Raw genomic sequence first — 54,806 nt, 5'->3', positions numbered from 1 at the left:
TTGCGGCCGCTTAATCTGGCAATCGTGTTCGTCTGGTGCGCGCTTGGCGGTTATGCGTTGCTGATGCATTTCGAAACGCCGTCCTGGGCGGTGATCGGCTTTGTGGCGAGCGGGCTTTATCTCTATTGCATCGGCGGAATATTGCAGTTTTTCCCCGCGCTCGGCGCGAAATAAGAAAAGCGTAAAGCCGTTTATTGCTTGTGCAAATTGCATTTAAGCAACGTCTTTTTCAGTTGTGCGCAGCAGCAAAACAGTTATCAATAAATCATGATCGCGCAGCATTGCATACGTGTTGTAGCCTGATTGGGAACAATGACCACGGTTGCTGAAATGCTTCAAAGAAAGCATGGGTAGCCAGTGTAGAGAGGGAATTCGTGACTGGAACTATGGCGCCGGAGGCCGTGCCTCTCCTGTCCGTTCGCAAGCTGACCAAGCTGTTCGGCAATTTCGTCGCATGCAACGGCATCGACCTCGATATAGCGCCGGGCGAAATCCACGCGCTTCTGGGTGAAAACGGCGCGGGCAAGTCCACGCTCGTCAAGATGCTGTTCGGCGTGCTCTCGCCGAGCGAGGGTGATATCATCTGGCAGGGTCAGCCGGTTTCCATAGGTTCGCCAAGCGAGGCCCGCAGGCTCGGCATCGGCATGGTCTTCCAGCATTTCTCCCTGTTTGAGGCGTTGACGGTTGCTGAAAACATCGCCCTGTCGCTGGACCCGAAAATTTCATTGAAGGAAATCGCCAAGGAAGCGGAACAGCTTTCGCGCGCCTATGGCCTGCCTCTCGATCCCAATGCGCATGTCGCCGATCTTTCGGTTGGCGAGCGCCAGCGTATCGAGATCGTGCGCGCCCTGTTGCAGAACCCGCGCCTTATCATTCTCGACGAGCCGACCTCGGTTTTGACACCGCAGGAGGCGGACAAGCTGTTCGAGACGCTGGCGAAGCTGAAGGCCGAAGGCCGTTCGGTGCTTTATATCAGCCACCGGCTGGAAGAGGTGCAGCGTATCTGCGACCGCGCCACCGTTCTGCGCCATGGCAAGGTTACGGGCGCCTGCGATCCGCGCAAGGAAACACCGGCATCTCTGGCGCGCATGATGGTAGGCAGCGATGTCGCAAGCGTTTCGCGACCGACGGGCGATGCCCTCGGTCAACCGCAGATCGAAGTCATGGGGCTTTCCGTTGCGCCACGCACGCCCTTTGCCGTGGCGTTGAAAGCGGTTTCCATGACTGTGCGCGCCGGCGAAGTGCTGGCGATTGCCGGGGTTGCCGGAAACGGGCAGGGCGAGTTGTTCGATGCGCTTTCGGGCGAATATCCCGTCTATAATAATGATGCGATCCATCTCCGCGGCAAGCCGGTCGGCCGCATCGGCATCAATGGCCGACGGCTGATGGGCGCCGGTTTCGTACCCGAGGAGCGCCACGGCCATGCCGCGGTTCCCGGCATGAGCCTTTCCGACAATCTTCTGCTGGCGCGGGCGCGCTCCGACCGTAAGGCCTTTCTGACGGGCGGTTTTCTGCGCATCGTCAGGGGTTCAGCTATCAAGGCGGCGGCGCGGCGCATATCGGAAACCATGGATGTGCGCAAAAGCGGGGCAGATCCGCTGGCGGGATCGCTGTCAGGTGGCAATCTGCAAAAATTCATCGTCGGGCGCGAACTCGATCGTCAACCGGCCGTGCTTGTTGTCAACCAGCCGACATGGGGTGTGGATGCGGGGGCGGCGAGCCGTATCCGGCAGGCGCTGGTCGATCTCGCCAAAGCCGGCTCTGCCGTCATCGTCATCAGCCAGGACCTCGATGAAATCTTCGAGGTCGCCACCAATATCGCGGTCATTTCCGATGGGCAGCTTTCGCAGGCCTATCCGGTGGAAGACATGACGCTTGAAAAGATCGGCCTGCTGATGGGCGGCGTCCACACACAGTCAGGAGCCGCCCAGCATGCGCATTGAGCTTGAAAAACGGGCAGGGATCTCGAAGCTATTTACCCTTCTCTCGCCGCTTCTGGCACTGGTGCTGACGCTGCTTGTCGGCGCCATCATGTTCGCCATACTCGGCAAAAATCCGCTCGATGCGCTTTACGCCTTTTTCATCGAGCCTCTGCTGGAGGTCTGGTCGCTGCATGAGCTGGCGATCAAGGCCGCACCGCTGATCCTGATCGCGGTTGGCCTGTCTATCTGTTATCGCTCCAACAACTGGAATATCGGCGCGGAAGGACAATTCACCATTGGCGCGATCACCGGTTCCATCCTGCCGGTGCTTTATCCGGATTGGCATTCGCCACTCATCCTGCCGTTGATGCTGGTTATGGGCGCCATCGGTGGCGCACTCTATGCCGGTATTCCGGCGCTGTTGAAGACGAAGTTCAACACCAACGAAATCCTCGTCAGCCTGATGCTGGTCTATGTCGCGCAGCTTTTTCTCGACTGGCTGACGCGCGGCATCTGGCGCGATCCGGGCGGCTATAACTTCCCGCAGACGAAACCCTTCAACGAGAGCGCAGTGCTGCCGGAAATGCTGGCATCGGGCCGGGCGCATTGGGGTTTCGTGTTTGCCATCGTGGCGGCCATCGCGCTGTGGTTCATGATGCGTTACATGCTGAAAGGCTTCGAGGTCACGGTTCTTGGCCAATCGGCGCGGGCAGGGCGTTTTGCCGGTTTCTCATCGAGCCGCATGGTCTGGTTTTCGATGCTGCTTTCCGGCGCGCTTGCCGGGCTTGCGGGCATTTCGGAAGCCTCCGGCTCCATCGGCCATCTTCAGCCCAGCATTTCTCCGGGTTACGGCTTCACCGCCATCATCGTCGCCTTTCTCGGCCGCCTCAATCCGCTCGGTATCATCCTCTCCGGGCTGGTGCTTGCACTGACCTATCTTGGTGGTGAGGCGGCGCAGCTTTCCATCGGTGTGTCTGACAAGGTTACGCGTGTGTTTCAGGGGCTGATGCTGTTCTTCGTACTCTCCTGCGATACGTTGATCTTTTACCGCATCAGGATCGTCTTCACCGGCAAGGCGCATAACAGCCAAGGAGCGGCATGATGGATATGCTTCAGGCCATCCTTCTCACGGTCATCACTGCCGCCACACCGCTCGTCCTTGCCGCCTCGGGCGAGCTGGTGGCGGAACGCTCCGGCGTCCTCAATCTCGGCGTCGAGGGCATGATGATCATGGGTGCGGTCTGCGCTTTCGCTGCTGCGCATATGACCGGTTCGCCCTATCTCGGCATTCTGGCCGGTATCGCGTCGGGCGCGGTTTTCTCGCTGCTCTTCGGTTTCCTGACGTTGACGCTCGTTACCAACCAGGTGGCGACGGGACTTGCGCTGACCATTCTCGGTCTTGGCGTTTCAGGCATGCTGGGCGAAAGCTTCGTTGGCCTGCCGGGCGTCAAGCTGCAGCCCATCGTCTTTCCGGTGCTGTCGGAGATACCCTTCATCGGCCCCTTGCTGTTCCGGCAAGACCTGATCTTCTACATGTCCATCGCGCTCGTTGCCGGCATAAGCTGGTTTCTGTTCAAGAGCCGCACGGGTCTCAAGATCCGCGCCATCGGCGACAATCACGGTTCTGCCCATGCGCTTGGCATAAACGTCATCCGCACACGCTATCTGGCTGTCATGTTCGGCGGTGCGTGCGCGGGGCTTGCCGGCGCGCAGCTTTCGCTGGTCTATACGCCGCAATGGGTGGAAAACATGTCGGCCGGGCGTGGCTGGATCGCATTGGCGCTCGTCGTCTTCGCGTCCTGGCGTCCATGGCGGGTGCTCGCGGGCGGTTATCTGTTCGGCGCTGTCACCATCGGGCAGTTGCACGCCCAGGCATTCGGCATTGGCGTGCCGTCGCAACTGCTTTCGGCGCTGCCCTATATCGCAACTATTGTCGTGCTGGTCATCATCTCGCATAATCGCCGCACGACCTTGATCAACACGCCGGCATCACTGGGCAAATCCTTCGTGCCGGACCGGTGAGAAAAACTTCCAGTCTCCAAACCAAACAGGGGTAAAAATGAAAAAACTGGTCATCGCACTTGCTGCTTCCATAGCGGCTCTTGGAGGCGTCGTTTCTTCGGCTGAGGCCGCCGACGCAAAGAAGGTCTGCTTCATCTATGTCGGCAGCCGCACCGATGGCGGCTGGACGCAGGCGCACGAAATCGGTCGCGAAGAGCTGCAGAAGCATTTCGGCGACAAGATAGAAACGCCGTTCCTCGAAAGCGTTCCGGAAGGCCCGGATGCCGAACGCGCCATCGAGCGCATGGCACGTTCCGGCTGTGAGCTGGTCTTCACCACTTCCTTCGGCTTCATGGATGCGACCGTTAAGGTTGCCCAGAAGTTCCCCAAGGTGAAGTTCGAGCACGCCACCGGCTTCAAGACCGCCGAAAACGTCGCGACCTACAATTCGCGTTTCTATGAAGGCCGCTACATTCAGGGCCAGATCGCCGCAAAGATGTCGAAGAAGGGTGTTGCCGGCTATATCGCTTCCTTCCCGATCCCGGAAGTGGTGATGGGCATCGACGCTTTCGTTCTGGGCGCGCAGTCCGTCAATCCTGAGTTCAAGGTCAAGGTTGTCTGGGCCAACACCTGGTTCGACCCCGGCAAGGAAGCCGATGCTGCCAAGGCGCTTATCGACCAGGGCGTCGATATCCTGACGCAGCACACCGACACGACGGCTCCGATGCAGGTTGCAGCCGAGCGCGGCATCAAGGCCTTCGGTCAGGCTTCCGATATGATCAAGGCCGGTCCGGAGACACAGCTGACCGCGATCAAGGATACCTGGGGCGCTTATTACATCAAGCGCACGCAGGCCCTGCTTGACGGCACGTGGAAGTCCGAATCCATCTGGGACGGCCTGAAGGACGGCATCCTGACCATGGCGCCTTACACCAACATGCCTGATGACGTGAAGAAGATGGCTGAGGAAACCGAAGCCAAGATCAAGTCGGGCGAGTTGCACCCCTTTACCGGTCCGGTGAAGAAGCAGGACGGTTCGGAATGGCTGAAGGCGGGTGAGAAGGCTGAAGACGGCGTTCTGCTCGGCCTCAACTTCTACGTTGCCGGCGTGGACGACAAGTTGCCGCAATAATATGACACGCAGGTACTAGCTGCTAACGGGACCGCGCATGCAATTCATGCGCGGTCTTTGTTATTTTGATGTGTTTTATTGTTCGAACGAAGTTTGGCTTTGCTTTTCACGCGCGTTGATGTTTTTCACTGTATTCTGCGTTGAAAATCGGGCTGCTTTCCTGGATTACACAAGTCAGGCGCGATTTTTACATCTTCAACCGAACGGAAGGACATGGAATTTGCAGCGCGGAATGCTCGATGCGGCGATCGGTTTTCGAAAGTTGCGGACAAATCATGCTCAGGTCGTTCACAAGCTCGGTCTCGATATCGTGTCCGGAGTTTTCAAGACGGGTGACATCCTGCCGGGCGATGCCGAGTTGATGGAGCGGCTGAAAGTCTCTCGAACGGTGCTTCGCGAGGCGATGAAGACGCTCACCGCCAAGGGCATGATCTCCCCCAAGGCGCGCATCGGTACCCGTGTGACGGAGCGCGAAAGCTGGAACATGTTCGACAGCGAGGTGCTGCTCTGGCACTTCGAGGCTGGTGTCAGCGAGGAATTCCTGCTGCATCTCTACGATATCCGCCAGGCGTTCGAACCCTATGGCGCGGGTCTTGCTGCCGCCAGGGCAAAAGACGCCGATATCGCAAGGCTTGTCGCTTACGCCAACGAGATGGGCAACACGGCTTATTCCAAGGAAAAGCGCGCGCTTGCGGATATGAATTTCCACGTTCTCATCACCGAAATGTCCGGCAACCCGTTCATGCGCACCGTCGGTTCGCTGATAAAGGCGGCGCTGGCGGGCATTTTCCGGATGAGCAACCCGGAAGCCGATCCCAACGAGATTTCCGACGTGTCCGCCTCTCACCTGCGACTCGTCGAAGCGTTTCGCCTGCGCGATGAGGGGGCAGCCCGGCGCGAGATGGAAAGGCTGATTGAAAACGGCCGTCAGCAGATACTCGAATTCACGGCCCGTAACTCCCGCCCATAGATCATGCCAGCCTGCCGCTGATCACGTTTGATGAAAATCGGCGTGGAAATTTGGTGGAGATTTGCATGGTTTCTTAAGTGGGGCGCCGTTATAGCAGTGCCGGAAAGAAATCACCCATACGCCCGTCCGCAGTGCCGGCCGGCGTAAAGTCAAACATTGCCCCTGTCCGGGCCGCCTGTGGCCGGTGACGGGGTGTTGGAGGTCTTATGGAGCGCAGCTCTCTAGCCGTTATTCTCGCAGCGGGCGACAGCACGCGCATGAAGTCTTCGAAGTCCAAGGTGCTTCATCCGGTCGCTGGACGCCCGATGATCGGGCATGTGGTGGAGGCTGTTGCTGGAGCGGGCGTCGGCGCGGTGGCGCTGGTGGTCGGGCGCGATGCCGACAATGTCGCTGCTGCGGCAAGTCTCAAGGGCCTGCAGGTCGAGGCTTTCCTGCAAAAGGAACGCAAGGGCACCGGTCATGCGGTTCTTGCCGCACGCGAGGCGATCGAACGCGGTTTTGACGATGTCATCGTCGCTTATGGCGATGTGCCGCTCATCACCTCAGCCACGCTCGACAGGGCGCGCGAGGCGATTGCCGACGGTGCCGATGTCGCCGTTATCGGGTTCCATACCGACCGTCCCACGGGTTACGGGCGGCTTCTGGTCGAGAATGGCGAGCTGGTCGCGATCCGCGAGGAAAAGGACGCCACCGACGAGGAGCGCAAGGTCACCTGGTGCAACAGCGGATTGATGGCCATCAACGGCCGCAATGCGCTGGATCTGCTGGATCGGATCGGCAACAGCAATGTTAAGGGCGAATATTATCTGACTGACATCGTCGAGATCGCCCGTTCTCTCGGCCGCCGCGCCATTGCCATCGATGCGCCGGAAAAGGAATTGACCGGCTGCAACAACCGCGCCGAACTCGCCTTCATCGAGAGGCTCTGGCAGGAGCGCCGCCGTCACGAATTGATGGTCGACGGTGTTTCGATGATCGCGCCTGAGACAGTATTCCTTTCCTTCGATACGAAGATCGGTCAGGATGTCCTGATCGAGCCCAACGTCGTTTTCGGTCCCGGCGTGACGATCGAGCCGGGTGCGATCATTCATGCATTTTCGCATCTGGAAGGGGCCTATCTGGCCGAGGGTGCGGTTGTCGGTCCCTTTGCGCGGTTGCGTCCGGGTGCAAACCTGCATCCCAATGCCAAGGTCGGCAATTTCTGTGAGGTCAAGAAGGCCGAGATCGGCGAGGGCGCAAAGGTCAACCATTTGACCTATATCGGCGATGCTTTCGTGGGTGCAGGCAGCAATATCGGCGCGGGTGCCATCACCTGCAATTATGACGGTTACAACAAGTCCGAAACGCGGATCGGAGCCAACAGCTTCATCGGCTCGAATTCGTCGCTGGTTGCTCCCGTCTCCATTGGAGAGCGGGCCTATATCGCCTCCGGCAGCGTGATTACCGATGACGTGCCTGCCGATGCGCTGGCTTTCGGGCGCGCGCGCCAGGAGGTGAAACCGGGCAGGGCGGTCGCGTTGCGCGAGCGGGCGAAAGCGCTGAAGGAAGCGAAGAAAAAATCCTCTTAGATGACGTTACCGAGCGATACTGAAAGTGACCGGCGGGATAATTGCCGATTTCAGAGAAACGGTTAAAGCATTTCCAGTAAAGGTGCGCAGCGGTTTTACGTCCGGAAATGCATCAGAACAAAAAAGTGGTGTATTTTCGCATTTCAGGGAAAGGCGGAAATACTCTGGAAGTTTCGGTGAAGAGATCGCCGTCTGGAGAAATATATGTGCGGAATTGTCGGAATTGTCGGAACGCAGCCCGTTGCTGAACGGCTTGTCGATGCGCTGAAGCGCCTCGAATATCGCGGTTACGATTCGGCGGGTGTTGCCACCATCGACAATGGCGCGATGGACCGTCGCCGGGCGGAAGGCAAGCTGTTCAATCTGGAAAAGCTGGTCTCTGAAAAGCCGCTGCCAGGTGTCGTCGGCATCGCGCATACGCGCTGGGCGACGCATGGCGTGCCGAACGAAACCAACGCCCACCCGCATTTCGTCGAAGGCGTTGCCGTCGTTCATAACGGCATCATCGAAAACTTCTCTGAACTGCGCGAGGAACTGAGCGCCGAGGGTGCAACCTTCACCACCCAGACCGACACCGAAGTGGTGGCGCAGCTTCTGGCAAAATACACCCGCGAAGGGCTTGGCCATCGCGAGGCGATGCTGAAGATGCTGAACCACGTGACCGGTGCCTATGCGTTGGTGGTGATGTTTCAGGACGATCCCAATACGCTGCTTTCGGCGCGCTCCGGCCCGCCGCTTGCCGTCGGTTACGGCAGGGGCGAGATGTTCCTGGGGTCCGACGCGATCGCGCTTTCGCCTTTCACCAATGAGATCACCTATCTGGTAGATGGCGACTGCGCCATCGTGACCCGTGACGGTGCGGAAATCATCGATTTCTCCGGCAAGCCGGTGAAACGCGAGCGCCAGATTTCGCAGGCGACGGCTTTCGTGGTCGACAAGGGCAACCACCGCCATTTCATGGAAAAGGAAATCTACGAGCAGCCGGAAGTCATTTCCCATGCGCTTAGCCACTATGTGGATTTCGCCTCCAAAACCGTGAAGGATGCCGACACGGCAATCGATTTCGCCAGGCTTTCCGGCCTTGCCATTTCTGCCTGCGGCACGGCCTATCTTTCCGGACTCATCGGCAAATACTGGTTCGAACGTTACGCGCGCCTGCCGGTGGAAATCGATGTCGCATCGGAATTCCGTTACCGCGAGATCCCGCTCGTTCCCACGCAGGCCGCGCTGTTCATTTCGCAATCGGGCGAAACCGCCGATACGCTGGCGGCCTTGCGTTACTGCCAGCAAGAGGGACTGAAGATCGGCGCAGTGGTCAATACACGTGAATCGACCATGGCGCGCGAATCGGATGCGATCTTTCCGATCCTCGCCGGCCCGGAAATCGGCGTGGCCTCCACCAAAGCCTTCACCTGCCAGCTTGCCGTGCTCGCTTCGCTCGCGGTTGCCGCGGGCAAGGCGCGCGGTACGCTTAAGCCGGGCGAGGAAAAGGAGCTTGTGCAGCAGCTTATCGAGATGCCGCGCATCATGAGCAAGGTGCTGAACCTCATCCAGCCGCAGATCGAGGCGCTGTCGCGCGATCTGTCGCGCTTCAAGGATGTACTTTATCTCGGCCGAGGCACCAGCTTCCCGCTGGCGCTGGAGGGCGCACTGAAGCTCAAGGAAATTTCCTATATCCATGCCGAAGGATATGCAGCCGGCGAGCTGAAGCATGGGCCAATCGCACTGATCGACGAGAACATGCCTGTCATCGTCATCGCGCCGCATGACCGCTTTTTTGAAAAGACCGTTTCTAACATGCAGGAAGTGGCCGCGCGCGGTGGCCGCATCATCTTCATCACCGACGAGAAGGGTGCCGCTGCCTCCAAGCTCGACACCATGGCGACGATCACGCTGCCCAATGTCGACGAGCTGATCGCGCCGATGGTCTTCTCGCTGCCGATCCAGCTGCTGGCCTATCACACCGCCGTCTTCATGGGCACGGATGTGGACCAGCCACGCAATCTGGCGAAATCGGTGACGGTGGAATGACCATCCGGCCGGAGCGGCAAGGTGATGAAGAGGCGATTGCTCGCGTTACGGAAGATGCCTTCCGTAACGTCGACTACAGCGACAAGACGGAACATGTGATCATCGAACGGCTTCGCAAGGCCGGTGCGCTGACTGTTTCTCTGGTTGCCGAGGACAGCGAAGGCATCATCGGCCATATCGGTTTTTCACCGGTAACACTGTCGGGCGGCGAGACCGGCTGGTTCTGTCTTGCGCCCTTATCGGTGGCGCCGGACCGGCAAAGGCAGGGTGTCGGCTCAGGGCTGGTTCGGGAAGGGCTTGCCGCGCTGGACCGTCTGAGTGCTTCTGGCGCAGTTGTCGCTGGCGATCCGGACTATTACGGCCGCTTCGGTTTTCGCCATGTTGAGGGCCTGAGCGGCAAGGGGATTCCTGACGAATATTTCACAGTTCTTCGCTTGCATGGCGGAACTCCATCCGGCATTGTCGGTTTTCATCCGGGTTTCGATAGCGACAACGCTTAATTCCGAACGGTAAATGACCGATATTCCAGTCAAAATTTCATTCGCAGCCCGTCTGCGCAACAGCTTCCTCACGGGCGTCCTCATCCTAGCGCCCGTCACCATCACCATGTGGCTGGTATGGAGCTTCCTGCAATGGGCGGATAGCTGGGTTAAGCCATATATTCCCGCCCGTTACGATCCCGAGCAATATTTCGATGTGGCGATCCCCGGCTTCGGCCTGCTGATCGCCGTCATCGGCATCACGCTCATCGGCTTTCTCGGCAACAACCTCATTGGCAAATGGATCGTCGGCGTCGGCGAATCCGTTCTCAACCGCATGCCGCTGGTGCGGCCGATCTACAAGAGCATCAAGCAGCTGTTCGAATCCGTCCTGAAAGAGCATTCGAACTCTTTCAAGAAGGTCGGCCTGATCGAGTTTCCGTCACCCGGCACCTGGGCGATGGTATTCGTATCCTCGGAGGTCAAGGGAGAGCTTGCCCATCGCTTCAACGAGATGGGCCAGGAGATGGTTGCCGTCTTCCTGCCACCGACTCCGGTGCCGACGGCGGGTTTCCTGCTGTTCGTGCCGAAGGACAAGATCGTGATGCTGGACATGACACCGGAAGACGCGGCGAAACTGCTGATTTCAGGTGGACTGGTGGCTCCGGATTTCACGCCGCCGAAAATGATTGCGCCGGTTTGAGCGTTACAGGAGGCCGCTGATATCTGTTTGCGAAAAGTCGTTGCCGACATAAAGCAAAGGGCAGCCTTCAGCTTTTGCCAGCTCATAGGCAAAACAATCTCCGAAATTCAGCCCGGCGGGGTGAATACCCTTTCCCCAGACGCGATAGGCTTCCGAAATGCCACGGATTGATTTAGCAGTAACGGGTTTGATTTCGACGCTCAGCCCTTCGATCAGCATCTCGAGTTCCCGGCTGCGGCCACGTCTTTGCGCTACGATAACAGCTTCGGCAAGCGTACCGGCGGATATCAGCAATGGTTCATCCGTATCGAGAGCCATGGCACATGCATCTGCTGTGGGTTCATCAAGCAGGATTGCAAGCAGAGCAGATGTATCGATGACCATCATTTTGGAAGGCCGTGCTCGTCGTAAAGGAAATCCTGACTATGCGCGGCATCCGGGCCATCGTCGCTCTTGGTCGCGACGGCCGCGCGCACTTTATCAAGCACGGCCCTGCGGGATTTTTTATCCGCCACAACAACCACTGGAACCAGCCGCACTGCTGCATGACCATGCCGGGTGAGAATGATTTCGTCCCCGGCCTCGGCGCGTCGTACCAATTCTGTCAGTTGGCCTTTTGCATCAGTTACGGATATCTGCATGGCTATCCTTAAGCGTTAAATCTCGCTTTAGATTAGTCTATTGAATGGACCAAATCAATCCTCGTCATCGAGATCATCCACCTCTGTTCCCGTCGTGGTCGCATGGAACACGGGGACGAAAAGCCGCATATAGACCAGCCGCACGCTCCAGCCCTGTTCCAGTGCCTCTGTCCATGCCTTCTTGCGGCCGGGCTTTTTGAAGGCCTTGCCGATCGCTTTCTTCTGGCTTTTGGCGAAGGTGTCGGGTTGCAGGATGTTTTGCGGCGAGCAGAGCGCGTAGCCCTTTCTGAAGGCGGGCGGTGGGCGGCGTGGGTCGATCATGTTCATGGCGGTTCACTTTCAGCCGGCGTGCAGGAAGCGGATAGCTTCGTCGCGGCGGTGCAGATAGAGCAGGGTGCGCAGGCTTTCGCCGCGCGGGCCGGTCAGTTCGGGGTCGCGCTCGATGACATAGGCGGCGTCCTTGCGGGCGATTTCCAGGAGATCGGCATGGGCTTCGAGGCTGGCGATGCGGAAGCCCGGGGTGCCGGACTGGCGGGTGCCGAGGAGTTCGCCTTCGCCGCGCAGCTTCAAATCCTCTTCCGCAATCAGGAAGCCGTCCTCGCTGTCGCGCAGGATGGAAAGTCGGGCGCGGCCGTTTTCGCTGAGCGGCCCCTTGTAGAGCAGGATGCAGGTGGAGGCCTCGTCACCGCGTCCAACCCGGCCACGCAGCTGGTGAAGCTGGGCCAGGCCGAAACGTTCGGCATGTTCGATGACCATGATCGTGGCGTCCGGAACGTCGACACCCACTTCCACCACTGTCGTTGCCACCAGCAGCCGGGTTTCGCCGTTCTTGAAAGCCAGCATGGCGGCGTCCTTCTCCGGGCCGCTCATGCGCCCATGGATGAGACCGATATTGACACCGAGCATCTGCGAGAGAACCGCATGTCGTTCTTCCGCCGACATCAGGTCGGACTCTTCCGTCTCCTCCACCAGCGGGCAGATCCAGTAGGCCTTCTTGCCCTCCTTCAGCGCGGCGCGCAGCCGCTCGACGATGTCGCCGATGCGCTCTGTGGGGATTGTCACGGTCTGGATGGGTTTTCGGCCAGCCGGTTTTTCGGTGAGTTTTGATACATCCATGTCGCCGAAGGCGGCCAGCACCAGCGTGCGCGGAATGGGCGTGGCGGTCATAACAAGCATATGCGGCGTGATGCCCTTGGCGGTGAGACGCAGGCGCTGGTGTACGCCGAAACGGTGCTGCTCATCCACCACGGCCAGCACGAGGTTCTTGTAACTCACGCTGTCCTGGAACAGCGCGTGGGTGCCGATGACGATCTGTGCCTCACCGGAGGCCACGCGTTCTTCGATCTCGCGACGCTCCTTGCCCTTGGTGCGGCCGGTCAGCACCTCAACCGTGATGCCCGCGGCATCGGCGAGTTTGGAGATGGTGGCGAAATGCTGCCGGGCAAGAATTTCGGTCGGGGCCATCAACACCGCCTGTCCTCCGGCCTCGACGGCGGTTGCCATAGCCATCAGCGCCACCAGCGTCTTGCCCGCGCCGACATCGCCCTGCAACAGCCGCAACATACGGTCCTCGCTGGCCATATCGGTCAGGATATCTTTCACCGAGGCATTCTGGCTCGGCGTCAGGGAGAAGGGTAGTTGCGACAGGATTTTTGCAGCAATGTCCCCCTTGGCGCGGATCGGCTGGCCCGCGACCTTGCGCAGTCTTTGCCGCACCAGCGCCAGCGATAATTGTCCGGCGAGGAATTCGTCATAGGCAAGCCGTCGGCGCGCCGGGGCCTGTGGCTCTATATCGGCGCTGTCGCGTGGGTCGTGCAACTCACGGAAGCTCGATGCCACGTCGCCGAACCCCTGCCGGGTCTTCAGCGTTTCGTCGATCCATTCGGGAAAGACCGGCAGTTTCGAAAGTCCGCCTTCAATTGCCCGCCGCAGCACCTTCGGAGACAGCCCGGCTGTCATCGGATAAACGGCTTCGACCAGCGGCAGGTTCTCGGCCTCGGAGAGTTTCACCATGAAATCCGGATGCACCATGGAGGCGCGGCCGTTGAACCAGTCCACCTTGCCGCTGACGAGAACCTCTTCATCGACGGGCAAGGCCTTGGAAAGCCAGTCTCCCTTGGCGCGGAAGAAGGTGAGCGCCAGTTCCCCGGTCTCGTCATGCAGGAAAACACGGTAGGGCGCGGAACGATTGCCTGGTGGAGCTGGCTGATGCCGGTCGACACGTCCCTGAATGGTGACAATGGCGCCGGGAGCGGCAAGCGCGATGCCCGGGCGGTTGCGCCGGTCGATGACGTTTGATGGCGCGTGGAACAGAAGATCGATCACGCGGGTGTCGTTGGCATTTTCCCGGCTCAGCAGTTTGGCCAGAAGGTCGGCAAGCTTCGGCCCCACACCGGCAAGGGTGGAGACGGAAGCAAATAGCGGATCGAGAATGGCGGGACGCATGCTCAGCAAAATCGGGGAAGGGGACGCGTTATGCAAGACGTGGCGCCCGACAAAGGCTGTTTATCACCGGCAGATTTTAGCCGCCGTGGCATTATTTCGATAAAAACCGGTTCCAAGCGTTCGCCTCCTGTTCTATAGGAGGGCGCAATCAACATCCTGTTGAATAGCCAACCGAAAGGTGAATGCGATGACTGGACTGGTGCGCACGAGCGCCGACCTCGATCCGAGGCGCAGGCGGATACTTTACCGCTGCTGGCACCGGGGCATTCGCGAGATGGATCTGGTGCTCGGGCAATTTGCGGAAGACAATATTGCCGGGCTTTCCGACGATCAGCTCGACGAGCTGGAAATCATCATGGCGGAAGAGGATAACGACCTCGTCAAGATGGTGACGGGTGCCCTGCCGGTGCCGGAAAAATTCCAGACCCCGTTGTTCGAGAAGATCGCCTCTTACCGTCCCGATTTCGATCTCGTCACAGCCGAAACCCTGAAGGCCTGAAACATGATAGCCGGATTCGATGCAAAGCTGGTGGCGTCGGCCGATACGCCGCTGACCATCGGAAACGTGCCCTCCGGCATGGAAGCCCTGCTGCTCGCCGATATGGCGCGGGCGGGAACATCGGTGGCTTACGTGATGTCGGACGGCCAGCGGGTCGCCGATCTCGAACAGATTCTTGGTTTTGTCGCGCCGGATATTCCGGTGTTGACGCTGCCGGCCTGGGATTGTCTGCCTTATGATCGCGTGTCACCGAGTGCTGACACCTCGGCGCGCCGGCTCGCGGCACTTGCCGGCCTCATCAATCACGCCAAGAAACCGCATCCGGCCATCGTTCTCGTCACCGTCAACGCCATGCTGCAGAAGATGGCGCCGCGCGACGTTATCGAGAGCCTGGGCTTTTCGGCCAAGCCCGGCAACCAGATCCGCATGGAGGACATCGCCGCGCGGCTGGAGCGCAACGGTTTCGACCGGGTGGCGACGGTGCGTGAAGTGGGTGAATTCGCCGTGCGCGGCGGCATTCTCGATGTCTTCGTGCCGGGCACCGAAGAGCCGGTGCGGCTCGATTTCTTCGGCGATACGCTGGAAAGCATCCGCACCTTCGATCCGGCCAGCCAGCGCACCATCGCACAGGCGCGCTCGCTTGATCTTAATCCGATGAGCGAAGTGACGCTGACGCCGGATACGATCGGCCGGTTCCGTAAGAATTACCTGTCGCTATTCGGTGCGGCGACGCGCGACGACGCGCTTTATCAGGCCGTCTCCGAAGGCCGCCGTTATGCCGGTATGGAGCACTGGCTGCCGCTGTTTTACGAAGAGCTGGAAACCGCCTTCGATTATCTCAGCGGTTTCCGTATCGTCACCGACCATACGGCGCGCGAGGCGGCGAAGGAACGCTCCAAGCTGGTCCTCGATTATTACGAGGCGCGGCGGGCTTCCGGCGAGACCAAGGGCTCGACGCAGGGCGCGCCTTACAAGCCGGTATCGCCTGGGCAAATCTATCTCGACGGCAAGAGCTTCGAGGCGGCGCTTGCGAGCGTCAATGCGGTGCGGCTGACGCCTTTCAACGAACACGATAGCGAAGGTCGCCCGGTCGCGACGCTTGATGCCCATGTTGGTCCGCGCTGGGCACGTCCACCGACGGAAGGCGACAGCGAAGAGCGGGTCAATGTTTTCGATCTGGCGGTAAAGCACATTGCCGAGCGCCGGGCCAAGGGCTGGAAGGTTTTGATCACCGGCTGGTCGGAAGGTTCGCTCGACCGGCTGTTGCAGGTCTTGAACGAACACGGGCTTGAGAAGATCAAGCCGGTGACATCGCTGAAAGAGGTGGAGAAACTCGGCAAGGGTGAGGCGGCTTCGGCGGTGCTGAGCCTCGAAGCCGGGTTTGAGACCGGAACGCTCGCTATCATCGGCGAGCAGGATATTCTTGGCGACCGCATGGTGCGCCGTTCCAAGCGCCGCAAGCGCGGCGCGGATTTCATCGCGGAAGTGGCGGCGCTGGACGAAGGCTCGCTCGTGGTTCACGCCGAACACGGCATCGGTCGCTTCGTCGGTTTGCAGACCATCGAGGCAGCGGGCGCGCCGCGCGCCTGTCTGGAACTGCATTATGCCGACGACGCCAAGCTGTTCCTACCGGTCGAAAACATCGATCTTCTCTCGCGTTATGGTTCTGATGCCGCGGAAGCCACACTCGACAAGCTCGGTGGCGGCGCATGGCAGATGCGCAAGGCCAAGCTCAAGAAGCGCCTGCTTGATATGGCCGACGAGCTTATCCGCATTGCAGCCGCGCGTCTGGTGCGCCACGCGCCGGCGCTTATCGCACCGGACGGGCTTTACGACGAGTTTGCCGCCCGTTTCCCCTATGACGAGACCGAGGACCAGCTGAACGCCATCGACGCTGTTCGCGACGATCTCGGTGCCGGGCGGCCGATGGATCGCCTGATCTGCGGTGATGTCGGTTTCGGCAAGACCGAAGTGGCCTTGCGCGCCGCTTTCCTTGCCGCCATGAATGGCGTTCAGGTGGCGGTGGTGGTGCCGACCACGCTTCTGGCGCGACAGCATTTCCGTACCTTTTCCGAACGGTTTCGCGGTCTGCCGATCCGGGTGCAGCAGGCCTCGCGCCTTGTGGGTTCGAAGGAGCTTGCGCTCACCAAGAAGGAAGTGGCTGATGGAAAGACCGACATTGTCGTCGGCACCCATGCGCTGCTCGGTGCGGGCATAAGCTTCGCCAATCTCGGCCTGCTGATCATCGATGAGGAGCAGCATTTCGGGGTGAAGCACAAGGAGCGGCTGAAGGAGCTGAAAAGCGACGTGCATGTGCTGACGCTGTCGGCAACACCCATTCCGCGCACCTTGCAGCTGGCCATGACCGGCGTGCGCGAGCTGTCGCTCATCACCACGCCGCCGGTGGACCGCATGGCGGTTCGCACCTTCATTTCGCCCTTCGATCCGCTGGTAATCCGTGAAACGCTGATGCGCGAGCATTATCGCGGTGGCCAGAGCTTCTATGTCTGCCCCCGCCTTGCCGATCTCGCTGATATCCATGCATTCCTGCAGTCGGATGTGCCGGAACTGAAAGTGGCGGTGGCGCATGGCCAGATGGCGGCGGGTGAACTCGAAGACATCATGAACGCCTTCTATGACGGCAAATACGATGTGCTGCTTTCGACCACCATCGTCGAATCCGGCCTCGACGTGCCGACCGCCAATACGCTGATCGTGCATCGTGCCGACATGTTCGGTCTTGCCCAGCTTTACCAGCTGCGTGGCCGTGTTGGTCGTTCCAAAGTCCGCGCCTTTGCGCTGTTCACCCTGCCGGTCAACAAGGTGTTGACGACGATGGCGGAGCGGCGGCTGAAAGTGCTGCAATCGCTCGACACACTCGGCGCCGGTTTCCAGCTTGCCAGCCACGATCTCGATATTCGCGGCGCGGGCAATCTGCTTGGCGAAGAACAGTCCGGCCACATCAAGGAAGTCGGCTTCGAGCTTTACCAGCAGATGCTGGAAGAGGCCGTGGCCGAAGTTAAGGGTGACGAAGAGGTGCGCGACAGCGGCTGGTCGCCGCAAATCTCGGTCGGCACCTCGGTGATGATCCCGGAAGACTACGTGCCGGATCTGCATCTGCGCATGGGTCTCTACCGCCGTCTCGGCGAGCTTGCGGATATAGGCGAGATCGACGGTTTCGGCGCAGAAATGATCGACCGTTTCGGCCCGCTGCCGAAGGAAGTTCAGCATCTGCTCAAGATCGTCTACATCAAGTCGCTCTGCCGCACGGCCAATGTCGAGAAGGTGGATGCCGGGCCGAAAGGCGTGGTTGTGCAGTTCCGCAACAAGGAATTCCCCAATCCGGCAGCGCTTGTCGGTTATATCGGCAAGCAGGGCTCGATGGCGAAAATCCGCCCGGACCACAGCCTGTTCCTGAACCGCGATCTGCCGACGCCGGAAAAACGGCTGGCGGGTGCGGCGATGGTCATGACGCAATTGGCGGAGCTGGCTCGGTCGTAGATTTAAGCCTTTGGGGGGGGGCGGTGGGTGTGGCTTACCCCACTTCTGCCCTGCCGGGCATCTCCCCCACAAGGAGGGAGATCGGCAAGACGCGCTGTCACCACTTCATTCTCTAACGTTGATATAGGCAAAACCTTGCCGCATATCGATCTCCCCACCTGTGTGGGAAATGCCCGGCAGGGCAGAGGGGGTAAGCCACCCATCGTCGGCTCATTTCCATTAGCCAATCCCTCGAAAACTCCACTCACTGCCTTCAGCGAAAATTACCGCGATGTAACGAAACGGACATGTATCGGTAGTCTTCGCGGGCGTAATCTTTCCTTCATACCCGGTGCGGCGGATCGTAAAGCCGCCGGGTCTTGAAGGAGCAGGACGATGTGGACCAACATCAACAGGTTTGCCACCGCTGGTCTGGTTGCTTTGACAATTGCGGGCACCACAATTGCCACCACCAGTCAGGCGGAAGCGCGCAATAATTTCGGCCGCGGCCTTGCCGCCGGGATCGCAGGAACGATCATTGGCGGAGCGCTCATCGCCGGGGCAAGGCATCCCGGTTACGCTTATGGCCCCGCTTATTATGCACCGGCCTACGGTCCACCCGTCTACGCCGCGCCAGCTTATGGACCGCCTGTTGTTTACCAGCCGGTTTATCCTCGCTGCCACGTGGCCTGGCGACAGAACGCCTGGGGCGACATGTATCGGGTCAGGGTTTGTGATTGATCGAATGCCATGCCAGCGACGCAAACATGCGTCGCTGGTTCTCATGCATTTTCGACTTTAGCGCTCGTCTTCCGGCGTGATCCCGACGGCCACATTCTGGTCGGTCGCGGCGATGGAGGCGGGAAGCGGCACTTTTCGCTGCTTCTCGCGGATCAGCGTCAGCAGGCCGGAGCCGACGATCAGGGCGATGCCCATCAACATCCAGCCATCAATGCGGTCGCCGAAGATCAGGTAACCGAACAGGATGGCCCAGAGCATCTGGCTATATTGCGTTGGGCCGATCATGGCGGCGGGCGCATATTGGGCAGCATACATGACAAGCACATTGCCAAGTGCCCCTAACAGTCCATATCCCGCCAGCAGCAACCATTGTTCGCCGCCCGGCATGATGAAGGTCGGCACCATGGCGATGCCGCTGATGGTAAGACAGCCCAGTACGCCGGCCCCATACAGCGAGACGTTTTTTTCCGACGGACCCATGGCCCGGAAGATGACGATGCTGAGTGCGCCGCTGAAGCCACCGATGATGGCGCCGATATGGCCGATGCCGAGTTCACGGAAACCCGGCCGCAGGATGACCAGCACCCCGAGGAAACCGATGATGACCGCAGACCAGCGGCGGATGCCCACCTGTTCCTTCAAAAACACCACCGACATGATGGTGACGAACGAGGGAAGCAGGAAGATCAGCGCAAAGGCTTCGGCCATGGAAAGATGGGTGAAAGCGGTGACGCTGCCGACGGCACCCGTACCGGCGGCGAAAAATCGGATGATCCATAAAGGCCGGTTGGTCGTCTTCACCACATCCACCCAGCGATCATTGCGCTTGCGGATGAAGGGCAGGGCGATGAGGCCGAACAGGGCGCCGAAGAAGGCCGATTCGATCGGCGAAATCTGGCCTTCTATGAGTTTAACGCTCGCGTCGCTCCAAGCGTAGGCAGCGAAGGCGGCAAAGGCAAGCAGAATGCCTTTCAGGGTCTGGTCGGACACGGGAAAACACCAACAGTTTATCAATTACGGCAAGCTGCCGGTGTTCGACCGTCAGTTCATCGACTTATGCTCGTCCGCCTTGATTTTTGCAATATCCCGCAGTGCAGCAATCAATACATCAGGCGTTTGTGCACCGCTGATGGCGTATTTCTGGTCAACGATAAAGAACGGTACGCCGGAAACACCCATTTGCTGCGCCGCGTCAATTTCGGCAATCACCGTGTCCTTGTCCGCATCCGATGCCAGAAGCCGTGTTACCACCTTGGCGTCCATGCCCGCCTTTTCGGCGATATCGGTCAGCACGGCGTGATCGCCGATATTGCGGCCTTCCTCGAAATTCGCCTTGAACAAAGCGGTGACGATCCTTTCCTGAACGTCACGGCCTTCAGCATGGGCCCAGAGCGACAGGCGATGTGCGTCGAGCGTGTTCGGGCCAATCTTTATTGCATCGAAATCGTAGTGGATGCCGACCTGTTTGCCGAGTTCAACCAGCGAGGCATGGGCCTGCTCGAGACGCTCCTTGCCGAGCTTTTCCTCAAGCGCGGCCTTCTGGTCAACGCCTTCAGGCGGGTAATCCGGGTTGAGCCGGTAAGGTCGCCAGTTCACGTCGACGCTGATTTCGTCCTGCACCTCGGCAATGGCAAGATCGAGCCTTGCCTTGCCCAGATAGCACCAGGGGCAGACCATATCCGATACGACGTCGATAACGATGCGTTCCATGGCTTTATCTTCCGTTGTCTTGGACCGGGCAGGGGCGGGTTATTGCGCCCGCGCATCCCACCAGGTCTGTTTCTGATTGCCTGATATCGGGGTCATATCCGGGCGGTCGATATATTTCCAGCGGGCTATCCATTGCGCGCCGATGTAGTAGAGCGGAATGACATAGTGGCCGGCGACGAGAAGACGATCATAACCACGCACTGCCGCCTGAAAATCCTCCGTGGATCGGGCCTGCAACAGGGCCTCGATCATGCGGTCGATGTCGGGGCTGGCCGCACCCGCATAGTTGAAGCTGCCCTGCGCATCCCGCGACAGTGAACTCCAGCGGTTGAGCTGCTCGGCGCCCGGCGAGAGGGATGAGGGCAGGGACCGGATGATCATGTCGTAATCGAAGCTGTTGGAGCGTGCCTGATATTGGCCATCGTCAACGGAGCGGATGCCCATGGCGACACCGATCAGGTTCAGCGAACGCTGATAGGCAAGCGCTATGCGTTCCTGCGCCGGGTTCTGCGTCATGATTTCGAATGCGAGCTGGCGGCCATTGGCGTCGGACATCCTGCCGTTCTTGATGCTGTATCCGGCCTCTTTCAGCTTATCGACGGCAAGCTTCAGGACCTTGCGGTCCGCGCCGGTCCCGTCGGTGGTGGGCATGGCGTAGGTTCCCGCCAGAAGTTCCGGCGGCATGCTCTTGGCCGCATCGCCAAGCAGCGCAAGTTCGCGCTCATCTGCGGCATTGCCATAGGCGCCGAGCGCTGAGTTCTGCCAGTAGCTTTGCGTACGCTTGAAGGCGCCGCCGAGAATGTTCTTGTTCATCCACTCGAAATCGAGCGCATAGGACAGGCCCTCACGCACCTTTTCGTCTGCAAAGACCGCGCGGCGGGTATTAAAGACAAGGCCGAACATGCCCGATGGCAGGCGCGGCTGGAACACATCCTTGACGATATCGCCGCGATGAACGGCGGGGAAGTTGTAGGCCTGGCCCCAATGGGACGTATCGGAGGTGCCGTTGATGGCGTCGCCTTCGGGATAGATGTCGATATCACCTTTCTTGAAGGCCTCGAACATGGTGGTGACCTGAAGGAAATAGGTGATGCTGATCTCGTCGTAATTCTCGAAGCCGACTTTGCTCGGGATATCCTTGCCCCAATAGTCCGGGTTGCGCTCCCAGATGATTCGTTCACCCGGTCGCAATGTCTTGATTCGGTATGGACCCGACCCGACAACAGCGCCGAGGCCCGCCTGCTCGAATTTTTCCGGATCGATCGCGTGTTTCGGCAAAATAGGGGTGGAAGAGGCGAGAATGAGCGGCGTTTCGCGGTTCGCCCTGTCGTTAAAGGTGAAGCGGACGCCGTGTTCGCCGATCTTTTCCAGCTTCGCCACGCCGTCTAGGCGGCTGTTGAACGGCGGACGGCCTTTTTCCTTCAGGAGATTGAATGTGAAGATAACATCGTCAGGCGTCACCGGCTCGCCATCCGACCACTTGGCCTTGGGATTGATGTTGAACTGCGTGAAGGTGCGTTCTTCGTCCCACTCCACGGTTTCCGCAAGCAGGCCGTAGAGGCTGAAAGGCTCGTCGCTCGAGCGCTGCATCAGCGGCTCGTAGAGGAGATTGCCGAATTCAGGGTCCCAGACGCCGCGCGCCGTGGTGCGCATTCCCTTGAGAACAAAGGGGTTGAGGCTGTCAAAGGTGCCGACGACACCGTAGGATATGCGACCACCTTTTTTCACGTCCGGATTGACATAAGGGAAGTGCCGGAAGTCGGCGGGAAGTTCCGGCGTGCCGTGCATGGAAATGCCGTGAAGCGGCTGCGCTACGGCAATTTCCGGAGAAAGCAGGGCCGTTCCCCAAAGAAACAATGCGGGGATTAGGGCCGCAAGCTTGCGCATGTCACTATCCTGTCTCAACTGTCGGTCCGTTTTGTCGTGGTGGTCGGTTATCGTCATGATTGGTTTTTTGTTATGATTCTGGCGAATATGTAGCACAAGCCCATGGCTGGACCCATGCGAGGGCGGGAAATCTTGGGTTGCCTCAAGAAAAAGTTAAAGAAGTGCTGGATATCGCCGCGAACGGCATGTAACAGGGTGGCCGGAAGAGACGGGTCACGCATTTGCCTCATTTAAACGACAGTTGAACGGGCAGAAGGATACCGCCATCGGCGAGCAGGACCCGCGGTTCTGTTCTGGCAGACATTCAGGAGACGGAACTCTTATGATGCAAAAGGCAAACACATTCACCCGGACAGCTCTGTCCGCTCTCGTTCTTTCCCTGGGCGCGGTTTCCGCTCCGGCCATCTCGCAGGCACAGGATGCTCCCGCCAATCAGGGCGCTGGCGCTCCGCCGCTCGGCTGGTTCAAGACCTGCTCCAAGCAGGAAGACAACGATGTCTGCGTCGTGCAGAACGTGGTTCTTGCCCAGAACGGCCAGATGATCACTGCCGTCGGCCTCATCACTGTAGAGGGCAAGGTCAACCGCAAGCTGCTCCAGGTTTCCGTTCCGACCGCGCGTCTCATTCCCCCGGGTGTGATGATGCAGATCGACGGTGGCAAGGGTCAGAAGCTCGATTACGCTGTTTGCCTTCCCGACAAGTGCACGGCTGAAGTTCCGCTGACGGACGCCATGATCGCGTCGCTGAAGAAGGGCAACGAGATCGTCTTCACCTCGATCAACTTCCGCCGCGCGCCGAACCCCATCAAGATCGCGCTTACCGGCTTTACCGGCGCTTATGACGGTGCGGCTATCACCCAGTCGCAGCTCGCAGAAAGCCAGCGCAGCCTTCAGGAAGGCATGCAGAAAAAGGCCGAAGAGGCTCGCAAGAAGCTGGAAGCTGCTCAGGACGCCGCAAAGGGCGCGCCGAAGCCCTGATCTCTTTACGAGAACACGAAAAAACCGGCCTGTTTTCAGGCCGGTTTTTTTATGCGCGGTTTTGATCCGACGTATTTTCAGTCAAAGCGCACAGCGCCCTTATGATTGTTATCAAATCGGGCGTGCGCTAATGCGCCAGCGACATTTTCGGCCGCCACTCGCCGTTGGGCGCCTTGTCGAACATCCGCTCGATATTGCGGTTGCGGAGCGGCGCCTCGTTTTCATCGTGGACGAGGTTTTGTTCGGATACGTAAGCGACATATTCCGTCTCATCGTTTTCCGCCAGAAGATGGTAGAAGGGCTGGTCGCGCTCCGGGCGAATATCGGCGGGGATGGCGTTCCACCACTCTTCCGTATTGGCATATTCCGGATCCACGTCAATCACCACACCGCGGAACGGAAACACCTTGTGGCGGACGATCTCGCCAAGCGTAAATTTTGCGTCTCTTTGTTTCATGGTATGAACTTCCTTTCCCACTAATAGTTGGGTGCGGAATGGGAAATATCAAGGGCTAGCGGTATCCGGCCCTTTTTCCCGTGATGCTCTTAAGCGACCCTGCGGCCGATCGGTGCGGTGGCGATGACGACGCCGCCGGTAACCAGCACGATGCCGATGGCGTGATATGTTTCAAACGTTTCACCAAGGAAAAGCGTGGCCATGACAATCGAGACGGGTGGCATCATGTAAAGCGTGATGCCTGCCGTGGCGGGGCCAAAAACGCGGACCGTATGGGTGAAGCAATAAAAGGCAAGCAGCGAGGCGAACAGGATGATGCCGCCGATCTTGGCCCAGGCGATGGCCGTCGCCGGCAGCAAGCCACCATGCGCCAGTTCGACCGCTGCCGGCGGGAGCAGGACCAGCGCGCCGGAGAAGGCGATGAGGCCGAAAAGGCTGAACGAGGCCATCTGCCGCGCCGCGGGATCGCGCAACAGCAGCGAATAGACCGCAAACGCAATCGCTGCCGTCAGAATGGCAAAATCGCCAATGTTGAATTTCATCTGCCAGAGAGCGGACATATCGCCCTTGAGCACGATTGCCGCCACGCCCGCAAAAGCGATGATCATGCCCGCCACTTCGAGCCTGCGGATCGGGCGGCCCTGAAAGATGCGCTGAAACAGGATGATGAATAGCGACGAAGTCGTATAGATCAACGTACCGTTGGCAGCCGTCGTCATTGTGAGGCCCCAATAGACCACGCCACCGCAGACGCCCATGCCGAGAATGCCGAGAACGAGCCAGAGCAGCGTTTTCTGGCGCACGAAGGCGAGGCAGTTCCGCCAGTCGGCGATCATGAACGGAGCGATGATGAGGCTCGATCCGATCCAGCGAATGAAGGCGGCAATGAAGGGCGAGACCTCGCCGATGACGCCGCGGCCGAAAATGATGTTGCTGGAGAAAAAGAACGGTACCGCCAGAAAGATGAGCCAGTCCGTGAGGCGCGTTTGCTGAGAGGCTGGCTTGATCGACATTGTTCGCGACATTGCTGGGCATCAAAAGAAAACGGCGGCTTTCCAGGGGAAAACCGCCGAGCGGGAAGGGACGCCTCTAAAGGCGTCCCAAATGCCGGTCAGGCCGAGTAGTACATGTCGAATTCGACCGGATGCGGGGTCATTTCGAAGCGCATGACTTCCTGCATCTTCAGCTCGATGAACGAGTCGATCTGGTCGTCGTCGAACACGCCGCCTGCGGTCAGGAACTTGCGATCCTTGTCGAGGCTTTCCAGCGCTTCGCGCAGCGAGCCGCAGACGGTCGGGATCTTTTTCAGTTCCTTGGCAGGAAGGTCGTAAAGGTCCTTGTCCATTGGCTTGCCGGGATGGATCTTGTTCTTGATGCCGTCGAGGCCGGCCATCAGCATGGCCGCAAAACCGAGATAGGGGTTCTGGGTCGGGTCCGGGAAGCGGACTTCGACGCGCTTTGCCTTCGGGTTGGAGCCAAAGGGAATGCGGCACGATGCGGAGCGGTTACGGGCGGAATAGGCCAGCAGAACCGGAGCTTCATAACCCGGCACCAGACGCTTGTAGGAGTTGGTGGTGGGGTTGGTAAAGGCGTTGATTGCCTTGGCATGCTTGATGATGCCGCCGATGTAGTACAGGCAGTTTTCAGACAGGCCGGCATATTCGTCGCCAGCAAAGGTCGGCTTGCCGCCCTTCCAGATCGACTGGTGCACGTGCATGCCCGAGCCGTTGTCGCCGAAGATCGGCTTCGGCATGAAGGTTGCCGTCTTGCCATAGGCATTGGCGACCTGATGCACGACGTACTTGTAGATCTGCATCTTGTCGGCGCTGGATACCATGGTGTCGAACTTCACGCCCAGCTCGTGCTGCGCGGAGGCGACTTCGTGGTGGTGCTTTTCGACGACGACGCCCATTTCAGCGAGAACCGTCAGCATTTCGGAACGCATGTCCTGCAGGCTGTCGATCGGGGGAACCGGGAAGTAACCGCCCTTGACGCGCGGACGGTGGCCAAGGTTGCCAGTTTCGTAATCCGTGTCGTCGTTGGACGGCAGTTCCGACGAGTCCAGCTTGAAGCCGGTGTTGTAAGGGTCTGCCTTGTACTTCACGTCGTCAAAGACGAAGAATTCCGGCTCGGGGCCAACGAAGATGGTGTCGCCGATACCGGAGGCCTTGAGGTAGGCTTCGGCCTTCTTGGCGGTGCCGCGCGGGTCGCGGTTATAGGCTTCGCCGGAAACCGGGTCGAGAATGTCGCAAAGGATGACGAGGGTCGACTGGGCGAAGAACGGATCGGTATGGGCAGTTGCCGGATCGGGCATCAGCACCATGTCGGATTCGTTGATGGCCTTCCAGCCGGCGATCGAGGAGCCGTCGAACATGACGCCATCGGCGAACATGTCTTCGTCTACGGAGACAACATCCATGGTGACATGCTGCAGCTTGCCCTTGGGGTCGGTAAAGCGCAGGTCCACGAACTTGATGTCGTTATCCTTGATCTGCTTCAAGATATCGTTTGCGGTCGTCATTTAAACGTTTTCCTTGAGTGTGGTGGTGACGAGGTGAAAAACCTGAGCCTCCCCGGCTCAGGACCTGGTTCCGATTATATGGCGTCCACGCCTGTTTCACCGGTACGGATTCGGATGACTTCCTCGACGTTGGAAACGAAAATCTTTCCGTCGCCGATACGTCCGGTCTGTGCCGCATTGCGGATAGCCTCAATGACGGCTTCCGCATTTTCGTCCGCCAGTACGACTTCGACTTTCACTTTCGGCAAAAAGTCCACAACGTACTCTGCTCCGCGGTAGAGTTCCGTGTGGCCCTTCTGACGACCAAAGCCTTTTGCTTCCGTGACCGTGATTCCCTGAAGTCCGACTTCCTGAAGGGCTTCCTTCACTTCATCGAGCTTGAAAGGCTTAATGATCGCTTCGATCTTTTTCATGAGAAAATATCTCTCCGCTTCTCCCGTTAAAGCAGGTTATTCCCGCTCTGCCACAAGAATGCACGTATTGTGCCAGATCGGAAGCGGGCTTGAAGAAAAAACTTCGCTTGCCCGGCTTTCTGGCACAAAATGCATTCGCTTTTTGTGGTTTTCCAGCCAATTTCTCGCCAAAACCCGAAAAATCCGTCATCAATTCTGTCGGTTTTCCTTATTTTAGTTATGTTGAATATTTCGGAATGCACTGACGGCGTTTTGTTGATTTGTTTATATTTTATGCATTTGATTATTATTTCGCCGCAGCCATTTGCTTATTTTTGTATCGATTGCCTTTCCGGCGTTTTGAAGGGATGATCGCTCCATGAAATCCCTATTGAATCTCTCTCTTATCGACCCTGCCGTGATGGCCCGCATCGATGCGGCCTCAGGCCAATCCGGCATTCCCCTATACGATCTTATGGAGCGGGCAGGGCAGGCGGTCGCTGCTTCGGCCCTTCGCCACTATCCGGACGCGCTGCGTTTCGTCGTGCTCTGCGGAGGCGGCAATAATGGCGGTGATGGTTACGTTGCGGCACGCTCGCTTGTTCAAAGCGGGGCGACAGTTGCGGTTCATCATCTTGGCCAAGTCACGGCCATGAAAGGCGATGCCCGCACGGCTTTCGAGGGCAGCGGCGTCACAGCCCTGCCGCTTGGCGACTATGTGCCCATGGCTGGTGACGTGGTGATTGACGCGGTGTTCGGTGCCGGATTGTCCCGCGAGATTCCGTCGGAGCTTCGGCGCGTGATCGATGCGGTGACGCAGGCAGCCGTGCCGGTTCTAGCCGTCGATCTGCCGTCTGGTCTTTGCGGCAGGAGGGGCGTGCCTCTGGGCGCATCGTTCAAGGCGGAGCGGACCGTGACCTTCATGGCGCGAAAACCCGGCCATCTGTTGATGCCGGGGCGGGAACTGTGCGGGACGCTTGAGGTGTTCGATATCGGTATCCCCTACCGTATTCTCGCCGCTCATGCGGGATCGGTTGCGGAAAACGATCCACTTGTCTGGCGCGACGCCTTGCCCCGCTCCGAAATGGAAACGCATAAATTCCGCCGTGGGCATCTGACCGTCTTTTCCGGACCGCCACATGCGACGGGAGCAAGCCGCATGACGGCAATTGCCGCGCTGAAGGCGGGGGCGGGCATCGTCACCATTGCCGCGCCGAAGCAGGCGCTCGACGTGCTTTCGGTGACATTGACGGCGGTGATGAGTTCCGGTCTGGATGATGCGGACGATCTGCGCCACTGGCTGGACGACAAACGCCACGCCGCTTTCGTCCTCGGTCCCGGTTTCGGCGATCTCGAAAAGGCGCGGCAATTCGTGTCCCTGCTCGGGGACAAGGTGGTGGTGCTGGATGCCGACGCGATCACCGCTTTCAAGGACTGCCCGGAAACCCTGTTCGACCGGATGATTTCAGGCGCGGGGAAATTCGTATTGACGCCGCATGAGGGCGAGTTTGCCCGGCTGTTTCCCGATCTCGCCACTGACACGTCACTGAGCAAGATCGAGAAGGCGCAGACCGCATCGGCGCGCAGCGGCGCAGTGCTGGTCTACAAGGGGGCGGATACGGTCATAGCCGCGCCGGACGGCCGCGCGCTGGTCAATACCAATGCGCCGTCGAGCCTTGCGACGGCGGGGTCAGGCGATGTGCTGGCTGGCATCATCGGCGCATTGCTTGCGCAGGGAACGCCTGCCTTTGAGGCCGCCGCTGCCGGTGTCTGGCTGCATGGCGAGGCGGGCAGCAGGGCGGGTGCAGGTATGACGGCAGAAGATCTCGCCCACGCGGTGCGGCCGTTTGCGTGACCTTGAGTTGGTGTCCACGCCGTCACCGGACTTGATCGCAGGAGATACCTTTCGCTGCGTAGACGCGTCGTGGCTGGATGCCGGATCTAGTCCGGCATGACGGAGGGGAGGTTTTCATCCCTGAGGTGAGGGCTTTTTCGCGCTCGAAGTTTAAAGCCGCGTCAGTGCGCGGCTTTGCCCTGGCTCGCGGTTGCCATCCGCGAAGCGCTGATCAGCAGCTTGCGTTCCGCCCGTTCCTGTTGCGGCGTGCGATTGTAGATTTCGCGATAACACTTGGAGAAATGCGAAGCGGAGACGAAACCGCAGGCAACGGCAACCTCGACCACCGGCATGGCCGATTGCACCAGCAGGTGGCGGGCGCGGTCCAGGCGGATTTCAAGATAGTAGCGGGCGGGTGAGCGGCCCATTTCCTGCCGGAAGAGACGCTCCACCTGTCGGCGCGACAGATCGGCCGCATCGGCGATGTCGAGCAGCGACAGCGGCTCGGACAGATTGCCTTCCATCAATTCGATGATCGACAGGACCTTGCTATTCTGAACGCCGAGGCGCGCACGCAGCGGCAGGCGCTGGCGGTCGTTGGGGCTGCGCACCCGGTCCGTCAATTGCTGCTCGCAGACGCGGTTGACAAGATTTTCGCCGAAATCCTGACCGATCAGGCTCAGCATCATATCGAGCGATGCGGTGCCGCCGGCGCAGGTATAGATGTTGCTGTCGACCTCGAAGAGATCGGCATAGACTTCCACCTGCGGGAAGGCCTCGGAAAAACCAGGCAGGTTCTCCCAGTGGATCGCACAGCGTTTGCCATTTAAGAGACCGGCCTGCGCGAGGATATGCGCGGCGGTACAGAGGCTGCCGATGGCGATGCCGCGATTATAGGCTTCACGCAGCCAGGCATTGACGGATTTGTTGATGTGCTGGTCGACATCGATGCCCGAACAGATGATCGCCATTTCAACGCGGTTTTCGCCGCTGACATATCGTCGCTCATCGGCAAGACAGGTGTCGACCTCAAGACAGATGCCGCTTGATGACATGACCTTCTGGCCGTCGAGCGAGGCGAGGCGCCATTCGTAAGCCTGATACCCCAGCATGCGATTGGCGATGCGAAGCGTTTCAACCGCTGCGGCGAACGGCAGCATGGTAAATTGCGGAATGAGAAAAAAGACGATTGAGCGTTTCTTCTGGGAGTTCCTGCTCATTTGCCCGTGCTCCGTTGCGAATACGCAATTCCTCCCTTGGAATCGGTCTTCTGGATGTCCTGTTTCCGACATCTTTAACGAAAAATACGCCGTGAAATCCGGGCTGTCAAAAAATAGCTTTTGAAATATGCAAAATTTGCGACAAGCCTTTTTAAAGGGCGTCGTGTCGCATGTAAAACAGGCAGGTCATTTTACGCCTCTGCCGGGGCGTCTCGGGATTGACGGGGATGGCTCGCAAGTCCTGGGACGGTTGCGAGCCATGGAGTTGCGCATCATTTGCGGACGACCCTGATGCGATTGCTGTCGGTTGTCGGCCATCCAATGTCCTTCAATGTTTCAGGCGGCAAACCTTCCAGCGCGCGGAGCATTCTTGCGCGCTTCCATGACGTATGGAGAGCGGAAATCTGGCCGGACAGGCGCTGGAGCCAGCTACCGGTCGAGGGGCGTTGCGATGAACGGCTCGCTGCGGGGTGATAATGTATCATGGCCATGTCTTGATCCTTTCGTGAACCACGATCCTGTTTACGACTTCGGTATGCGCTTACATATCTCATCAAACAAGAGAATGAATTTTATGTCATTCATCAATTTTAGGAATGACTCGCGCTCGCCGCCTGCCGGAATTCCTGTCGTTCCGTGATGGGCCAGCGCTTCATTCCGACAAGGCGTTAGTTGCCCCGTCATTCGATGTCCCGGATGGTGCGCCTGTGTTGACATTCAATCAAACGAAATGATATCCATCTATAAATCAAAATATTTGAAGGTTCGTGCCATGACCGTAACTTTCCGCCAACCGTTGCCGCTGCTGGATAACGACATTCTGAGAACCTTCGTCGCGATTGCCGAGACCGGGAACTTCTCCACCGCTGCAGAGGTGGTGTTCAGAACGCCGTCCGCCGTTTCCATGCAGATAAAGAAGCTGGAGGAACAGCTGAAGACGACGTTGTTCCTGCGCGATGCCCGCTCGGTGACTTTGACGGCGCATGGCGAAACGCTTCTTACCTATGCGCGCCGCATGATCGCGCTGTCTAACGAGGCCGTGTCGCGTTTCGTCATGCCTGAACTGTCTGGCGTCGTCAGGCTCGGTGCGCCGGAAGATATTGGCGAGCGCGGTTTGCTCCCGGGTATCCTCAAGCGTTTTGCCGAGGTTTTCCCCGGCATCATGATCGATGTCACGATCGATTCCAGTTCCAATCTCTACAAGCGCATGGATGAACGGCGGCTGGATCTGGCACTGGTCAACTGTGCGTCGCATCCGCTGCGGGATACGGGCGAGGTGCTGATGCGCGAACGTCTCGTCTGGGCCGGGGCAAAATGCGGTACGGCCTATCTGCGCGATCCGCTGCCCATATCGATCTGGGAAGAGGGCTGCATCTGGCGTTCGGAAGCGATCAACTCGCTTGAAAAGCGGGGTCGCAATTTCCGCGTGGCCTATCTCAGCGGCCATACCATGGCGCAGCGCGCAGCAATTGCCGCCGATCTCGCCATCGCTCCCCTGCCGCGCTCCTATGTGCAGAACGACATGGTCATTCTGAGCGACAAGGAAGGCCTGCCGGAACTTGGTTATTTCGATATTCGCCTGATCACGGGCGAAAGACCCTCGCGCCCCATCCTTGCGGTCGCGGAAAGCATCCGCAACGCCTTTGTCGAGGTCGCCAAGGCGGCCTGAGGTAGATCTTTATAACGGGAATGCGCGACGGCGAGCGTCCGTCGCGCCATAGGCAAAGGTGGGCCTAGATCGCTACCGTGCCCCGTTTTGCGGAAAAGTCCGCATCGCCGATTTGCCAGCTTCCACGACCGGCCAGCCAGTCTGCCGAATTCTGTAGCCCACCAAATGGGAAAACGTGGATTTGCCGGATCGGCCCTGCCGGATTTGCCTGCCAGTGCCGTTCGATAGGGCCGACCACGCTTTCCGGTGAATGCCCCTTGGCCAACGTCGTCAGGGAGAGCGCGTTCTTTTTCAGATAGGCGATGGAATTGCCGACGCCGCAGAGAGCCGCATATTTCAGCAGCGTCGTGATCCTGGCCGGACCGGAGACGCCGATATGCACTGGCAAGTCGATGCCGGAGGCGGCGAGTCCTTCCGCCCAGGCGATGAAGCGCGCGGGGTCGAAGCCGAACTGGGTGACGATGCGCATTGCCGCATCGCTTCTTTCGGCAAAATCATACTTCAACTTCAAGACGGCCGTCGCCGTCTCATCGCTGAAATCGGGGCTGCCTTCGGGATGGCCGGCGATTGCAATCTGATTGATCCCGCAGCGATCGAAGATGCCGGTCGACAGCATATCCATGCTGGATGTGAAGGGACCAGCCGGCGTGGCGACGCCACCGCCGACTACCAGCACATCCGACACACCCGCTTCGCCTGCCAGCCGCTTCACCTGCTCCTCGAATTCCACGCCAGACGATATGCGCCGTGCCGCGAGATGCGGCACTGGTGTGTAGCCGAGATCGCGAAGATGTTTTGCAGCGTCGACCAGCCTGTCCTGCGAGGCCTGTCCGGTGTCTGTCAGATAAACACGCACGCCCTGTGGAAAGATACCGGCAAGACTTGCCGGGCCGAGCACCTGTGCGGGTGAGGCTTCAATGGAGGCGGCAATGGCGGGAGAGGTCGAGATATCGTGCAATTTGAATTTGGTCCTTTTCCCTTATCATGCACCCGTTTGTTGCCCACGTCTTTGCCTGTTGCGGCAAGACAGCCCTGCATCTGCGACGAAGCTTGATTTCATCTGTTTGGCTAGCGGCAATGGCTGGTTGTTCTCACCAGACACGTTTGGTGAGGCCGTTCCACAGCCATGTCCAGATCGTCGGCGGAAACCGCAGCACCGATTTGCCAGGCAAGGGCGGTTGCGGCGCAAGGCTGCCGGAAAGGGCGTCCTCGATAGCGCTGACCGCAATATCGACCGAGGCGGCGGTCAGAAGCAGGGGGTAGGTGGCTATGGTATCGGAAGGCGAGGGCTTCAGCCGCTTTTCGTAAAGGGTTGCGCCGGTATCCACGCCCTTGTCGACCAGATGCACGGTCGCACCGAAATTACCCCGGTCCTTTTCCACCAGCGCCCAATAACCGCCCATCTGGCCGCGATAGGCGGGATTGATGCCGGCGTGGAAATTGATGACCGGGCAGCGCAGAGCTTGAAGGGTTGCCGGTGTCAGAAGGCGGCAGGAAATGGTGAAGATCGCCGCCGGTTGCAAGGTGTTGATGGCCTTGTGGCACTCTTCGTCGTTCAGGGAGGCCACGTGTGTAACAGGAACTGCCTGGCCGAGATCGGCAGAGAGGCCATGTTCGGCAATGATCTCATTTGTGCGCCGAACAGTGAAGCGTTTGCCGAGCCGGGAGGCGATCATCGTCGCCATCTGGCCTGCGGCTGTCATCCAGCCAAGCCGCCGCGCCCGTCTTTTCAGAATGGCCGATTTGCTTTCCGCCTGCTCCACGATGACATGGATATCCGGAAACCGGGCGGCCAGCGCATTGATCATGACATTGGGGTTCAGCCCCCCCGCCGTCATCACCAGTAGCCGATTGTTTATCTCAGTCATGTCACCCACACGATTTTCCCGATCATGATCCCTGCGCCCGAGTTTCCCTCGCGAAGTTCAAAACCATGTTAATTTTCACCGACGGGATTTTTTCAAACGCCGGTGGAACCGATTTCCAATGCTCACGTTATTGTGACGCATATCACATCGGCGCTTGCCTTTGGACGGCAAGTCATAGGGGAGTTATTTCAAATGATCACACGTATTCTTTCGACAGTTTTCGTGGCTTTGTTGACCGTCGTGACCTTGAGTTCCTGCGGTAATACCATTCGCGGCGTTGGCCGGGATACGGCAAATGCAGTGGACGCCACGCAGGACGCAGGTCGTAGCGTAGACCGCGCCGCGCGTCGCTAAGTCTCTCCCCTCCAAGGTCTGGCGTTTCCCTGAATGAAGGGGACGCCTTTTCTTTGACCTGATTTCACCGTCACAGTTCATGTGTAAGAATCGCGCCGTACTAAGATGGGGCGAGAGGGCATGAGCGGGCGCTGATGAAAAGACTGGTGACGAAAAGACTGATTAGCTTGCTGCTGCCATTGCTTTTGCCGTTTTCGGCTAAGGCGGGCGGACAGGCGGATTTCTGCAAAACCATGGAGCATGCGGGCGGACGTTACATCGTCTGCAGTTTCGATCCTGCGAAAAGCATGATCCGGATTTACGACCGCGATCATGTCTCGGGTGAGGGATATCGCTCCTTCTCCGATCTCTCCTCCGCCCTGTGGCGGCAGCACATGTTCAGCGTCTTCGCCATGAATGGCGGCATGTATCATTCCGACTATTCTCCCGTTGGCCTTTTTGTCGAAAACGGCGTCGAACGTTCGCCGATTATTACCGGCGGCGGGTGGGGCAATTTCCATCTTCTGCCGAATGGCGTGTTTTATCTAAAGGGTGCAATGGCGGGCGTTCTGGAAACGCAGGGCTATGTCTCTGCCGGCTTGAAGCCGGATTTTGCCACCCAGTCCGGCCCGATGCTGGTGATCGATGGAAAGCTGCATCCGCGATTTCTGCCCGATAGCGACAGCCTGAAACGCCGCAACGGCGTCGGCGTGTCGCGCGATGGCATGGTGCATTTCGCGATTTCGGAAAACACCGTGCGTTTTTACGACTTCGCGACGTTGTTCAGGGATGCGCTGGATGCGCCAAACGCGCTGTATCTCGACGGGACGATTTCCAGTGTCGACATTCCCGCGATGAAAAGGCGCGATTCCCTGTTTGCCATGGGGCCGATTATCGCTGTCGTCGACAGGGTGCCTGACTAAGTCAGATCGGCGCCTTGGGGTAGGCTTTTTCGAGGCCTGCCGATGCCGTCAGTCCCTTGCGGAAGGCCAGATAGGCAGGGTGCTGGCTGGCCTTGGCCGCTTCGGTGATGCGTATCTGCAGGCGGGCAGGGGCGTTACAGCCCAGCCATTCGCCTGATGTCTCCAGTTTCAGACTGTTGAGGAAGCGGGCATTGGCCTGTTGATCGAGATAGAGATTGAGGCCGGCCAGCAGGTTTTCATCCTGCAACACGTTTTCCATCAAAAGCAGCACCCACGCCTTGTCCTCGCTTGCAAGCGAGGCAAGTTTCGATGCGACCGTCTCGCGGTCCGGAAAAGATGATGCCTGCTGCATGTAATGACGAATCCCGTTGCCGTTTTCTGTCGATAAGGCAGAGCCGAAAGGCTTTCAAGGCACAACAGTCCGAACACCGAAATTCAACTCTGGAATGCCGATTGCCGCTGGCTTCAACAGGCGTTTGTGCGAAACCTTCATAAACCAGTTACACTTTGGTTCAAATTGAGGCGAACAGCAAAAAGGGGTAACCCGAAAGCCTCGATCTAAAGCCTTGTTTTTTCACACACCTATGCAACTGACGAATGGCAGCCCGTCAAAAACGCCTTCATTTAGCCGCTTTTTGCATTTGCGTTCTGCGCCGGATTTTAATAAATGCTTCCCCCAACGGGCCCGGTCTTGAAGATCGCCCGGAGAGTGAATAGCTGGAGTAATCATGGAAGAAACCGCTCAGAAATCCTGTTGGGCCGTCACCTTGCGCGCGCTTGCAGGCTTTGCCGCATTTCTCGCATTGACGTACATTTTTGGCAGCCCATAAGCACTTCTCATGAATGACGGGTTTTGAAACGGCGCGGTTTCCTCTGGAAACCGTGCTGTTTTCGTTTCTGCGGCCTGTATGTCGCAGCTGCAAAAGCCGGTGCCGCTCTTTTGTGGCGATCCGTCGCGGCTTTGGATATGATGGCGGTGGAATCCATTCTTATTCAAGGTAAGCCTCATGTTTCTTTCGGTCTTCGACGTCTTCAAGATCGGTATCGGTCCTTCCAGCTCGCATACGATGGGGCCGATGACGGCGGCGAACCGCTTTCTTGCGCTGATCCTCGGTGATGAATGGCCGCGTCCGGCGGGTGCTTCCGTGTCGCGCCTGAAGGTCAGCCTTCACGGTTCGCTTGCCTTTACCGGCATTGGCCACGGCACCGGCCGTGCGGTCATCCTCGGCCTGACGGGCGAGCGGCCGGATCTCGTCGACCCCGACGCCATGGACCCGATCATCGAAAAGGTTGAAAAGGCCGGTACCGTGTCGCCACCCGGCCACCCCTCCTATGAGTTCAACCCAGCCGAGGATCTGGTCTTCGACAAGAAGAACCCGCTGCCCGGCCATGCCAACGGCATGACCTTTTCCGCCTTCGACAATCAGGGCAGGCTGCTTCTCAAGCGCATCTATTATTCCGTCGGCGGCGGTTTCGTCGTGACCGATACGGAACTGGAAGCGATCAAGCAGCGCGGCAAGACCATCGATAATGGTCCGCGCGTGCCTTATCCGTTCGCCACGGCGCGGGAAATGCTTGAGATGGCGGGCCGCTCCGGCCGCACCATCGCCCAGATGAAGCGCGCAAACGAAGAAACGGTAATCTCCCGCGACGAGCTGAACGAGCGCCTCGACCAGATCTGGGAGGCGATGAACGGCTGCATCGAGCGCGGGCTGAAGGTGGACGGCATAATGCCGGGTGGCCTGAAGGTGCGCCGCCGTGCCCGCTCCATCTACGAGAAGCTGAATGAGGAATGGCGCAGCAACCGGCTCAATCCTGTCATGGCGAATGACTGGTTGAGCGTCTATGCCATGGCCGTGAACGAGGAAAATGCTGCGGGCGGGCGCGTGGTGACAGCGCCGACCAACGGTGCTGCGGGCGTCGTTCCGGCCACGGTCCGGTATTTCCGGCATTTCCACGAGGATGCGACCGTTGACGATGTTCGCGATTTCCTGCTGACGGCCGCCGCGATCGGCGGCATCATCAAGCATAATGCATCTATTTCAGGTGCCGAGGTCGGCTGTCAGGGCGAGGTTGGGTCCGCTGCCGCCATGGCGGCCGCAGGCCTTGCCGCCGTCATGGGCGGTTCGCCCGAACAGGTGGAGAATGCCGCCGAAATCGCGCTCGAGCATCACCTCGGCATGACCTGCGACCCGATCGCCGGTCTGGTGCAGGTGCCCTGCATCGAGCGCAATGCGCTGGGTGCGGTGAAGGCGGTAACGGCGGCTTCCCTGGCGTTGAAGGGTGACGGCCAGCATTTCGTACCGCTCGATGCCTGTATCGAAACCATGCGCCAGACCGGCAACGACATGAGCGACAAGTACAAGGAAACTTCCACCGGCGGTCTTGCCGTCAACGTTGTGGAATGCTGAGCGGGCAGGGCGTCAGGCATGGTCCACATGCTTGACGCCCGCCGCAAAAAGGCATTGATAAGCATATGCCTCTACATCTTATAAAACTTTGCGTCGGCGCGGATTCACTCCAGGATTTGAGAGACTGGGTCGCGCATCGCTCGCTGACCGCGATCGCCGCTGGCCTTGAGCCGCACAGCGTCCACACCACGCGGATGATCCCGAAACGGCTTGACGAATTGCTGGAAGGCGGTTCGCTCTATTGGGTCATCAAGGGCCAGGTGCAGGCACGGCAGAAACTTCTCGACATACGTTCCTTCAAGGGCGACGACGGCATTACCCGCTGCGATCTCATTCTCGGCCCCGAGGTGATCGAGACGTCGCCTGCGCCGAAGCGGCCGTTTCAGGGCTGGCGCTATCTCAAGGACAACGAGGCCCCACGCGATCTCGGCGGCGGTGATTTCGGCGGCGAGGAGATGCCCTCCGACCTCAAGCGGGAACTGGCCGAGCTAGGCCTGCTCTGATCGTCAATGGACGTGATTGAAATGAAAAAGCCGGCTTCCTTCGCGGAGCCGGCTTTTTCATTTGGGGAGACGGTATTTGCTTGGGTTTGGGTGGCTTCAGTTGATGCCGCCAACCGCAGTGGTAGCGCGGCCATCCTGTATTTTCACCCAGCGTCCGGGATTGGCGGTGTCCTGACGCTTCAGGTAGGTATATTCGGTCTCCGACCAGTTCATGACCTTGTTGCGCATGTTGTCGAGGACGAAATCACCGCGATCGGTGCGAACGGTCAGAACTGCATGGCCTTCGCCATTCGGCTGCAGAACAACCGTGATCAGCAGGTTGTTGGCGGAGAAGCCCTTGTTCATCAGCATCTTGCGCTTCAGAAGCACGAAATCTTCGCAATCGCCGACCGTGGTGGGGTAGGCCCAGCGCTCTTCGACGCCGTAGATTTCCATGTCGGTCATCGGCGTGATCGTGGTGTTGGCGGTATAGTTGACGTCGAGCATCGTCTTCCAGCGCTCTTCGGTCAGTTTCATCGGGCCGTTATCCAGCGATGTCGGCTGGCATTCGCTCTGATAGGTCTGGCAGAACTCGTAGTGGCCGATCGGCGGGTTGGCATTGCCGATCACACGCATGGCGGCGGATGGCGAAGCGCTGGCCTGATGGGCGATGGCGCTGACGATGAATGCGATCAGAAAGAAACCGAAACGGTTGTTTTTGTTCATTGCTTGTCTCCCCGTGTTGAGGAGACACTCGCATGTATATTTTGACCCCGCGGAAAGATGCGCGTGTCAATTTGAGCTTATATTTCAGCAAATTAGCGCTTGTTTTGAACTGTATTCGAGTTAGTTTTTACGCGTGTTTGAAGCAAATTTTATTACAATTTTACGCATCTCGACCTTAGGTTTTTGGTAGCCATTTAGGCCGCTGTATTGAAAGCGTTTTTTGGCACAGAGATATTTTTGCGATGCTGGGTAGTCAGGCCGCGGAGCGTATCGAAGACGCGGATTTCCCGTTTTGGGATTGGTGTTTCAAGTCGGGACAGGGCAAAAAGGCAGCGAAAAAAACTTCAAGAAAACTGTTTTTTTCTTGGAAAAAATGCCTGGAGCGGGATTTTCCAGTGCGGTTTTGCGCGAGAACTAACGCGAAATGGAGCGCGCCGGGCACTCTGACCGGATAGCACGGAAGTCAGCTTCAACGGAATCCAAAGTGCTGGAAAGCAGTATTTTAGACTGTCAGCGCAAATGCACGAGCGGCATTTTTGTAGACGAGAGCAGTCTGCTCCCATCATTCCGGCCTTGAGCCGGAATCGGATCGATGTGCGCCTGCGTGGCGGGAAAAGCTCTTTCGGCCAAGAGACCTGGGCTGAATGTATTCCGGCTCACGGCCGGAGTGCCGGAAAGCGATTGCCGTGACAAGATCTGGCGAATGCCGCACTTGCCGCACGGACATACCGCTCCACTGTATTACGGGAAATGACCTAGAGAAATTCGATCAGGGCGTCGGGCGACTGGACCCGGTCGAATTCGACCGCAACGCCTTCCATGAAGTGGCGTACGATCTTGCCGCTCATGTTCTTGCCAAGCTGGACCCTGGTGCCGAGTGGAGGCCGGTTTTCGATCTCGATGGCTGCGCCCGACAAGGAAAGGTCGATCAGCCGGCAGGCGAGAAGCACGCCGTCTTCCAGCATCAGATGTGCCCGGGTATTGCGTGGTGTCAGGCGGTCGTGGCGGCGGTCTTCCGGCAGGCCGAGCAGCTGGCGCTTGGCGATCCATGCGAGCTGGGCGGCCAGCTTTTCCCGCTTGCGTTCGGGCGCATTGATGGCAATGACGAAGCCTGACGCGGTAAGCGCCGTAACCGTTCCTTCGATGCGACCGATATGCTGGAGATAGGAGATGACGCGATCACCGTTGCGCGCAATGCCCGAGCAGGCGAACAGCGCTCTTTCGGCGGTCATCTCGGTTGCGGTGCAATCATATTCCTGGTGATCGGGCAACATGAGGCGGCCGGTGAAGGACACACGGACGGGATCGTCGAAGTGAACCTCTTCAACCGGACGCAGGGTTTGGGCAATGTTGACCGAACGTGATGAGAACATGGCAGCGCAATTGTAACCAGTGATGATGACAAATCTCTACGCCGCCCGGGTTAACAGACTGTATTGTTTAACCCTTACAATTTTTGCAATCGTCAAAATCGTTACAGCTTTGACGTATTTCGTACGAAATTCCGGTGCGATCATACGCGATCCACCCTCACCATGCGGGGTGGGATGCGGCAGTCAGCGGGTTACCGCATGCGGCATGACAGCGGTTCGCGCATTCGTAGAATACGTTGTCGGCGCGATATCCATGCGTAGCAGGCGGCTGCTTTTCATGACGAGGCAACTGATCGGTGCTGCGAATTCGTGACGGGGCCGCTCCGCCAGCAGCGCTCCGAGCAATCTCGGGGCTGTGTCATTATCCGAACTTAGCGGCAAGAGCAGCATTTCGAAAGCAAGCGGCGCCGCGCCATGGTCGTCCTCCGCTTCGATATCGAACACCACGGGCAATTGATGTTGCAGGATGCCGCGTGCGACACGGCAGGGGAAGGTGGCACTTGCCGCCGGCCACAGATCCGAGAACGGGCTGTCGCGCAATTCCCGGCCGAACAGGTCGCACAGGTGCGTGCCTGCAAGGCGGAAGAATGGCGTCCTTTCTCCCTTGTCCACCAGGATGAAGAGGTCGCCGAGATGATGTTTCAGCTTTGCGGGATCGAAGTCTTCTCGGCGGGGCGCAGGTTTATTGCCGCGCAGCGCGTCCCAATAGGCATATATCTCCAGTCCGGCCATGCTCTTCATAGCATCTTTCTCCATGTTCGTTTTTGGGACATCATGTCCATCCGAACGTCTGTTACTTGTGGTGTAGCGAATTTCATGCCAACCGATTTTGTTAAGGTTAACAAATGGTTGAGATTGCGCGACGACCAAGGTCGTGGCATCGCTGCGGCCATGTCGGGGACATGCTCCCAGTCAGCACAATTGATGCTTTCGCCCGTAATTTTACGGCGGGCGCGCAGGCCGTACTGCCCCTGGGTACAGGCGCTTGAACCGATTGCGGTTTTTGCGTCGTGGCCCGAAAGGCAGGACGGCTTTTTTTTCGCCCGGGCTTCCTATATTGCTCGGGAGACGCAAATTTCCACAAAAACAGGGATGGAATCATGTCCAACGGCGACGGCGAACAGCCGCCGGTTTCGGAAAGTCAGGAACTGAAAGAGGACGCACATAATCCCGTCTTCAACCTGCCGCCGCTTCTGGTCGGCATATTGGCGGCGCTGCTCTTGGCCTTTGTGGTTCCGGCCTATCTTCTTTCGGAGGATGGCAACGGCTGGTTCATTTTCACCTTCGGCTTCATTCCGCTGCGTTACGCGGTGCCATTATCCCAGCAGGGGCTGGAATGGCTCTGGACGCCGGTGACATATTCTTTTCTGCACGGCGGCATCGAGCATATTCTTTTTAACGGATTGTGGTTGATGGCCTTTGGCGCACCGGTTCTGCGCCGGATCGGAACGCTTCGCTTCGTACTGTTATGGTGCATATCCGCCGCCGTTTCAGCTTTTGGCCACGCGGCGCTGAACTGGGGCGATGTGACGGTTCTGATCGGAGCATCTGGTGTCGTTTCGGCGCTGATGGGAGCCGCATGCCGTTTCGCTTTCCCGTCACGCGGCGGCTACAGCGCCTCTTTCGGCCATCTGATGCCGAGGCAGAGCATTGTCGCGGCGCTTTCGAACAGGACGGTGCTGATCTTCACGCTGATGTGGCTTTTCGGCAATGTCCTGATCGCGGTCGGCGTGCCGCTGTTTGGCGATGTCGGCGGTGAAGTCGCCTGGGATGCGCATGTCTTCGGCTTTCTGCTCGGCTTCCTGTTCTTCGGCCTGTTTGATCGCCCGATCCGCGGGAACCTTTCCAGTGGAAGTGTGGAACAGCCGCTCTAGGGCGATCACGCTCCTTGTCGGCCGTGGCGCAAATTTGCTTGTGCAGGTCCCATCCGGGATTGCATTCGCATAGGCCTCAGCGCACCATGTTCCATGATTTGCAACCGCGGAGAGACTTTGCCGCGTTGCAGATTGCTGACAGGAGGAGGAAGGCATGGCAACATTCGTAAAAGATCTTCTCGACCGCAAGGGCCGGAATGTCGTGACTGTGGGTCCGAGCGTAAGCATCGGCGAGGCGGCAGCAACGCTGAATGCGCACAAGATCGGTGCACTCGTCGTGACCGATGCCGACGGCGTCGTTCTCGGTATTTTCACGGAACGCGATCTGGTGAAGGTCGTGGCAGGCGAGGGCGCTGCCTCCCTTCTGCAATCCGTTTCGGTGGCCATGACCAAGAACGTCATCCGCTGTCATCACAATTCCACCACCGACGAGTTGATGGAAATCATGACCGGAGGGCGGTTCCGACATATTCCGGTTGAGGACGACGGTCGTCTTGCCGGCATCATCTCCATCGGTGACGTGGTAAAGGCGCGGATCGGCGAGATCGAGGCCGAAGCCGAACATATCAAGGCCTATATCGCCGGATGAGGTTTCGTTTCCGGCGCGTCCGCAATAGTCATTTCGAAACGACTCCGTCATTCCTGTGACACGCGCAGGAATGACGGCCTAGGAGGCTGCGGCTACCGCAAGCTGGAGTGCTCAGCACGTATATTTGTATTGTAGGTTAGCGTCGGAACGCCTGCTGCATGCGCTCCAGCTCGGGAACGCGGGCGCGTGTTTCCTCGTATCCCCTGTCGATGGCTTCGCTGGCGCGATGGAATTCCGACAGGCCGATATCGTTGATACGGGGATGCAGCATGAGGTCGGGCGGGTCGCCCGCCAGACGCGAGCGCGAAATCCGGTCCTGAATGATATTGAAGGCCTGCACCATGACGCCCGGCAGGCCGGGGCGCGGCGGACCTTCCAAGGAAGGTGCTGCGCCATTAGGGGGCGAAGAGGAATGTTTGACCACGGCAGAGCGGCCGAACAGATCGTAATTGAGATTGACGGCGACGACGAGCGCCTGCTCATAGGCCCTGCAGACCGAAACCGGCACGGGGTTGACGAGAGCGCCGTCGATCAGGGTGCGGCCGTTGCATTGCACGGGCTCGAAAATGCCGGGCAACGCATAGGATGAGCGCAGTGCGGTGACGAGGTCGCCCTGGTGAATCCAGACCTCGTGGCCGGTGCGCAATTCCGTGGCGACGGCGATGAAAGGGTGCTCGAGGTTTTCGACGCGCAAGCCTTCGAGATGTTCCTGCATGCGCTTGGTCAGCCGCATGCCGCCGAAGAGACCGCCGCCGCCAATCGTCAGATCGAGCAGGCCAGCAATGCGCCGCATCGTCAGCGAACGGGCAAATTCCTCCAGCTCATCGAGCTTTCCGGCGAGATAACAACCGCCGACCAGCGCGCCTATCGAGGTTCCGGCAATCATGCCGATCTTAACCCCGGCCTCGTCTAGTGCCCTCAGGACGCCGATATGGGCCCAGCCGCGCGCAGCTCCACCGCCGAGCGCAAGCGCAATCCGGCGCGTATCAACGACCTCGTTGACGATTGTTTCGGTGTTGCCAGCCGCAAGAGCATTGTGACGATTGCTTCCCCAGCCCAACATGACCGTACACTCCCTGCCTGCTCCCAGGACCCGGTCTGTTCCTCCCCGAATCCTGAATTATTGGTAGCAAATTGGTGCGGCGGATGGAAGGTGGCCGTTCACGTGCCAGAATAGGTAGTCGCCGGGTCGAAATGGCGGATATCGTCGGTGATTCTGGTGACGGCATTGCCATCGGCCAACTCGACCGTGCGGTAGAAGCAGGAGCGGCGGCCGGTATGGCAGGTTGCGTCATGACCGGCGACGGAGACCTTCAGCCATACGGCGTCCTGATCGCAATCGGTGCGGAATTCCTTCACCGTCTGCAGGTTGCCGGAGGTTTCGCCCTTTTTCCAGATCTTGTCGCGCGAGCGGCTGTAATAGTGGGCGATGCCCGTTTCCAGCGTCAACGACAGGGCTTGCGCATTCATATGGGCGACCATCAACAATTCACCATCACGCGCATCGGTGACCACGGCGGTGACAAGGCCGTGGGCATCGAATTTCGGTGAGAAGAGACCTGAATTTTCAAGCACTTCCTTGTCCGCAGGCGCGGACAGAAACGAAATGGACATTGCTACCCCGGGGAAAAAGCGGAACCGTTAGCGGTTCCGCACCATGGTCATGAAGCGCACCTGCTCTGCCGGGTCGTTCTTGAAGGTGCCGGTGAAGCTGGTGGTGAGGGTCGTGGACCCCTGCTTGTTTACGCCGCGCATGGACATGCACATATGTTCGGCGTCGATCATGACGGCCACGCCGCGCGGCTTCAGAGTTTCCTCGATGGATCTTGCGATCTGCGCGGTCATGTTTTCCTGCGTCTGCAGGCGGCGGCCAAAGATTTCGACGACACGGGCGATCTTCGACAGGCCGAGCACGCGCCCGGCCGGAAGATAGGCGACATGCGCCTTGCCGACGATCGGAACCATGTGGTGTTCGCAATGGGAGAAGAAGGGGATGTCGCGCACCAGCACCACATCGTCATAACCGCCAACTTCCTCGAAGGTCGTGCCGAGAACGTCCTGGACGTTCAGCTCGTAACCGGCGAAAAGTTCGCGATAGGCCTTGGCAACGCGCTTCGGCGTGTCCAGGAGTCCTTCGCGGGCGGGATTTTCTCCTGCCCAGCGCAGAAGAACGCGCACTGCTTCTTCCGCTTCCGTCTGGCTTGGGCGAGCCTCTGCCACATCGGGTTTTGCGCCAGCGCCGGGGAAATTCTTCACGATCGCATCCATTCCGTCTCTCCCGATGCGGGTCAAGGCCGCACCTGAACTTTGTTTTTCGTAGCGGGGACTTCGTCCACCGTTGCTGCTATCTGGTTGTTTTACAGCATTTTGGCAAGGCCGATGCTGATATTTCGGTATCGGAGCCGTTAATTTCATATCGGCTTGATGTCCAGAAAGCTCGTTAGCATATAATGGGAATGAAGGGCAGGAAAGCTCCACTGCGACAAACGCTGTGTTTGAAAAAAATATCCTGTCCCGTTTTTGGGCATTCTTGAACGCCGGATACCTGATGATGGACGATATCTACAACAACCGAATTCTGGAATTTGCCGGAAATATTCCGCTGACCGGTGTGCTTGATGATGCTGATGCCAGCGCTGAAAAACACTCGCGGCTGTGCGGCTCCAAACTCAAGGTCTATCTGAAGGTGGAAGGCGGCATCGTCACGGCTTTTTCACATGAGGTTCGCGCGTGCGCGCTCGGCCAGGCATCCGCCTCGATCATGGCGCATCATGTCGTCGGCGCTTCCAGCGGTGAGATCCGGCAGGCGCGGGAAGACATGCTTGCCATGCTGAAACAGGGCGGCGAGGGGCCAACGGGCCGTTTCGAGGATATGCGGGTGCTTTCACCCGTCCGGGATTTCAAGGCACGCCACGCCTCGACCATGCTGACCTTCGAAGCAGTGGTCGATGCTCTCGACCAGATCGAAGCCCGGCCGGTTCTGAACGCTGCGGGTTAGGCGATGTGCGGTGAACCGGACTGCGGACATCAGAAGACAGGGGAGAAGGTCGGGCGATCCCGCAACTGGGGGGGAGTCTTTGCGAAGACCCCAGGCCGTCTTTTCGGTGTTGGCTTCATCCGCCTCTATCAGCTGACTTTGTCGGGTTTCGTCGGCAATTCCTGCCGCCACATTCCCACCTGTTCCGAATATGGCTACGAGGCGATCGCCCGCCACGGACTTTGGCCGGGCGGGTGGATGACGCTGTTTCGCGTCGCGCGTTGCGGTCCGGGCGGCACCAGCGGGCTGGACCCCGTGCCGGAAACGCTTGGCGCTGACAAGCACTGGTGGACGCCCTGGCGATACTGGATGCTGCATCAATGACCTATGTCGCTCTTCTGCACAGCATCGTGCTCGGGGCGGGCAAGCGGCTCATCATGGCCGATCTGCGTGAAATGGCGCAGGAGCTGGGCTTTGAGGAATGCAGGACGCTGGTTGCGACCGGAAATCTGGTCTTCCGTGCACCGGAGGCGCCTGTCTGCGAAATCGAGGATGCGTTGGAGCGCGCCTTTGAAAAACGGTTCGGCAAACACGTCGATATTCTCGTTCGCTCAGCGCCTGATTGGCTTGCCCTGACTGCCACAAACCCGTTTCCGGATGGCAATCCACCGGATGTCTGCGTAAGGGTGATGCGCAAGCCGCTTGCCGGGGATTATCTTGGACTCTTGGAGAAGTACTGCAAGAAGGAAAAGATCGCCATTGTCGGCGGTGACCTGTGGATCGACTTTTGCGGCAAGCCAAGCGAAAGCCGGCTTCTCTCTGCGCTGACCACGAAGAAGCTCGGCATCGGCACGACCCGCAACGCCAACACCGTCAATGGAATTGCCGAAATGCTTCGCTGAGCCGCCGTTCACCTTTGACTGGAACCGGAAAATTCTTTATCAGCCTGCCTGCCCATCTGCGAAAGAGGGCGTTCTTTTTTATTCCAACACCACCCGCATTCGTTGGCGGGACTGGATCAGGAGCATTCGACGATGTCACAAACCGTTTCCCTTACATTTCCCGATGGTTCCGTACGTAGCTATCCCGCCGGCACGACCGGCCGCGAGGTCGCCGAATCCATCTCCAAATCGCTTGCGAAGAAGGCTGTCGCCATTGCGCTTGATGGCACCGTGCGCGATTTGTCCGAGGCAATCACCGATGGCAAGATAGAAATCGTCACGCGTGAGGACAGCCGCGCGCTGGAACTCATCCGCCACGATGCCGCCCACGTCATGGCCGAGGCCGTGCAGGAGTTGTGGCCCGGCACGCAGGTGACGATCGGCCCTGTCATCGAGAACGGCTTCTATTACGACTTTGCCAAGAACGAACCTTTTACGCCGGAAGATCTGCCGAAGATCGAAAAGCGGATGAAGGAGATCATTCAGCGCAACAAGCCGTTTACCCGCGAAGTCTGGTCGCGCGAGAAGGCCAAGGAAGTGTTTGCCGCAAAGGGCGAAAACTACAAGGTCGAGCTGGTCGATGCCATTCCCGAAGGTCAGGACCTGAAGATCTATTATCAGGGCGACTGGTTCGATCTTTGCCGCGGCCCGCATATGGCGTCCACGGGTCAGGTCGGTACGGCCTTCAAGCTGATGAAGGTAGCCGGCGCCTATTGGCGTGGTGACAGCAACAATGCGATGCTGTCGCGCATCTACGGCACCGCCTGGGCTACCCAGGAAGAGCTGGACAATTACCTGCACGTTCTGGCCGAAGCCGAAAAGCGTGACCACCGCCGTCTTGGCCGGGAAATGGACCTGTTCCATTTCCAGGAAGAAGGTCCGGGCGTGGTCTTCTGGCACGGCAAGGGCTGGCGCATGTTCCAGACGCTGACGGCCTATATGCGCCGTCGGCTTGCCAATACCTATCAGGAAGTCAACGCGCCGCAGGTGCTGGACAAGTCGTTGTGGGAAACCTCCGGTCACTGGGGTTGGTATCAGGAAAACATGTTCGCGGTGAAATCCGCCCATGCCTTTACCCATCCCGATGACGAGGATGCGGACCAGCGCGTCTTTGCCTTGAAGCCGATGAATTGCCCCGGCCACGTGCAGATCTTCAAGCATGGCTTGAAGTCTTACCGCGAAATGCCCGTTCGCCTTGCTGAATTTGGCAATGTCCATCGCTACGAGGCTTCAGGTGCACTGCATGGCCTGATGCGCGTTCGCGGCTTCACGCAGGACGATGCGCATGTCTTCTGCACGGAAGAGCAGATGGCTGCGGAATGCCTGCGCATCAACGACCTGATCCTCTCGGTCTATGAGGATTTCGGTTTCAGCGAGATCGTCGTCAAGCTTTCGACCCGTCCGGAAAAGCGCGTCGGTTCCGACGATCTCTGGGACCGTGCCGAAAGCGTCATGATGGAGGTTCTGAAGACCATCGAGGAACAGTCCGGCGGCCGCATCAAGACCGGCATTCTGCCGGGCGAGGGCGCTTTCTACGGGCCAAAGTTCGAATATACGCTGAAGGATGCCATCGGTCGCGAATGGCAGTGCGGCACGACGCAGGTGGACTTCAACCTGCCGGAACGTTTCGGCGCCTTCTATATCGACCAGAACTCCGAAAAGACGCAGCCGGTGATGATCCATCGCGCCATCTGCGGATCGATGGAGCGCTTCCTTGGTATCCTGATCGAGAACTTTGCCGGTCACATGCCATTGTGGTTCGCGCCGCTTCAGGTCGTGGTCGCGACGATCACCTCGGATGCGGACGATTATGGCCGCGAGGTTGCCGAAGCACTGCGCGAGGCGGGCATGGCTGTCGAAACCGACTTCCGCAACGAGAAGATCAACTACAAGGTCCGCGAGCACTCGGTGACCAAGGTGCCGGTCATCATCGTCTGCGGACGCAAGGAAGCGGAAGAGCGCACTGTCAACATCCGCCGTCTCGGTTCCCAGAACCAGACGCCGATGTCGCTCGAAGATGCGATTACAAGCCTCGTGGAAGAGGCGACGCCGCCGGATGTGAAGCGCAAGCTTGCGGCGAAGAAGCAGGTTGCCTGACAAAAGACAACGGCCCCTTCGGGGGCCGTTTTCGTTACTGGCTGAGGGTATTGACGCCTATTCGAAATCGCCGGTCATGTCTTCCGGCGCCTGATCCTTCATCAGCACTTCCACATCGGCGTCCCGGCCGGACGTGACCTTGAAGTTGCGCTGGTAGACCTTGTCCTTGTTGCGGGCCATGGCGGTATATTCGCCTTCCGCCAGAACCATGGTCGAAAATGCGCTGACGCTTTCGTTCACAACGTCGCCGCCGCCGTTTAGCACCGACCAGGCCGTATCGGCAATGGCTTCGCCGCCCTGTTCGGAGACGAGCTTGAGCGTGATCTGTGCCGCCTGATGCTGCAGGGTCGCTTCGGTCAGCTTGCCTGCCTCCACCTGAATATCGGCGCGCACCACCGCATTGACGTTGCCGTATTCGGAAACGACATGATAGGTGCCTGCATTGAGGCGAACGACTGTGTTGGGCTTGATGTCGGCCATGACAAGGCCGCGCTCGCCATCCGGTCGGGCGTCGGAGGAATAGACGGAAAATTTGAGCTGGTTAGCGGAGATCTGTTTGTCGGAACCCGCGATCGCATTCAGAACGAAACCGCCAGCATCGAGAATCAGCACCTGTTTCTGGACATTACCGGAGCTCGGAACATTGAGTTTCTTGGTAACACCCGCGCGCCCGAAGGCAACGTTGACGAAATATTCGCCGGGTACCAGATGGAACTGCGCCGAACCACCCTCGGAGCTTGCCAACATCGGCAATTTGCCGTCAGCGCCCGGAATGGGGCTGAAGACGCGCCACGAAAGGCCTTCCTTCACCGCTTCGCCTTCACTCGTCAGTTTCGCTTCCATGTCGATATCGCGGGCGGTGCTTGCGGGGGCATTCGGGGCGGTAGGAGCGGTGAAAGCATTGAGTTTCGGCATTTTAGGCGTGCCGCCAAGCTGCTTGAAGTCCTTGAAAGCGTCTTGCGAAAAGGCTGCCTGTGATAAAACGCCGATCGCGGCGAACGCAATGGCCAGACGTGCCGCGATTTTGATTGCCGACATTTTCGATACCGATTGACTTCTTGATTTTCCCGCATCACTTCAAAACCAATGCCGTGGCTATTTCAAGGCCCATAATTTCGCGATGACAGCACAATGGAAGAATTTTGATCATGACAAGTGACATCAAGCTCCTCGACTATCTCAAGGTTCGCCGCTCCACCCCCGCCCTGCAACTTGCCGAGCCGGGTCCATCGAAAGCGGAAATCGAGGAAATCCTGCGCCTTGCCGTGCGCGTGCCTGACCATGGCAAACTGGCGCCGTGGCGCTTCATCGTTTATCGCGGCGAAGACCGCGTGCGTCTGGGGGAAGAAGCGCTCCGGATCGCGCTTGAGAAGAACCCGGAACTGGACCTTCAGCAGCAGGACGCGGAGCGCACCCGCTTCACGCGCGCTCCCGTCGTCATCGCCGTCATCAGCACCGCCAAGCCGCATTTCAAGATTCCGGAATGGGAACAAATCATGTCCGCCGGTGCGGTGTGCCTCAATCTCATCTTCGCCGCCAACGCCAATGGTTTTGCGGCGAACTGGCTGACGGAATGGCTTGCCTTCGACCCGGCCTTCCTGTCGGAACTGGGGATTGCCGCAGACGAGAAGGTCGCCGGATATATTCATATCGGCTCGACGACATTCCCGCTTGTGGAGCGGCCACGGCCGGAGCTTGCGGATGTGGTAACCTGGGTTGGGGATGTCTGATGTTCTACACCACCGACACCAACCAGCACGGCCTGCCGCATGATCCGTTCAAGGCTATCGTCGCGCCCCGGCCGATCGGCTGGATTGGTTCTAAAGGCCGGGACGGCTCTTTCAACCTGTCGCCCTATTCGTTTTTCAACGCGATTTCGGACCGGCCGAAGCTGGTGATGTTTTCCTCCAGCGGGCGCAAGGACAGCCTTCGCAATGTCGAGGAGACCGGTGTCTTCACCGCCAACCTCGTCAGCCGCCACCTCGTCGACCGGATGAACGCGTCTTCTGCGCCGGTGAACTATGATGTCGACGAGTTCCGGCTTGCCGGTCTGACTGCCGTTGACGGGCGGGTGGTGGATGCGCCTTTCGTGGGGGAGGCGCTGGCCGTTCTGGAATGCCGCGTGACCGAGATCATCCAGCTGAAGGACATCGACGGTACGCCGGCGGACTCGTGGATGGTGATAGGGCAGGTCATGGCTATTCACATCGACGATGCGATCATTCGTGATGGTCGCATCGATATGGGACTGGCACGTCCGGTGGCCCGTATGGGTTACATGGACTACTGCGACGGCGGCAGCGACGTGTTTCAGTTGAAGCGTCCGTCTACTGCGCCGTAGAACTTCTTCGCCGGCAACTGTTAAATTTTATGGTGAACCAAACGTAAACTATTTGCGCCTAGAGTTTTATACATGGCGGCGGCAATGATGCCGTCGTCCATTGTTGCGAATGTGTTTCGAGGCTCAGGTGATCGTACAGGCATTTCTTCGCTGGTCTGAAAAGGCTGGATCGACCGAGCGGGCGAAGGCCGCCAATGCGCTTGGCCGTGCCTATCTGCATTCAGACATGGCGCGGGAGAACCGTGACGCCGCCTATATGGCGATGACCTATCTTCTTGACGACCCTTCTCCGCGCGTGCGGTTGGCACTTGCCGAGGCGCTGGCGGATGACCCCGATGCGCCGCGCGCCATTCTCGTTTCGCTTGCCGAAGACCAGCCGGAGATTGCCTGCACCGTGATTGCCCGCTCGCCGGTTCTTGGCGAGGCCGATCTGGTCGATCTCGCCGGGCGCGGCGAGAGCCTGACACGCGCCTTCATTGCGGCAAGGCGGGGCCTGCCGCGCGGTGTCTGCGCAGCACTTGCCGAAGTCGGTGATCTGCCGGAAACGATGATCCTTCTAGAGAACGACGACGCCTTCATCACACCGTTTTCGCTGCGCCGCATTGCCGAGCGGCATGGCTGCAACGCCGATATTCGCGACCTGCTGCTGTGCCGAGAGGTGCTGCCCGCCGATACCCGCCATCTTCTGATGGCGCGCGTCAGCGAGGCCCTGGCAGGTTCGGCGCTGGTTCATGCCCTGATCGCGCGCAACCGCGCCGACAGTATTTTCCGCGAAGCGGAAGATTCCGCCACCATCCTCATCGCCGCCAATGTTGCGTCGCCGGAGTTGCCGGCGCTGGTGGAGCATCTGCGGCAAAGGCTGGAACTGACACCGGCGCTTCTCATCCATGCCGTCTGTTCGGGCAGGCTGGAGTTTTTCACGGCGGCGATGGTCAATCTCTCAGGTCTCGACGACCTCAAGGTGCGCGCCATTCTGGCGACCGGACGGCCGCACGCGCTGAAGGCGCTGTTCCAGTCCGTCGGTCTTTTGGGCGATGTCGTTGATGTCTTCATTGAGGCGACGCTGATGTGGCGCTGCGCCGCCCGATCGCATCTGTCGCAGGCCGCAGCCTCTGTATCGGCCGAACTGCTTGCGCATTTCCGCAACGTCGATGGTTCCGAAACGCTTTTCGAACTCTTGCACGCCGTGCGTAAACTGACCATTGCCGAGGAGCGGCAGAAAGCGCGGCACTATGCGGAAGCGCTGACGGTCGAGGCGGCCTGAGGCTTACTTCTCGAACCGCTTGGCAATCCACGAATAGCTGTTTTCCACCATTCTGACCGGCGTTCCGAGCAGGTGCTTCACGCCTTCGGTGGAAGGCAGGATGCGGCTGACGCGGCTGATCGCCTGTTTTGTCAGGCTCTCTTCTTCCTTTTGCGTGACCTGTGCCGGTGGCTCCTCTGTTCCGGCCGGGGCCGTGGCGGCGGGAGGCTGCGTTGCGGGCGCGTTGCCCGCAGTCTGGGGCGTCTGCTCGCCCGGTGTCTGGCACACGGCCACCACGACCGGATAGGACGCATTTGCGAAACGTTCCAGCTCTTTCTCCGACACGGCGTCGCATAGTTCGATGCTCGTCCAGCGCTGCTGCGAGGTGGCGAGGTAATGGCAATCGGTGGCGGTGTCGTCACAGCCTAGGAAGGTCATGAGAACGAGGGCTGTTTTCATGGTGTGTGTTGCCTCTGTCGGGAATTATGCTCTAGAAACTCATCTATCTCGATTGCAGTGACATTACGACGAAATACGCATTTTTTTGAGAGAAAGCAGGCATCGCATTGGCCCCCGAAATCAAGCTTGAAACACCCCGGCAGGAAGCGGTTCTGCGCCTTATCGATCTGTCTAACGTCTATATGGCGTCGCTTTATCCCGCCGAAAGCAATCATCTGGTCGATATCGGCCAGCTGGAAAAGGACAATGTCTCCTTTTTCGTGGCGCGGCATGATGGCCGTGTCGTTGGCTGCGGCGCGCTGGTGGAGGCGGGTGACGGTACGGCGGAGGTCAAGCGCATGTTCGTCGATCCGGAGGCGAGGGGATTGCGGATCGGCAAGCTGATCATGGATACGCTCATTGCGCGCGGCGCCGAGCTTGGGCTTACCGCCATCCGGCTTGAAACCGGCATCAGCCAGCCGGAGGCGATCGGTCTTTACCGCAAGGCGGGGTTTGTCGAGATTGAGGCGTTTGCGCCCTATACGCCGGACCCGCTCAGCCTGTTCATGGAGAAGACGCTTTAAAGGCGAGGCGGGCGCTATCGGCGCGCTTTGCAGAACACTCGATGCCGCCCTTGGCGATGTCATCCTCGGCCTCGTGCCGGGGATCTGCCGACGTCTGGTAACATCGTTGGGTTGCAGATGCCAGGGACGGGCCCGAGCATGACGAAGACGAGGTTTAAGACGCCGCTTTTCGGAACGCCGTCGCTTCGTTGCTATCCTCTTCACGCGCAACGATGTCGTCGAGCGGGTCATTTTCAGCTGTAGGGGTCGGCGGAACGTCGACGGTGGCGCCAGTAGAGATTTCCACCTCTCGCACCCATTCCCGCCAGATTGCCACCAGCAGTGCCATCAGCACCGGGCCGATGAAGAGGCCTAGGAAGCCCATGGTCTTGACGCCGCCGACGAGGCCGAAAAAGGTCGGCAGGAAAGGCAGCTTGATGGGGCCGCCGACGAGTTTCGGACGGATGGTCTTGTCGACGATGAAAAGCTCGACAGAGCCCCAGATGAATAGCCCCAGGCCATAAGCGGGAGAGCCGCTGGCGACCAGATAGATCGATACGAGAGTGAAAGAGAGCGGCGCGCCGCCCGGGATGAGCGCCATGACACCGGTGAGCACGCCGAGTGTGACGGGCGAGGGGACGCCAGCAATCCAGTAGGCGATGCCGAGGATTATGCCTTCGCCGATGGCGATCAATGTCATGCCGGTGACGGTGGAGCTGATGGTGGCGGGCACCACGCGGGAAATGCGCTCCCACCGCGTCGGCAGGATGCGTTCCCCCACAAGATCGACCTGATGGGAGAAGCCGGCACCGTTGCGATAGACAAAGAACAGCGCGATCAACATGAACAGCAGGGTCAGCACGAGGTGGAACGCGCCGTTGCCCGCGGCGAGGATCGCCCGGTAGATATTGCCGATATTGGCACCGCTGACGAGCTGGATCACTTCGCCGATCGCACCCGGTGTGCCGATATATTTCACCCATTGCTCGCCGAGCCAGGAGCCTACGCCGGGCAGCGCCGCGATCCAGTCTGGCACGGGTGCGCCCACCTTGTTGACATGCACCGCCCAGCCGAACCATTCGCGGATTTCGCTGGCCGTATAGGAAGCGGCGATGAAAATCGGCACCACGAGGAACGTGAGGATGAGGATGATGGCGATGGAGGCGCCGAGCGTGGTGTTGCCGCCCACCTGCCGCAGAAGCCGCGTGTAGACCGGCCAGCTGGCGAAGCCGATGACAAGGGCGGCCAGAACCGGAACGAGAAAGCCGTGGAAGAAGTAGATGCCCGCAAGGGCGACGAGAACCAGCAGCCAGCGCGCAGCCGATATTGGCGGGATCAGGGCGATCCGTGTCGGGCTGGCAGGACCAAGCCATCTCGGTTCGCCACTGGGCTTACGGCTGTCAATATTACTCACGGCAGGCTCTTTCTCGCATTCTCCCCGAAGGGTGCATTCACTCTGTCACACCAATACATATAAGTGCAATATAGCCGTATCACATTACCGTTGTGTGTTTATCGCTCAGCCTATTGAACGATTTTGGTAAAAATAGAACATCGGTCTTGGCGCGCGCATTGAAATATGACAATTGAACTCCGTTTTTATTGCGGCCTCCGCTTGCCGCGCCCGCTCTTCAGGTCACGCCATGCTGCGCCGTTTCTTCGCCTATTACCGTCCCTATCGCGGTCTGTTCATTCTCGATTTTTCCTGCGCGGTTCTGTCGGGCGTGCTTGAGCTCGGTTTTCCGATGGCGGTGAAGGCCTTTGTGGACGTGCTGTTGCCGGGTGGCGAATGGGGCATCATCCTCGCCGCATCGGTCGGGCTGCTCGTCATCTATGTCCTGAATACGGGTCTGATGGCGACCGTCACCTATTGGGGACATATGCTCGGCATCAATATCGAGACCGACATGCGGCGGCTTGCTTTCGACCACCTGCAGAAGCTCTCCTTCCGCTATTTCGACAACCAGAAGACCGGTCATCTGGTTGGCCGGCTGACGAAGGACCTGGAAGAGATCGGTGAGGTGGCCCATCACGGCCCCGAGGATCTGTTCATCGCCATCATGACCTTCATCGGCGCATTCCTGCTGATGCTGTCGGTCAATGTGCCGCTGGCGCTCGTCACCGCCGCCGTCGTGCCTGTCACCGCCTGGGTGACGAGCCGTTACGGTGGCCGAATGACGCAGAACTTTCGCGCGCTCTATGGTCGGGTAGGCGATTTCAACGCCCGTATCGAGGAAAATGTCGGTGGCATGCGGGTGGTGCAGGCTTTTGCCAATGAGGACCACGAACGCGCGCTGTTTGAGAAGGACAACCAGAAATACCGCCGCACGAAGCTGGATGCCTACAAGA

General features: G+C 59.0%; 58 protein-coding genes (2 of these 58 only partly in view). 32 read left to right on the top strand and 26 right to left on the bottom strand.

Annotation, left to right across the window (positions count from 1 at the left end; translation table 11 throughout):
* The 10 genes from pcsA to ACZ5A6_RS07185 all read left to right on the top strand — a co-directional run.
* Positions 1–174, top strand: the 3' portion of a protein-coding gene (gene pcsA, locus ACZ5A6_RS07230) for a phosphatidylcholine synthase (RefSeq protein WP_111790347.1). It extends 552 nt beyond the left edge of the window; 174 of the gene's 726 nt are visible here — the last part of the coding sequence; the start codon falls outside the window, past its left edge; its stop codon occupies positions 172–174.
* 212 nt (positions 175–386) lie between these two features.
* Positions 387–1,943 carry an ABC transporter ATP-binding protein gene (locus ACZ5A6_RS07225; RefSeq protein ID WP_174061409.1) on the top strand — a complete coding sequence of 519 codons (1,557 nt, stop codon included), beginning with the start codon at positions 387–389 and terminating at the stop codon, positions 1,941–1,943.
* A complete protein-coding gene (locus ACZ5A6_RS07220) occupies positions 1,933–3,024 on the top strand; it encodes an ABC transporter permease (RefSeq protein WP_065687273.1) in 1,092 nt (363 codons plus the stop codon). Before ACZ5A6_RS07225 ends, ACZ5A6_RS07220 begins: the two co-directional genes overlap by 11 nt.
* Complete coding sequence (locus ACZ5A6_RS07215; protein WP_019566110.1) at positions 3,024–3,944, top strand: ABC transporter permease; 921 nt, start codon at positions 3,024–3,026, stop codon at positions 3,942–3,944. The genes ACZ5A6_RS07220 and ACZ5A6_RS07215 overlap by 1 nt, the downstream gene beginning before the upstream one ends.
* A gap of 37 nt (positions 3,945–3,981) precedes the next feature.
* Positions 3,982–5,055, top strand: a complete 1,074-nt coding sequence (locus tag ACZ5A6_RS07210) for a BMP family ABC transporter substrate-binding protein (RefSeq protein WP_003515759.1) — start codon at positions 3,982–3,984, stop codon at positions 5,053–5,055.
* A gap of 232 nt (positions 5,056–5,287) precedes the next feature.
* Positions 5,288–6,025, top strand: a complete 738-nt coding sequence (locus ACZ5A6_RS07205) for a FadR/GntR family transcriptional regulator (RefSeq protein WP_003515757.1) — start codon at positions 5,288–5,290, stop codon at positions 6,023–6,025.
* Between the two features lie 206 nt (positions 6,026–6,231).
* Positions 6,232–7,593 carry a bifunctional UDP-N-acetylglucosamine diphosphorylase/glucosamine-1-phosphate N-acetyltransferase GlmU gene (gene glmU / locus ACZ5A6_RS07200; protein WP_065687274.1) on the top strand — a complete coding sequence of 454 codons (1,362 nt, stop codon included), beginning with the start codon at positions 6,232–6,234 and terminating at the stop codon, positions 7,591–7,593.
* 204 nt (positions 7,594–7,797) lie between these two features.
* Complete coding sequence (glmS, locus tag ACZ5A6_RS07195; RefSeq protein ID WP_111799528.1) at positions 7,798–9,624, top strand: glutamine--fructose-6-phosphate transaminase (isomerizing); 1,827 nt, start codon at positions 7,798–7,800, stop codon at positions 9,622–9,624.
* A complete protein-coding gene (locus ACZ5A6_RS07190) occupies positions 9,621–10,124 on the top strand; it encodes a GNAT family N-acetyltransferase (RefSeq protein WP_174061392.1) in 504 nt (167 codons plus the stop codon). Before glmS ends, ACZ5A6_RS07190 begins: the two co-directional genes overlap by 4 nt.
* 13 nt (positions 10,125–10,137) lie before the next feature.
* The gene (locus ACZ5A6_RS07185; protein ID WP_003515749.1) at positions 10,138–10,806 is read left to right on the top strand and encodes a DUF502 domain-containing protein; all 669 of its coding nucleotides are present in this window, start codon (positions 10,138–10,140) and stop codon (positions 10,804–10,806) included.
* Between the two features lie 3 nt (positions 10,807–10,809).
* On the opposite strand, the gene ACZ5A6_RS07180 is transcribed toward ACZ5A6_RS07185, so the two are convergent.
* From ACZ5A6_RS07180 to recG, 4 genes are read right to left on the bottom strand one after another with little or no spacing between them, the layout of a single operon-like run.
* Positions 10,810–11,193, bottom strand: a complete 384-nt coding sequence (locus ACZ5A6_RS07180) for a type II toxin-antitoxin system VapC family toxin (RefSeq protein WP_112674246.1) — start codon at positions 11,191–11,193, stop codon at positions 10,810–10,812.
* A complete protein-coding gene (locus ACZ5A6_RS07175; RefSeq protein ID WP_003515745.1) occupies positions 11,190–11,447 on the bottom strand; it encodes a type II toxin-antitoxin system Phd/YefM family antitoxin in 258 nt (85 codons plus the stop codon). The genes ACZ5A6_RS07180 and ACZ5A6_RS07175 overlap by 4 nt, the downstream gene beginning before the upstream one ends.
* A 54-nt stretch (positions 11,448–11,501) precedes the next feature.
* A complete protein-coding gene (locus ACZ5A6_RS07170; RefSeq protein WP_003515743.1) occupies positions 11,502–11,774 on the bottom strand; it encodes a hypothetical protein in 273 nt (90 codons plus the stop codon).
* Positions 11,775–11,786: 12 nt separating this feature from the next.
* A complete protein-coding gene (gene recG / locus ACZ5A6_RS07165; RefSeq protein WP_174061391.1) occupies positions 11,787–13,892 on the bottom strand; it encodes an ATP-dependent DNA helicase RecG in 2,106 nt (701 codons plus the stop codon).
* A gap of 187 nt (positions 13,893–14,079) precedes the next feature.
* On the opposite strand from recG, the gene ACZ5A6_RS07160 reads away from it, so the two are divergent.
* The 3 genes from ACZ5A6_RS07160 (at position 14,080) to ACZ5A6_RS07150 (ending at position 18,612) form a co-directional block, all read left to right on the top strand.
* Complete coding sequence (locus ACZ5A6_RS07160) at positions 14,080–14,391, top strand: FAD assembly factor SdhE (protein ID WP_003515739.1); 312 nt, start codon at positions 14,080–14,082, stop codon at positions 14,389–14,391.
* Between the two features lie 3 nt (positions 14,392–14,394).
* Entirely contained in the window at positions 14,395–17,892 is a 3,498-nt protein-coding gene (gene mfd, locus ACZ5A6_RS07155) for a transcription-repair coupling factor (protein WP_464111073.1), read from the top strand.
* A 375-nt stretch (positions 17,893–18,267) separates the two neighbouring features.
* Positions 18,268–18,612, top strand: a complete 345-nt coding sequence (locus ACZ5A6_RS07150; RefSeq protein WP_013636325.1) for a hypothetical protein — start codon at positions 18,268–18,270, stop codon at positions 18,610–18,612.
* A 57-nt stretch (positions 18,613–18,669) separates the two neighbouring features.
* On the opposite strand, the gene ACZ5A6_RS07145 is transcribed toward ACZ5A6_RS07150, so the two are convergent.
* Genes ACZ5A6_RS07145 through ACZ5A6_RS07135 form a run of 3 tightly spaced genes read right to left on the bottom strand, consistent with a single transcriptional unit; the run spans position 18,670 to position 22,209 of the window.
* Positions 18,670–19,602: a DMT family transporter gene (locus ACZ5A6_RS07145; protein ID WP_003515734.1), complete on the bottom strand. Its 933-nt coding sequence runs from the start codon at positions 19,600–19,602 to the stop codon at positions 18,670–18,672.
* A 51-nt stretch (positions 19,603–19,653) separates the two neighbouring features.
* Positions 19,654–20,322: a DsbA family oxidoreductase gene (locus tag ACZ5A6_RS07140; RefSeq protein WP_003515731.1), complete on the bottom strand. Its 669-nt coding sequence runs from the start codon at positions 20,320–20,322 to the stop codon at positions 19,654–19,656.
* Between the two features lie 39 nt (positions 20,323–20,361).
* Positions 20,362–22,209, bottom strand: a complete 1,848-nt coding sequence (locus ACZ5A6_RS07135; RefSeq protein WP_013636324.1) for an extracellular solute-binding protein — start codon at positions 22,207–22,209, stop codon at positions 20,362–20,364.
* 322 nt (positions 22,210–22,531) lie between these two features.
* Here ACZ5A6_RS07135 and ACZ5A6_RS07130 point away from each other — a divergent pair, with 322 nt between their 5' ends.
* Positions 22,532–23,185 (top strand): invasion associated locus B family protein, encoded by a 654-nt coding sequence (locus tag ACZ5A6_RS07130; protein ID WP_013636323.1) that lies wholly within the window; start codon positions 22,532–22,534, stop codon positions 23,183–23,185.
* 127 nt (positions 23,186–23,312) lie between these two features.
* Here the strand turns inward: ACZ5A6_RS07130 and hspQ are convergent, their stop codons facing one another.
* The 4 genes from hspQ to ACZ5A6_RS07110 all read right to left on the bottom strand — a co-directional run bounded on the left by hspQ (position 23,313) and on the right by ACZ5A6_RS07110 (position 26,576).
* The gene (gene hspQ, locus ACZ5A6_RS07125; RefSeq protein ID WP_003515726.1) at positions 23,313–23,642 is read right to left on the bottom strand and encodes a heat shock protein HspQ; all 330 of its coding nucleotides are present in this window, start codon (positions 23,640–23,642) and stop codon (positions 23,313–23,315) included.
* Between the two features lie 89 nt (positions 23,643–23,731).
* Complete coding sequence (locus tag ACZ5A6_RS07120) at positions 23,732–24,655, bottom strand: DMT family transporter (RefSeq protein ID WP_075807527.1); 924 nt, start codon at positions 24,653–24,655, stop codon at positions 23,732–23,734.
* A 98-nt stretch (positions 24,656–24,753) separates the two neighbouring features.
* Positions 24,754–26,163: a type I glutamate--ammonia ligase gene (gene glnA, locus ACZ5A6_RS07115; RefSeq protein WP_174061389.1), complete on the bottom strand. Its 1,410-nt coding sequence runs from the start codon at positions 26,161–26,163 to the stop codon at positions 24,754–24,756.
* Between the two features lie 74 nt (positions 26,164–26,237).
* Positions 26,238–26,576 (bottom strand): P-II family nitrogen regulator, encoded by a 339-nt coding sequence (locus ACZ5A6_RS07110; protein WP_003515720.1) that lies wholly within the window; start codon positions 26,574–26,576, stop codon positions 26,238–26,240.
* Between the two features lie 89 nt (positions 26,577–26,665).
* Here ACZ5A6_RS07110 and ACZ5A6_RS07105 point away from each other — a divergent pair, with 89 nt between their 5' ends.
* Together ACZ5A6_RS07105 and ACZ5A6_RS07100 are read left to right on the top strand one after the other, a co-directional pair.
* Positions 26,666–26,821, top strand: coding sequence for a hypothetical protein (locus tag ACZ5A6_RS07105; RefSeq protein WP_003515718.1), 156 nt, complete (start codon positions 26,666–26,668; stop codon positions 26,819–26,821).
* Between the two features lie 113 nt (positions 26,822–26,934).
* Positions 26,935–28,410 carry an NAD(P)H-hydrate dehydratase gene (locus ACZ5A6_RS07100; RefSeq protein WP_174061387.1) on the top strand — a complete coding sequence of 492 codons (1,476 nt, stop codon included), beginning with the start codon at positions 26,935–26,937 and terminating at the stop codon, positions 28,408–28,410.
* 161 nt (positions 28,411–28,571) lie between these two features.
* Here ACZ5A6_RS07100 and ACZ5A6_RS07095 read toward each other — a convergent pair whose 3' ends face one another.
* Both ACZ5A6_RS07095 and ACZ5A6_RS07090 read right to left on the bottom strand, forming a co-directional pair.
* Positions 28,572–29,609, bottom strand: coding sequence for a GlxA family transcriptional regulator (locus tag ACZ5A6_RS07095; protein ID WP_003515714.1), 1,038 nt, complete (start codon positions 29,607–29,609; stop codon positions 28,572–28,574).
* 272 nt (positions 29,610–29,881) lie between these two features.
* A complete protein-coding gene (locus ACZ5A6_RS07090; protein WP_025593690.1) occupies positions 29,882–30,100 on the bottom strand; it encodes a DUF1127 domain-containing protein in 219 nt (72 codons plus the stop codon).
* A gap of 239 nt (positions 30,101–30,339) precedes the next feature.
* Between ACZ5A6_RS07090 and ACZ5A6_RS07085 the strand changes: the two genes are divergently transcribed.
* Positions 30,340–31,278, top strand: a complete 939-nt coding sequence (locus tag ACZ5A6_RS07085) for a LysR family transcriptional regulator (protein WP_003515711.1) — start codon at positions 30,340–30,342, stop codon at positions 31,276–31,278.
* A 64-nt stretch (positions 31,279–31,342) separates the two neighbouring features.
* On the opposite strand, the gene ACZ5A6_RS07080 is transcribed toward ACZ5A6_RS07085, so the two are convergent.
* Both ACZ5A6_RS07080 and ACZ5A6_RS07075 read right to left on the bottom strand, forming a co-directional pair.
* Positions 31,343–32,236 (bottom strand): methylenetetrahydrofolate reductase, encoded by an 894-nt coding sequence (locus ACZ5A6_RS07080; protein ID WP_113292268.1) that lies wholly within the window; start codon positions 32,234–32,236, stop codon positions 31,343–31,345.
* A 133-nt stretch (positions 32,237–32,369) separates the two neighbouring features.
* Positions 32,370–33,146: a formyl transferase gene (locus ACZ5A6_RS07075; RefSeq protein ID WP_065687284.1), complete on the bottom strand. Its 777-nt coding sequence runs from the start codon at positions 33,144–33,146 to the stop codon at positions 32,370–32,372.
* A 192-nt stretch (positions 33,147–33,338) separates the two neighbouring features.
* Between ACZ5A6_RS07075 and ACZ5A6_RS07070 the strand changes: the two genes are divergently transcribed.
* Complete coding sequence (locus tag ACZ5A6_RS07070; RefSeq protein ID WP_003515706.1) at positions 33,339–33,500, top strand: entericidin domain-containing protein; 162 nt, start codon at positions 33,339–33,341, stop codon at positions 33,498–33,500.
* Positions 33,501–33,634: 134 nt separating this feature from the next.
* On the top strand, positions 33,635–34,402 hold the full coding sequence (locus tag ACZ5A6_RS07065; RefSeq protein WP_149910043.1) for a phosphodiester glycosidase family protein: 768 nt from the start codon (positions 33,635–33,637) through the stop codon (positions 34,400–34,402).
* A gap of 1 nt (position 34,403) precedes the next feature.
* On the opposite strand, the gene ACZ5A6_RS07060 is transcribed toward ACZ5A6_RS07065, so the two are convergent.
* Positions 34,404–34,754 (bottom strand): hypothetical protein, encoded by a 351-nt coding sequence (locus tag ACZ5A6_RS07060; protein ID WP_003515702.1) that lies wholly within the window; start codon positions 34,752–34,754, stop codon positions 34,404–34,406.
* Between the two features lie 390 nt (positions 34,755–35,144).
* The gene (locus ACZ5A6_RS07055; protein WP_019566127.1) at positions 35,145–35,411 is read right to left on the bottom strand and encodes a hypothetical protein; all 267 of its coding nucleotides are present in this window, start codon (positions 35,409–35,411) and stop codon (positions 35,145–35,147) included.
* Between ACZ5A6_RS07055 and ACZ5A6_RS07050 the strand changes: the two genes are divergently transcribed.
* Both ACZ5A6_RS07050 and ACZ5A6_RS07045 read left to right on the top strand, forming a co-directional pair.
* Positions 35,410–36,813, top strand: coding sequence for an L-serine ammonia-lyase (locus ACZ5A6_RS07050; protein ID WP_013636313.1), 1,404 nt, complete (start codon positions 35,410–35,412; stop codon positions 36,811–36,813). The genes ACZ5A6_RS07055 and ACZ5A6_RS07050 overlap by 2 nt on opposite strands.
* 65 nt (positions 36,814–36,878) lie before the next feature.
* Positions 36,879–37,316 carry a DUF1489 family protein gene (locus ACZ5A6_RS07045; RefSeq protein WP_013636312.1) on the top strand — a complete coding sequence of 146 codons (438 nt, stop codon included), beginning with the start codon at positions 36,879–36,881 and terminating at the stop codon, positions 37,314–37,316.
* A gap of 96 nt (positions 37,317–37,412) precedes the next feature.
* On the opposite strand, the gene ACZ5A6_RS07040 is transcribed toward ACZ5A6_RS07045, so the two are convergent.
* The 3 genes from ACZ5A6_RS07040 to ACZ5A6_RS07030 all read right to left on the bottom strand — a co-directional run bounded on the left by ACZ5A6_RS07040 (position 37,413) and on the right by ACZ5A6_RS07030 (position 40,135).
* Complete coding sequence (locus ACZ5A6_RS07040) at positions 37,413–38,021, bottom strand: transglutaminase-like cysteine peptidase (protein WP_174061385.1); 609 nt, start codon at positions 38,019–38,021, stop codon at positions 37,413–37,415.
* Between the two features lie 755 nt (positions 38,022–38,776).
* Complete coding sequence (locus ACZ5A6_RS07035) at positions 38,777–39,394, bottom strand: PilZ domain-containing protein (protein WP_065659306.1); 618 nt, start codon at positions 39,392–39,394, stop codon at positions 38,777–38,779.
* 183 nt (positions 39,395–39,577) lie between these two features.
* Positions 39,578–40,135 carry a PAS domain-containing protein gene (locus ACZ5A6_RS07030; RefSeq protein WP_038491289.1) on the bottom strand — a complete coding sequence of 186 codons (558 nt, stop codon included), beginning with the start codon at positions 40,133–40,135 and terminating at the stop codon, positions 39,578–39,580.
* Between the two features lie 359 nt (positions 40,136–40,494).
* Between ACZ5A6_RS07030 and ACZ5A6_RS07025 the strand changes: the two genes are divergently transcribed.
* Complete coding sequence (locus ACZ5A6_RS07025) at positions 40,495–41,268, top strand: rhomboid family intramembrane serine protease (protein ID WP_038491286.1); 774 nt, start codon at positions 40,495–40,497, stop codon at positions 41,266–41,268.
* A gap of 154 nt (positions 41,269–41,422) precedes the next feature.
* Positions 41,423–41,857, top strand: a complete 435-nt coding sequence (locus tag ACZ5A6_RS07020) for a CBS domain-containing protein (protein ID WP_003515681.1) — start codon at positions 41,423–41,425, stop codon at positions 41,855–41,857.
* A gap of 136 nt (positions 41,858–41,993) precedes the next feature.
* Here ACZ5A6_RS07020 and ACZ5A6_RS07015 read toward each other — a convergent pair whose 3' ends face one another.
* From ACZ5A6_RS07015 to folE, 3 genes are all read right to left on the bottom strand, one after another.
* The gene (locus tag ACZ5A6_RS07015) at positions 41,994–42,920 is read right to left on the bottom strand and encodes a patatin-like phospholipase family protein (RefSeq protein WP_003515679.1); all 927 of its coding nucleotides are present in this window, start codon (positions 42,918–42,920) and stop codon (positions 41,994–41,996) included.
* A 98-nt stretch (positions 42,921–43,018) separates the two neighbouring features.
* On the bottom strand, positions 43,019–43,471 hold the full coding sequence (hisI, locus tag ACZ5A6_RS07010; RefSeq protein ID WP_174061384.1) for a phosphoribosyl-AMP cyclohydrolase: 453 nt from the start codon (positions 43,469–43,471) through the stop codon (positions 43,019–43,021).
* A 27-nt stretch (positions 43,472–43,498) separates the two neighbouring features.
* Positions 43,499–44,125, bottom strand: coding sequence for a GTP cyclohydrolase I FolE (gene folE, locus ACZ5A6_RS07005; protein ID WP_003515674.1), 627 nt, complete (start codon positions 44,123–44,125; stop codon positions 43,499–43,501).
* Positions 44,126–44,408: 283 nt separating this feature from the next.
* Between folE and ACZ5A6_RS07000 the strand changes: the two genes are divergently transcribed.
* The 4 genes from ACZ5A6_RS07000 (at position 44,409) to thrS (ending at position 47,872) form a co-directional block, all read left to right on the top strand.
* Entirely contained in the window at positions 44,409–44,855 is a 447-nt protein-coding gene (locus tag ACZ5A6_RS07000) for an iron-sulfur cluster assembly scaffold protein (protein ID WP_025593674.1), read from the top strand.
* A 3-nt stretch (positions 44,856–44,858) separates the two neighbouring features.
* Entirely contained in the window at positions 44,859–45,218 is a 360-nt protein-coding gene (yidD, locus tag ACZ5A6_RS06995) for a membrane protein insertion efficiency factor YidD (protein WP_065687289.1), read from the top strand.
* Positions 45,215–45,736, top strand: a complete 522-nt coding sequence (locus ACZ5A6_RS06990) for a DUF1697 domain-containing protein (RefSeq protein ID WP_111790291.1) — start codon at positions 45,215–45,217, stop codon at positions 45,734–45,736. The genes yidD and ACZ5A6_RS06990 overlap by 4 nt, the downstream gene beginning before the upstream one ends.
* Positions 45,737–45,868: 132 nt before the next feature.
* A complete protein-coding gene (thrS, locus tag ACZ5A6_RS06985; protein ID WP_003515666.1) occupies positions 45,869–47,872 on the top strand; it encodes a threonine--tRNA ligase in 2,004 nt (667 codons plus the stop codon).
* A 57-nt stretch (positions 47,873–47,929) separates the two neighbouring features.
* On the opposite strand, the gene ACZ5A6_RS06980 is transcribed toward thrS, so the two are convergent.
* The gene (locus tag ACZ5A6_RS06980; RefSeq protein WP_003515664.1) at positions 47,930–48,910 is read right to left on the bottom strand and encodes a hypothetical protein; all 981 of its coding nucleotides are present in this window, start codon (positions 48,908–48,910) and stop codon (positions 47,930–47,932) included.
* Positions 48,911–49,020: 110 nt separating this feature from the next.
* Between ACZ5A6_RS06980 and ACZ5A6_RS06975 the strand changes: the two genes are divergently transcribed.
* From ACZ5A6_RS06975 to ACZ5A6_RS06965, 3 genes are all read left to right on the top strand, one after another.
* A complete protein-coding gene (locus ACZ5A6_RS06975; RefSeq protein ID WP_019566136.1) occupies positions 49,021–49,602 on the top strand; it encodes a nitroreductase family protein in 582 nt (193 codons plus the stop codon).
* A complete protein-coding gene (locus ACZ5A6_RS06970) occupies positions 49,602–50,213 on the top strand; it encodes a flavin reductase family protein (RefSeq protein WP_025593667.1) in 612 nt (203 codons plus the stop codon). The genes ACZ5A6_RS06975 and ACZ5A6_RS06970 overlap by 1 nt, the downstream gene beginning before the upstream one ends.
* A gap of 109 nt (positions 50,214–50,322) precedes the next feature.
* The gene (locus ACZ5A6_RS06965; protein WP_464111077.1) at positions 50,323–51,477 is read left to right on the top strand and encodes a DUF2336 domain-containing protein; all 1,155 of its coding nucleotides are present in this window, start codon (positions 50,323–50,325) and stop codon (positions 51,475–51,477) included.
* 3 nt (positions 51,478–51,480) lie between these two features.
* Here ACZ5A6_RS06965 and ACZ5A6_RS06960 read toward each other — a convergent pair whose 3' ends face one another.
* Positions 51,481–51,915 carry a hypothetical protein gene (locus tag ACZ5A6_RS06960; RefSeq protein WP_003515657.1) on the bottom strand — a complete coding sequence of 145 codons (435 nt, stop codon included), beginning with the start codon at positions 51,913–51,915 and terminating at the stop codon, positions 51,481–51,483.
* A 107-nt stretch (positions 51,916–52,022) separates the two neighbouring features.
* Between ACZ5A6_RS06960 and ACZ5A6_RS06955 the strand changes: the two genes are divergently transcribed.
* Positions 52,023–52,478 carry a GNAT family N-acetyltransferase gene (locus ACZ5A6_RS06955; protein ID WP_174061382.1) on the top strand — a complete coding sequence of 152 codons (456 nt, stop codon included), beginning with the start codon at positions 52,023–52,025 and terminating at the stop codon, positions 52,476–52,478.
* A 154-nt stretch (positions 52,479–52,632) separates the two neighbouring features.
* Here the strand turns inward: ACZ5A6_RS06955 and ACZ5A6_RS06950 are convergent, their stop codons facing one another.
* Positions 52,633–53,871: an AI-2E family transporter gene (locus tag ACZ5A6_RS06950; protein WP_003515654.1), complete on the bottom strand. Its 1,239-nt coding sequence runs from the start codon at positions 53,869–53,871 to the stop codon at positions 52,633–52,635.
* Between the two features lie 229 nt (positions 53,872–54,100).
* Here ACZ5A6_RS06950 and ACZ5A6_RS06945 point away from each other — a divergent pair, with 229 nt between their 5' ends.
* Positions 54,101–54,806, top strand: the start of a protein-coding gene (locus ACZ5A6_RS06945; protein ID WP_019566142.1) for an ABC transporter ATP-binding protein. 1,028 nt of this gene lie beyond the right edge of the window; the window shows 706 of its 1,734 coding nt (coding positions 1–706); it begins with the start codon at positions 54,101–54,103; its stop codon lies beyond the right edge, outside the window.

The organism is Agrobacterium sp. 6Ca8 (genome assembly GCF_055382765.1).
Note: the sequence above shows the minus strand (reverse complement) of the source record. Positions and strands in the feature narration are given on the sequence as shown.

Bases quoted from the DNA above. Each gene is read 5' to 3' on its own strand.
- ACZ5A6_RS07215 (WP_019566110.1), top strand. From the start codon at position 3,024: ATGGATATGCTTCAGGCCATCCTTCTCACGGTCATCACTGCCGCCACA.
- ACZ5A6_RS07110 (WP_003515720.1), bottom strand. From the start codon at position 26,576: ATGAAAAAGATCGAAGCGATCATTAAGCCTTTCAAGCTCGATGAAGTG.
- glnA (WP_174061389.1), bottom strand. From the start codon at position 26,163: ATGACGACCGCAAACGATATCTTGAAGCAGATCAAGGATAACGACATC.
- ACZ5A6_RS07030 (WP_038491289.1), bottom strand. From the start codon at position 40,135: ATGAAGAGCATGGCCGGACTGGAGATATATGCCTATTGGGACGCGCTG.
- ACZ5A6_RS06965 (WP_464111077.1), top strand. From the start codon at position 50,323: ATGTGTTTCGAGGCTCAGGTGATCGTACAGGCATTTCTTCGCTGGTCT.
- ACZ5A6_RS07045 (WP_013636312.1), top strand. From the start codon at position 36,879: ATGCCTCTACATCTTATAAAACTTTGCGTCGGCGCGGATTCACTCCAG.
- ACZ5A6_RS07055 (WP_019566127.1), bottom strand. From the start codon at position 35,411: ATGAGGCTTACCTTGAATAAGAATGGATTCCACCGCCATCATATCCAA.
- ACZ5A6_RS07205 (WP_003515757.1), top strand. From the start codon at position 5,288: ATGCTCGATGCGGCGATCGGTTTTCGAAAGTTGCGGACAAATCATGCT.
- ACZ5A6_RS07100 (WP_174061387.1), top strand. From the start codon at position 26,935: ATGAAATCCCTATTGAATCTCTCTCTTATCGACCCTGCCGTGATGGCC.
- ACZ5A6_RS06975 (WP_019566136.1), top strand. From the start codon at position 49,021: ATGACAAGTGACATCAAGCTCCTCGACTATCTCAAGGTTCGCCGCTCC.
- ACZ5A6_RS06970 (WP_025593667.1), top strand. From the start codon at position 49,602: ATGTTCTACACCACCGACACCAACCAGCACGGCCTGCCGCATGATCCG.
- ACZ5A6_RS06990 (WP_111790291.1), top strand. From the start codon at position 45,215: ATGACCTATGTCGCTCTTCTGCACAGCATCGTGCTCGGGGCGGGCAAG.
- ACZ5A6_RS07025 (WP_038491286.1), top strand. From the start codon at position 40,495: ATGTCCAACGGCGACGGCGAACAGCCGCCGGTTTCGGAAAGTCAGGAA.
- folE (WP_003515674.1), bottom strand. From the start codon at position 44,125: ATGGATGCGATCGTGAAGAATTTCCCCGGCGCTGGCGCAAAACCCGAT.
- ACZ5A6_RS07060 (WP_003515702.1), bottom strand. From the start codon at position 34,754: ATGCAGCAGGCATCATCTTTTCCGGACCGCGAGACGGTCGCATCGAAA.
- ACZ5A6_RS07095 (WP_003515714.1), bottom strand. From the start codon at position 29,609: ATGAGCAGGAACTCCCAGAAGAAACGCTCAATCGTCTTTTTTCTCATT.
- ACZ5A6_RS07035 (WP_065659306.1), bottom strand. From the start codon at position 39,394: ATGTTCTCATCACGTTCGGTCAACATTGCCCAAACCCTGCGTCCGGTT.
- ACZ5A6_RS07150 (WP_013636325.1), top strand. From the start codon at position 18,268: ATGTGGACCAACATCAACAGGTTTGCCACCGCTGGTCTGGTTGCTTTG.
- ACZ5A6_RS07065 (WP_149910043.1), top strand. From the start codon at position 33,635: ATGAAAAGACTGGTGACGAAAAGACTGATTAGCTTGCTGCTGCCATTG.
- ACZ5A6_RS07015 (WP_003515679.1), bottom strand. From the start codon at position 42,920: ATGTTGGGCTGGGGAAGCAATCGTCACAATGCTCTTGCGGCTGGCAAC.
- ACZ5A6_RS07130 (WP_013636323.1), top strand. From the start codon at position 22,532: ATGATGCAAAAGGCAAACACATTCACCCGGACAGCTCTGTCCGCTCTC.
- hspQ (WP_003515726.1), bottom strand. From the start codon at position 23,642: ATGAAACAAAGAGACGCAAAATTTACGCTTGGCGAGATCGTCCGCCAC.
- glmS (WP_111799528.1), top strand. From the start codon at position 7,798: ATGTGCGGAATTGTCGGAATTGTCGGAACGCAGCCCGTTGCTGAACGG.
- mfd (WP_464111073.1), top strand. From the start codon at position 14,395: ATGATAGCCGGATTCGATGCAAAGCTGGTGGCGTCGGCCGATACGCCG.
- ACZ5A6_RS07075 (WP_065687284.1), bottom strand. From the start codon at position 33,146: ATGACTGAGATAAACAATCGGCTACTGGTGATGACGGCGGGGGGGCTG.
- ACZ5A6_RS07050 (WP_013636313.1), top strand. From the start codon at position 35,410: ATGTTTCTTTCGGTCTTCGACGTCTTCAAGATCGGTATCGGTCCTTCC.
- ACZ5A6_RS07220 (WP_065687273.1), top strand. From the start codon at position 1,933: ATGCGCATTGAGCTTGAAAAACGGGCAGGGATCTCGAAGCTATTTACC.
- ACZ5A6_RS07210 (WP_003515759.1), top strand. From the start codon at position 3,982: ATGAAAAAACTGGTCATCGCACTTGCTGCTTCCATAGCGGCTCTTGGA.
- thrS (WP_003515666.1), top strand. From the start codon at position 45,869: ATGTCACAAACCGTTTCCCTTACATTTCCCGATGGTTCCGTACGTAGC.
- ACZ5A6_RS07140 (WP_003515731.1), bottom strand. From the start codon at position 20,322: ATGGAACGCATCGTTATCGACGTCGTATCGGATATGGTCTGCCCCTGG.
- ACZ5A6_RS07020 (WP_003515681.1), top strand. From the start codon at position 41,423: ATGGCAACATTCGTAAAAGATCTTCTCGACCGCAAGGGCCGGAATGTC.
- recG (WP_174061391.1), bottom strand. From the start codon at position 13,892: ATGCGTCCCGCCATTCTCGATCCGCTATTTGCTTCCGTCTCCACCCTT.
- ACZ5A6_RS07000 (WP_025593674.1), top strand. From the start codon at position 44,409: ATGGACGATATCTACAACAACCGAATTCTGGAATTTGCCGGAAATATT.
- ACZ5A6_RS07085 (WP_003515711.1), top strand. From the start codon at position 30,340: ATGATATCCATCTATAAATCAAAATATTTGAAGGTTCGTGCCATGACC.
- ACZ5A6_RS06960 (WP_003515657.1), bottom strand. From the start codon at position 51,915: ATGAAAACAGCCCTCGTTCTCATGACCTTCCTAGGCTGTGACGACACC.
- ACZ5A6_RS07225 (WP_174061409.1), top strand. From the start codon at position 387: ATGGCGCCGGAGGCCGTGCCTCTCCTGTCCGTTCGCAAGCTGACCAAG.
- ACZ5A6_RS06980 (WP_003515664.1), bottom strand. From the start codon at position 48,910: ATGTCGGCAATCAAAATCGCGGCACGTCTGGCCATTGCGTTCGCCGCG.
- ACZ5A6_RS07040 (WP_174061385.1), bottom strand. From the start codon at position 38,021: ATGAACAAAAACAACCGTTTCGGTTTCTTTCTGATCGCATTCATCGTC.
- ACZ5A6_RS07190 (WP_174061392.1), top strand. From the start codon at position 9,621: ATGACCATCCGGCCGGAGCGGCAAGGTGATGAAGAGGCGATTGCTCGC.
- ACZ5A6_RS07180 (WP_112674246.1), bottom strand. From the start codon at position 11,193: ATGATGGTCATCGATACATCTGCTCTGCTTGCAATCCTGCTTGATGAA.
- ACZ5A6_RS07170 (WP_003515743.1), bottom strand. From the start codon at position 11,774: ATGAACATGATCGACCCACGCCGCCCACCGCCCGCCTTCAGAAAGGGC.
- hisI (WP_174061384.1), bottom strand. From the start codon at position 43,471: ATGTCCATTTCGTTTCTGTCCGCGCCTGCGGACAAGGAAGTGCTTGAA.
- ACZ5A6_RS07160 (WP_003515739.1), top strand. From the start codon at position 14,080: ATGACTGGACTGGTGCGCACGAGCGCCGACCTCGATCCGAGGCGCAGG.
- yidD (WP_065687289.1), top strand. From the start codon at position 44,859: ATGTGCGGTGAACCGGACTGCGGACATCAGAAGACAGGGGAGAAGGTC.
- ACZ5A6_RS07175 (WP_003515745.1), bottom strand. From the start codon at position 11,447: ATGCAGATATCCGTAACTGATGCAAAAGGCCAACTGACAGAATTGGTA.
- ACZ5A6_RS07090 (WP_025593690.1), bottom strand. From the start codon at position 30,100: ATGGCCATGATACATTATCACCCCGCAGCGAGCCGTTCATCGCAACGC.
- ACZ5A6_RS07120 (WP_075807527.1), bottom strand. From the start codon at position 24,655: ATGTCGATCAAGCCAGCCTCTCAGCAAACGCGCCTCACGGACTGGCTC.
- ACZ5A6_RS07135 (WP_013636324.1), bottom strand. From the start codon at position 22,209: ATGCGCAAGCTTGCGGCCCTAATCCCCGCATTGTTTCTTTGGGGAACG.
- ACZ5A6_RS07185 (WP_003515749.1), top strand. From the start codon at position 10,138: ATGACCGATATTCCAGTCAAAATTTCATTCGCAGCCCGTCTGCGCAAC.
- glmU (WP_065687274.1), top strand. From the start codon at position 6,232: ATGGAGCGCAGCTCTCTAGCCGTTATTCTCGCAGCGGGCGACAGCACG.
- ACZ5A6_RS07070 (WP_003515706.1), top strand. From the start codon at position 33,339: ATGATCACACGTATTCTTTCGACAGTTTTCGTGGCTTTGTTGACCGTC.